General features: G+C 44.2%; 47 protein-coding genes, 1 pseudogene and 2 riboswitches (1 of these 50 running past the window's edge). Of the genes and pseudogenes, 35 read left to right on the top strand and 13 right to left on the bottom strand.

The window, feature by feature from the left end:
* The 8 genes from pgaD to ABLT31_RS27965 form a co-directional block, all read left to right on the top strand.
* Positions 1-62, top strand: the 3' end of a protein-coding gene (gene pgaD, locus ABLT31_RS28000) for a poly-beta-1,6-N-acetyl-D-glucosamine biosynthesis protein PgaD (RefSeq protein WP_367758036.1). 349 nt of this gene lie to the left of the window's left edge; only the last 62 of its 411 coding nucleotides appear in the window; its start codon lies off the left edge, out of view; it ends in the stop codon at positions 60-62.
* A gap of 297 nt (positions 63-359) precedes the next feature.
* On the top strand, positions 360-2,198 hold the full coding sequence (locus ABLT31_RS27995; RefSeq protein ID WP_367758035.1) for a histidine kinase dimerization/phospho-acceptor domain-containing protein: 1,839 nt from the start codon (positions 360-362) through the stop codon (positions 2,196-2,198).
* A complete protein-coding gene (locus ABLT31_RS27990; protein WP_367758034.1) occupies positions 2,173-3,567 on the top strand; it encodes a sigma-54-dependent transcriptional regulator in 1,395 nt (464 codons plus the stop codon). The genes ABLT31_RS27995 and ABLT31_RS27990 overlap by 26 nt, the downstream gene beginning before the upstream one ends.
* A gap of 221 nt (positions 3,568-3,788) precedes the next feature.
* Positions 3,789-3,941 carry a hypothetical protein gene (locus ABLT31_RS27985; protein ID WP_367758033.1) on the top strand — a complete coding sequence of 51 codons (153 nt, stop codon included), beginning with the start codon at positions 3,789-3,791 and terminating at the stop codon, positions 3,939-3,941.
* On the top strand, positions 3,926-5,248 hold the full coding sequence (locus tag ABLT31_RS27980; protein WP_367758032.1) for a short-chain fatty acid transporter: 1,323 nt from the start codon (positions 3,926-3,928) through the stop codon (positions 5,246-5,248). The genes ABLT31_RS27985 and ABLT31_RS27980 overlap by 16 nt, the downstream gene beginning before the upstream one ends.
* A 10-nt stretch (positions 5,249-5,258) precedes the next feature.
* Positions 5,259-5,411: a hypothetical protein gene (locus tag ABLT31_RS27975; RefSeq protein ID WP_367758031.1), complete on the top strand. Its 153-nt coding sequence runs from the start codon at positions 5,259-5,261 to the stop codon at positions 5,409-5,411.
* A 384-nt stretch (positions 5,412-5,795) separates the two neighbouring features.
* Positions 5,796-6,224: a copper amine oxidase N-terminal domain-containing protein gene (locus ABLT31_RS27970; RefSeq protein WP_367758030.1), complete on the top strand. Its 429-nt coding sequence runs from the start codon at positions 5,796-5,798 to the stop codon at positions 6,222-6,224.
* A 206-nt stretch (positions 6,225-6,430) separates the two neighbouring features.
* Positions 6,431-7,045 (top strand): hypothetical protein, encoded by a 615-nt coding sequence (locus ABLT31_RS27965; RefSeq protein WP_367758029.1) that lies wholly within the window; start codon positions 6,431-6,433, stop codon positions 7,043-7,045.
* A 1,333-nt stretch (positions 7,046-8,378) separates the two neighbouring features.
* Here the strand turns inward: ABLT31_RS27965 and ABLT31_RS27960 are convergent.
* Positions 8,379-8,588 carry a YbhB/YbcL family Raf kinase inhibitor-like protein gene (locus ABLT31_RS27960; protein ID WP_367758066.1) on the bottom strand — a complete coding sequence of 70 codons (210 nt, stop codon included), beginning with the start codon at positions 8,586-8,588 and terminating at the stop codon, positions 8,379-8,381.
* Positions 8,589-8,590: 2 nt separating this feature from the next.
* Positions 8,591-8,932, bottom strand: a complete 342-nt coding sequence (locus ABLT31_RS27955; RefSeq protein WP_367758028.1) for a DUF192 domain-containing protein — start codon at positions 8,930-8,932, stop codon at positions 8,591-8,593.
* A gap of 246 nt (positions 8,933-9,178) precedes the next feature.
* Positions 9,179-9,267: riboswitch (cyclic di-GMP riboswitch) on the top strand.
* Between the two features lie 83 nt (positions 9,268-9,350).
* Between ABLT31_RS27955 and ABLT31_RS27950 the strand changes: the two genes are divergently transcribed.
* The 12 genes and pseudogenes from ABLT31_RS27950 (at position 9,351) to ABLT31_RS27895 (ending at position 19,066) form a co-directional block, all read left to right on the top strand.
* Positions 9,351-9,527: a Flp family type IVb pilin gene (locus ABLT31_RS27950; RefSeq protein ID WP_367758027.1), complete on the top strand. Its 177-nt coding sequence runs from the start codon at positions 9,351-9,353 to the stop codon at positions 9,525-9,527.
* A 112-nt stretch (positions 9,528-9,639) separates the two neighbouring features.
* Positions 9,640-10,152, top strand: coding sequence for an A24 family peptidase (locus ABLT31_RS27945; protein ID WP_367758026.1), 513 nt, complete (start codon positions 9,640-9,642; stop codon positions 10,150-10,152).
* Positions 10,145-10,525 carry a TadE/TadG family type IV pilus assembly protein gene (locus tag ABLT31_RS27940; protein ID WP_367758025.1) on the top strand — a complete coding sequence of 127 codons (381 nt, stop codon included), beginning with the start codon at positions 10,145-10,147 and terminating at the stop codon, positions 10,523-10,525. Before ABLT31_RS27945 ends, ABLT31_RS27940 begins: the two co-directional genes overlap by 8 nt.
* 1 nt (position 10,526) lies before the next feature.
* Complete coding sequence (locus ABLT31_RS27935) at positions 10,527-11,429, top strand: pilus assembly protein TadG-related protein (RefSeq protein WP_367758024.1); 903 nt, start codon at positions 10,527-10,529, stop codon at positions 11,427-11,429.
* A gap of 30 nt (positions 11,430-11,459) precedes the next feature.
* Entirely contained in the window at positions 11,460-12,008 is a 549-nt protein-coding gene (cpaB, locus tag ABLT31_RS27930; RefSeq protein ID WP_367758023.1) for a Flp pilus assembly protein CpaB, read from the top strand.
* Positions 12,005-13,201 (top strand): AAA family ATPase, encoded by a 1,197-nt coding sequence (locus ABLT31_RS27925; protein WP_367758022.1) that lies wholly within the window; start codon positions 12,005-12,007, stop codon positions 13,199-13,201. Before cpaB ends, ABLT31_RS27925 begins: the two co-directional genes overlap by 4 nt.
* Before the next feature lie 13 nt (positions 13,202-13,214).
* A complete protein-coding gene (locus ABLT31_RS27920) occupies positions 13,215-14,579 on the top strand; it encodes a CpaF family protein (protein ID WP_462976542.1) in 1,365 nt (454 codons plus the stop codon).
* Positions 14,570-15,538, top strand: a complete 969-nt coding sequence (locus ABLT31_RS27915; RefSeq protein ID WP_367758021.1) for a type II secretion system F family protein — start codon at positions 14,570-14,572, stop codon at positions 15,536-15,538. Before ABLT31_RS27920 ends, ABLT31_RS27915 begins: the two co-directional genes overlap by 10 nt.
* Positions 15,539-15,540: 2 nt before the next feature.
* Entirely contained in the window at positions 15,541-16,476 is a 936-nt protein-coding gene (locus ABLT31_RS27910) for a type II secretion system F family protein (RefSeq protein ID WP_367758020.1), read from the top strand.
* Positions 16,473-17,798 (top strand): O-antigen ligase family protein, encoded by a 1,326-nt coding sequence (locus ABLT31_RS27905; RefSeq protein WP_367758019.1) that lies wholly within the window; start codon positions 16,473-16,475, stop codon positions 17,796-17,798. The genes ABLT31_RS27910 and ABLT31_RS27905 overlap by 4 nt, the downstream gene beginning before the upstream one ends.
* A gap of 235 nt (positions 17,799-18,033) precedes the next feature.
* Positions 18,034-18,323 (top strand): annotated as a pseudogene (locus ABLT31_RS27900) (VOC family protein).
* Between the two features lie 2 nt (positions 18,324-18,325).
* Entirely contained in the window at positions 18,326-19,066 is a 741-nt protein-coding gene (locus ABLT31_RS27895; protein WP_367758018.1) for a YdcF family protein, read from the top strand.
* Positions 19,067-20,066: 1,000 nt separating this feature from the next.
* Here ABLT31_RS27895 and ABLT31_RS27890 read toward each other — a convergent pair.
* The 5 genes from ABLT31_RS27890 to ABLT31_RS27870 form a co-directional block, all read right to left on the bottom strand.
* Positions 20,067-20,735 carry a GGDEF domain-containing protein gene (locus ABLT31_RS27890; protein WP_367758017.1) on the bottom strand — a complete coding sequence of 223 codons (669 nt, stop codon included), beginning with the start codon at positions 20,733-20,735 and terminating at the stop codon, positions 20,067-20,069.
* Between the two features lie 166 nt (positions 20,736-20,901).
* Entirely contained in the window at positions 20,902-21,309 is a 408-nt protein-coding gene (locus ABLT31_RS27885; RefSeq protein ID WP_367758016.1) for a hypothetical protein, read from the bottom strand.
* Positions 21,310-21,385: 76 nt separating this feature from the next.
* Positions 21,386-21,559, bottom strand: a complete 174-nt coding sequence (locus tag ABLT31_RS27880) for a hypothetical protein (RefSeq protein ID WP_367758015.1) — start codon at positions 21,557-21,559, stop codon at positions 21,386-21,388.
* 762 nt (positions 21,560-22,321) lie between these two features.
* Positions 22,322-24,202: a multicopper oxidase domain-containing protein gene (locus tag ABLT31_RS27875; RefSeq protein ID WP_367758014.1), complete on the bottom strand. Its 1,881-nt coding sequence runs from the start codon at positions 24,200-24,202 to the stop codon at positions 22,322-22,324.
* 82 nt (positions 24,203-24,284) lie between these two features.
* Positions 24,285-25,937, bottom strand: coding sequence for a plastocyanin/azurin family copper-binding protein (locus tag ABLT31_RS27870; protein ID WP_367758013.1), 1,653 nt, complete (start codon positions 25,935-25,937; stop codon positions 24,285-24,287).
* Positions 25,938-26,810: 873 nt separating this feature from the next.
* Here ABLT31_RS27870 and ABLT31_RS27865 point away from each other — a divergent pair.
* Positions 26,811-26,942: a hypothetical protein gene (locus ABLT31_RS27865; RefSeq protein ID WP_367758012.1), complete on the top strand. Its 132-nt coding sequence runs from the start codon at positions 26,811-26,813 to the stop codon at positions 26,940-26,942.
* On the opposite strand, the gene ABLT31_RS27860 is transcribed toward ABLT31_RS27865, so the two are convergent.
* From ABLT31_RS27860 to ABLT31_RS27835, 6 genes are all read right to left on the bottom strand, one after another.
* A complete protein-coding gene (locus ABLT31_RS27860; protein WP_367758011.1) occupies positions 26,926-28,980 on the bottom strand; it encodes a cellulose biosynthesis cyclic di-GMP-binding regulatory protein BcsB in 2,055 nt (684 codons plus the stop codon). The two genes, ABLT31_RS27865 and ABLT31_RS27860, sit on opposite strands and share 17 nt — an antisense overlap.
* A gap of 17 nt (positions 28,981-28,997) precedes the next feature.
* Positions 28,998-30,245 (bottom strand): glycosyltransferase family 2 protein, encoded by a 1,248-nt coding sequence (locus ABLT31_RS27855; RefSeq protein WP_367758010.1) that lies wholly within the window; start codon positions 30,243-30,245, stop codon positions 28,998-29,000.
* Positions 30,242-31,825 carry a DUF2334 domain-containing protein gene (locus tag ABLT31_RS27850; RefSeq protein ID WP_367758009.1) on the bottom strand — a complete coding sequence of 528 codons (1,584 nt, stop codon included), beginning with the start codon at positions 31,823-31,825 and terminating at the stop codon, positions 30,242-30,244. Before ABLT31_RS27850 ends, ABLT31_RS27855 begins: the two co-directional genes overlap by 4 nt.
* Positions 31,815-32,666, bottom strand: a complete 852-nt coding sequence (locus tag ABLT31_RS27845; protein ID WP_367758008.1) for a GGDEF domain-containing protein — start codon at positions 32,664-32,666, stop codon at positions 31,815-31,817. Before ABLT31_RS27845 ends, ABLT31_RS27850 begins: the two co-directional genes overlap by 11 nt.
* On the bottom strand, positions 32,650-33,768 hold the full coding sequence (locus ABLT31_RS27840; protein ID WP_367758007.1) for a glycosyl hydrolase family 8: 1,119 nt from the start codon (positions 33,766-33,768) through the stop codon (positions 32,650-32,652). The genes ABLT31_RS27845 and ABLT31_RS27840 overlap by 17 nt, the downstream gene beginning before the upstream one ends.
* Positions 33,769-33,815: 47 nt before the next feature.
* Positions 33,816-33,900, bottom strand: a riboswitch (cyclic di-GMP riboswitch).
* Between the two features lie 74 nt (positions 33,901-33,974).
* Positions 33,975-34,103, bottom strand: coding sequence for a hypothetical protein (locus ABLT31_RS27835; protein ID WP_367758006.1), 129 nt, complete (start codon positions 34,101-34,103; stop codon positions 33,975-33,977).
* A gap of 66 nt (positions 34,104-34,169) precedes the next feature.
* Between ABLT31_RS27835 and ABLT31_RS27830 the strand changes: the two genes are divergently transcribed.
* The 14 genes from ABLT31_RS27830 (at position 34,170) to ABLT31_RS27765 (ending at position 57,522) form a co-directional block, all read left to right on the top strand.
* The gene (locus ABLT31_RS27830) at positions 34,170-34,322 is read left to right on the top strand and encodes a hypothetical protein (protein WP_367758005.1); all 153 of its coding nucleotides are present in this window, start codon (positions 34,170-34,172) and stop codon (positions 34,320-34,322) included.
* 757 nt (positions 34,323-35,079) lie between these two features.
* Positions 35,080-35,931 carry a trypsin-like peptidase domain-containing protein gene (locus ABLT31_RS27825; protein WP_367758004.1) on the top strand — a complete coding sequence of 284 codons (852 nt, stop codon included), beginning with the start codon at positions 35,080-35,082 and terminating at the stop codon, positions 35,929-35,931.
* Between the two features lie 318 nt (positions 35,932-36,249).
* Positions 36,250-37,716, top strand: coding sequence for an S-layer homology domain-containing protein (locus ABLT31_RS27820; protein WP_367758003.1), 1,467 nt, complete (start codon positions 36,250-36,252; stop codon positions 37,714-37,716).
* Positions 37,717-37,977: 261 nt separating this feature from the next.
* The gene (locus ABLT31_RS27815; protein ID WP_367758002.1) at positions 37,978-38,208 is read left to right on the top strand and encodes a hypothetical protein; all 231 of its coding nucleotides are present in this window, start codon (positions 37,978-37,980) and stop codon (positions 38,206-38,208) included.
* An 860-nt stretch (positions 38,209-39,068) separates the two neighbouring features.
* Complete coding sequence (locus tag ABLT31_RS27810; protein WP_367758001.1) at positions 39,069-41,153, top strand: dockerin type I repeat-containing protein; 2,085 nt, start codon at positions 39,069-39,071, stop codon at positions 41,151-41,153.
* A gap of 537 nt (positions 41,154-41,690) precedes the next feature.
* A complete protein-coding gene (locus ABLT31_RS27805; protein WP_367758000.1) occupies positions 41,691-43,373 on the top strand; it encodes a GDSL-type esterase/lipase family protein in 1,683 nt (560 codons plus the stop codon).
* 30 nt (positions 43,374-43,403) lie between these two features.
* Positions 43,404-45,071 (top strand): S-layer homology domain-containing protein, encoded by a 1,668-nt coding sequence (locus ABLT31_RS27800; protein ID WP_367757999.1) that lies wholly within the window; start codon positions 43,404-43,406, stop codon positions 45,069-45,071.
* Between the two features lie 34 nt (positions 45,072-45,105).
* Positions 45,106-47,166 (top strand): hypothetical protein, encoded by a 2,061-nt coding sequence (locus ABLT31_RS27795; RefSeq protein WP_367757998.1) that lies wholly within the window; start codon positions 45,106-45,108, stop codon positions 47,164-47,166.
* 109 nt (positions 47,167-47,275) lie between these two features.
* Entirely contained in the window at positions 47,276-52,885 is a 5,610-nt protein-coding gene (locus ABLT31_RS27790) for an S-layer homology domain-containing protein (RefSeq protein WP_367757997.1), read from the top strand.
* Between the two features lie 288 nt (positions 52,886-53,173).
* Complete coding sequence (locus ABLT31_RS27785) at positions 53,174-54,076, top strand: decaprenyl-phosphate phosphoribosyltransferase (protein WP_462976543.1); 903 nt, start codon at positions 53,174-53,176, stop codon at positions 54,074-54,076.
* A gap of 11 nt (positions 54,077-54,087) precedes the next feature.
* A complete protein-coding gene (locus tag ABLT31_RS27780; protein WP_367757996.1) occupies positions 54,088-55,044 on the top strand; it encodes a lysylphosphatidylglycerol synthase transmembrane domain-containing protein in 957 nt (318 codons plus the stop codon).
* Entirely contained in the window at positions 55,038-55,445 is a 408-nt protein-coding gene (locus tag ABLT31_RS27775) for a divergent PAP2 family protein (RefSeq protein WP_367758063.1), read from the top strand. Before ABLT31_RS27780 ends, ABLT31_RS27775 begins: the two co-directional genes overlap by 7 nt.
* Entirely contained in the window at positions 55,442-56,791 is a 1,350-nt protein-coding gene (locus ABLT31_RS27770; protein ID WP_367757995.1) for an FAD-binding protein, read from the top strand. Before ABLT31_RS27775 ends, ABLT31_RS27770 begins: the two co-directional genes overlap by 4 nt.
* A complete protein-coding gene (locus ABLT31_RS27765) occupies positions 56,788-57,522 on the top strand; it encodes an SDR family oxidoreductase (RefSeq protein WP_367757994.1) in 735 nt (244 codons plus the stop codon). Before ABLT31_RS27770 ends, ABLT31_RS27765 begins: the two co-directional genes overlap by 4 nt.
* Positions 57,523-57,671 lie beyond the last annotated feature (149 nt).

Below are 57,671 nucleotides of genomic sequence, written 5' to 3'. Positions count from 1 at the left end.
TAACTGAAATCGAAAAAATGCAGAATGAGAAATGGATAGAGTTGGATAAAACCATTGTTTAATTTTCTTAGTGGTTCTTCATTATGAGAGTGGATGAGCTGCTTTCGGTTTAGTGTGTTTGAAAATTTGAAGATTAATTTAAAAATGTAGGCCTTGTATCATCGAGTACATCCTGCACAGAAATCCTCCAATGTAATAATCTCTCGAAATAGAAGAAAAATCTCTCGAAACATGGGTAAAATCTCTCGATCATCTCTCGAACTGCCAAAATGGACTTTCATTGGGGATCATCACCCCCATCCTTCGTGTTAAAATACTAGACATACAAATCATAGAATTCTCAGGTTGTGGGAGGAAAGATGAAGAGTTCACTTGTTACGATCCGACTGAAACTCATGGCGGTGATGATAGAGGCCATTGCTATTCCGATCCTGGCAACAGGATATTTTATGATGAAGCAGGCCGAAGATTCTTTGTTAAGGGAGAAAGAAGCCAGGCTCTATGCGATTGCCGGAGAACTCGACCGGCATCTGGAAGGGAGCTTTCGCGATCTTTTGAACGATAGTGACGGAATGGATCGGGAGGCAGCCATCCGGGCATTAAACCATGAGCTTCAACCGTTGACGGACCGCGTGGCCCAGGGCAATCCGGGTGTCGGGGTGGGCTACTATTCGAAGGAATGGGATGCTGTCGTTACTTATGGACCAAGTGATCCATATCGGGATAAGATCGGGATTGCCATCGGTGAGCATCATCCTGGCCGTCAGGTGATGAAGGAAAGGGTTCCTCAGGTCTATACCGGAAGCCAAGTGAGAGGCGATATTATGAATGCCATGGTTCCGCTCCTCAGAGGCCAAGAGGTGATCGGATATGTATGGGCCAATGAACTGACGAGCGATGTGCAATTTCAATTAAATAAGATGAGGAAAAATATCCTCTGGATTCTGGTGCTTGGAGCCATCATCGGAATGCTGGCCGTTATCCTGATCTCAAATAGGTTCGGCGGCAGGCTGGATCGAATGATCGCTTCCATTAAAAAAATGGAGAACAATGTGGCTTACAGGTTGCCGATGGTCGGAGGGGAACTGGGGAGGATCCCCATCGCGGTGAACCGGCTGATCGATAGGCTGCTAGAATTGAAAGGGCATACCGAAGTGATTGTTTCTAGTGTGTGCGATGGAATTATTACCGTGGACAATGAGGGGAAAGTAACCGAATGGAATGACGCCGCTGTGAGAATCACCGGATATTCCAGGGAGGAAATGATTGGAAGCGTTTATGGTTTCCTATTTTCTGAGGAGGCTCGCAGGGAAAGCGCTCTGCTCCAAACGCTGCACACTGGACAGGTTTTTGCTTCCGTTGATTTTCATTTTCCATCGAAAAGTGGGGAAAAGATTCCGGTCAACTGCAGTACAGCCCTGCTTGAAGGCCCTAGCGGCCATTTAATGGGAGCTGCTGTCGTATTTCGGGATCTCAGAGAAAGAATCAAGTGGGAAGAACAGATTCGGCGGACTGATCAGCTTCGGGCATTGGGAGAGCTCGCGGCAGGCATGGCGCATGAAATACGCAACCCGTTAACCTCCATCAAAGCATTCAGCCAAATTATGGAGCAAGGTCTGGATCCGGATGAGCCCAACAGGGATTATCTGGGGATTATCATCAAGGAGACAGACCGGATGAATCGCCTGGTGGAACAGCTTCTCCTGTTTGGAAAGCCATCCATCCATGATGAGCGGGAATGGAATCTGCCTGAAGTGCTGGAGCAATCCTTGCTGCTTGTTGAGCATGATTTGCGGAAAAAATCGGTTCAAATCACCAAGCAGCTGGAGAGCGCTCCGATGATGATCGACTTTCATCTGCTCCAGCAAATCATGATCAACTTACTGCTGAACGCCGTTCAGGCCATTGAGGCAAGGGGACGCCTTGAAATGAGGACCTTTAGGGACCATTCTCGGGTAGGGTTCTCCATATTCAATAGCGGTTCTCCGATTGGCGAGGATGTGAGGGAAGAGATTTTTCGGCCTTTTTTTACGAAGAAACCGCAAGGAGTCGGGCTGGGGTTGTCGGTTACCCAGAATATAGTGCAGCTCTACCGAGGGAGGATTACCTTTGACAATGTGGAAGACGGTGTGAGGTTCCAGGTCGAATTCCCCATAGGAAAGGAGGAGAAGGATGGCGAAGATTCTGGTCGTGGATGATGAAGCTCATGTCCGAAAAGCGATAGGAACGGTTCTCAGGAAGGAAGGGCATGAGACCCTGGAGGCGGGTAATGGGAAAGAAGCGCTGGAGCGATTGGAACAAACATCCGGCGGCTTTCGTCTCGTCCTTTTGGATTTGAATATGCCCGAGATGGGCGGGATGGAGCTGCTCAAGGAAATCAAGGAACGGTTTCCAGAGATTTTGGTTCTTATCATAACTGCTTACAGTACGGCTGAAACCACCATGGAAGCGATGAGCCTGGGAGCTTATGATTACATTGTGAAGCCTTTTGATATTGCCAATCTCAAGCATATTGTAGGCAAAGCGGCGGAAAAAGACCAGCTGACAGCAGAGCTTCATCAGCTTCGCCAAGCGGTTGCCGGCCGCTATTCGGAGGGGATGATCGGGAGGTCCCCTCAGATGCAAGAGATCTACAAGACCGTCGGCAAAGTGGCGGCGACTCCCGCAACGGTGCTGATCGAAGGGGAGAGCGGGACAGGGAAGGAGCTGATTGCCAGGCAGATTCATTACAACAGTCCGCGGTCGGCCTACCCGCTGGTCACCGTCAATTGCGGGGCCATCCCGGAGAATTTGCTGGAAAGCGAGCTGTTTGGCCATGAGAAAGGAGCCTTTACCGGAGCGGTGGAGCGCAAGCCCGGCAAGGCGGAATTGGCGGATCGGGGAACCCTTTTCCTCGATGAAGTGGGGGAGCTGCCCCTTAGTCTGCAGGTGAAGCTGCTGCGGTTCCTGCAGGAAAAAGAAGTGCAGCGGGTAGGGGGGATCCATCCGGTTTATGTGGATGTCCGGGTGATTGCCGCCACGAACCGCAATTTGCAGCAGATGGTGAAAGAGGGAACCTTCCGGGAAGACTTATATTACCGCTTGAACATTGTGTGCATCGAGCTGCCGGCTCTTCGGCAAAGGATGGAGGATGTGCCTGATTTGGTCCGCCATTTTCTGATCCGCTATGCCCGCGAAATGGACAGCTCGGTCCAATACCTCGCCCCGGAGGCGCTGGAGCGGCTGCTCGCCTATGATTGGCCTGGGAATATCCGCCAGCTGCAGAATGTGGTTTGCCGCTCCGTGGTCATGGCCTCGGGGACGATTCTCCTTCCGGAGCATCTGCCTCCTCTGGGCAGAGAAGAAAGGCAAGCGGAAGACCCTGCTTCGAATGAGTTTAGCCTGAAGGAAAGCTTTCCCCCAGGATTTTCGATTCGCGATGTGCTGCGGCGGGCCGAGATGCGGGCGATGAAATGGGCCTTGAACCGGACTTCCGGAAACAAAGCGCAGGCCGCACGGCTTTTGGATATGTCCCGTAAAGCCTTCGTCTATAAATGCCAGGAATATGGATTGGATGAGGAAGAATAAGTGTGTAAACATTACACATCAAGTGTAGATGTTTTACCCGCTTGATGAGGGGTTATTTGCATTTTGTGATCTATTCGCTAGTTGGAGAGGTTTATTTGCAAGGGATCTACCTTAGCAATAAACCTCTTTTTATTTTTGGCATAACTTTTGCAATTAAGTATTTTTGTAATCATTTTTAATACTTCTGTGAGCAAACCAAAAAGGAGTGAGGGAATTGTAGGTTGGAAGCGGTTGCGGCCATTTGTGATGGCGCTTACGGGGTGAGCGTCGAGGAAGTTCGCCAAAAGGCTGAAGCGATCTCATTCGATTCCGCTTCAGGTTTGCAGAAAGTAGAGAAATTAATAGAGGGGGATGTCATATGTTTAGAATCATGACGGCAGCCAGTGTGAAGCTGGTCAGCCGATACTTGCCGGATCCATTTTTGTTTGCTGTGATTCTTACGCTCGCGGTGTTTGGATTTGGCCTGGCAGCAGGCAACACGCCCACCCAGATGGTTCAATTCTGGGGAGAGGGCTTTTGGAATCTTCTATCTTTCTCCATGCAAATGCTGCTAGTGCTCGTGACGGGCTATACCCTGGCCCAGACGCCGGTTTTCAAGCGGATTCTGTCGTCTGTCGCCTCCACCGTGCATACGCCAGGGGCTGCGATTATGCTGACCTCTTTCGTATCCGCTTTGGCTTCCTGGATCAATTGGGGTTTTGGGTTGGTCATCGGTGCCCTGCTGGCTAAGGAAATTGCGAGAAAAGTAGATAAAGTAGATTACCGGCTGCTGATTGCGAGCGCTTACTCCGGATTTATCGTGTGGCATGGGGGATTATCCGGATCGGTTCCGTTGACAATTGCTACCGATAAGCACTTTGCGGCTGATCTGATCGGAGTTATTCCGACCAGCGAAACGATCTTTTCGCCGATGAACCTAGCGATTGTAATCGCTTTAATGATTGCGCTTCCCGTATTGAACCGACTCATGCATCCGGAACCGGGAAAAGAGATTGTTTACCGGCCGGCGGATGATGTCAAGCTGGAAGCTGCTGCGGCGACGGCTGATGCAGCCTGCGACACTCCTGCCGATAAGCTGGAGAAGAGCAAGATTGTTTCCCTGGCCATCTCGGTGATCGGATTCTGGTTCATCATCGGATACTTTGTGAAGAACGGATTCAAATTAAATTTAGACATCGTTAACTTGTGCTTCTTGTTCTTGGGCATTTTGCTGCATGGCACGCCTCGCCGCTTCCTGGAAGCTGCGACCGATGCGGTAAAGGGGACGACGGGCATCGTGATCCAGTTCCCCTTCTATGCCGGAATCATGGGCATGATGGTTTCTTCGGGCCTTGCTGGACATATTTCTGAATGGTTCGTTAGCATTTCCAATCCGACGACGTTCCCGCTCTTTTCTTTCTGGAGTGCTGGTCTAGTCAATATCTTCGTTCCATCCGGCGGCGGACAGTGGGCCGTGCAAGCCCCGATTATGCTCCCGGCAGGAATTGAGCTGGGAGTTGATGCCGCGAAGACTTCCATGGCTATTGCGTGGGGTGACGCTTGGACGAACCTGATCCAGCCATTCTGGGCCCTGCCAGCCTTAGCTATCGCCGGCCTTGGAGCAAGAGACATCATGGGCTACTGCCTCATTTTGCTTTTCGCATCCGGTGCGATCATTTCGTTAGGTTTTCTAGTGTTTTAGTAAACATTAGATGATATTAGGATCAATCCTGAATAACCTGACCAATTGCTCTATAAACGGGCGGGATTTGTCTCATGATGTAGTAAAGCCTGGGCAATGGGGTTATGCCGAAGAAATCGGCTACGTTAAATATGATCCTAAAGAGGATGATGAGGAATGGTAGAAACTCTAACTGAACCCTGACCGTTTGGTTAGGGTTTTTATTTTTTAACCAAATAACACTTTGCTTTCTAAAATAGGTTAACTGCAATTTCCATCTCCTTTCTATGTATAAATTAATAGAAAGGAGTGAGAACTTATGGGTATTAGACGTAACAAAAAGCGACCTTGTCCAACCATGTCCTGAGTAGTACTATGTAATGCCCAAACATAATTTTCTAAAATATTAGCTTCTGATTTATTGCAGGAGCTTTTTTCGTTTTAGGGATTTATCCTAAGCGAGGCATATGACGATTCATGTCAAAAAGTAATTATTTGAATTACAAGGAATCTTAGAGTTAATCTAGAACTATATACCCATGATATTAAGATTATGGGGTGATCGTTTATGAAAAAAGTCGCAATTGGAGTTATTGTGGGTATGCTCATGGGAGGATCTTTAGTTGGGTTTGCTGCACAATCCGAAATCAAATTGATTGTAAACGGAAAAGAAATCGAATCTGACGTTCCTCCACAGGTGATAAGCGGAAGAACAATGATTCCAGCAAGGCCGTTAGCGGAAGCATTAGGTGCAACTGTTGAGTGGGACGGTCAAAGAAGAGCAGTAGTAATTACAACAACAGATGGAACACCAACTGATCTGTCTCCGGTTAATACTATACCAACTGATTTGCCTATAGCTGATGACAATCCAAAGGTGGAAGATAACCATCAACATGATTCAACCCACGATCTAAATGATGATCATGGAAATGATGGTGAAGAGAACGAGGATGGTGATCACCGCGGAAGAAACCGTGGCGGGAGAGACCATTAGAACAATTTTTATTACAATATGATCAAGATCCTGTCACCCAGGATCTTTTCTTTTTCTGTAGGGATTCTTTAACGAAGCAATACTCTCATCACAAATTGGTTTGAATATAAACCTTGTTTAAAGAAATAAATTCCAAAACAGTGCAAAAATACCTATAATTCGAGTCTGTGTTGAGAAGAACTCGTTTTCATAAAGTACTATCATCAATGGCGATCGTCTCACTTTTAATGACGGGAGTTGCTTCCGCCGCATTTGAAACCGATCAGACTGGTAAGAAGCTGAACAATCATCAGATTGATCAACTCAATGCTGTTAAGGCTGTTACTGAGAAATTCCAAGATGTACAAGATGCTATCGATGCTGGATACGAACCGGTAGGGGATTGTGTAAATGCGGACGATATACCACCGCTAGCCGGTCTGGGATTAGGCACAATGGGTATTCATTATTTCAATCCTAATCTTGTAAATAATCATCCGGATAGCAAAAATCTTAACTATAAAGACGTTCTTATCCCAGAACAACCAGAGCTTCTTCTCTATACAAGGAGCGCAAACGGTGAATTAGTTCTTATAGGCGCAGAGTACATGGTTTCATATGAAGAATGGAAAAAGATCCACGGTAGAAAAGATACTGAGGCTGAAATGCTAGATCCTAATTGGAAAGGTCCTAAGCCTAAAATATTTGGTTTTGAATTTGAAGGACTTATGGAAGCTCATGGCCTGGGAGAGCCTTCGCATTTTGACAAGCATATCTGGCTTCATAGTGATAACCCAGTGGTGTCGATGCGCAGTGGAACCCCAGCTGCACTTGTGATCTAGAAGTCGAGGAATAGAAACCCTATTATTCAAACCTTTTTGAAGTCCTGATATATCTTTCAGGATCTTTTTTTTATAGAGGAAGAGGGGAATAAATCTTAACCAAAACTAACCCTTTATTCAAAAAAATAACCGTAGGAAGCAACAAACCTCAGCTTTAGAATCTAAATTATAATATTTAAAGGGATTACTTGGAACAAGTTTGTGGGATTCATTCTTCATATTCTATACAATGCTGAGGTAAACGAGGATTTGGGCAGGGAACCAACCTGCAATTTCTAAAAAACCAACTTATGTTTCCTTGTTCTGATATCCTTGCAATAATAACAAGCAAAATATAAAGGACTATAATTAGACGCACTTTTAAACAACCCCTTTTAACCAAATAAATACGGACACTTTAATTTATGGTAAAGACATAATAAACGTTTGTATAAAAGCTCTAAAAAGAAAAAAATCATAAGAAAGGGCTGTAGGATGATCTTCCGAAACAACCAAAAATACGAGGGGAAATTCATGGCAGCAGACGAAGAAATTGCGTTGGAAGGGCGCGTATCCCGCACTTCTATACAATTTCTATGTTTATCAGTAAGCGACTAGTTTTGCTGCTTCTACTGCTTTAGCCAAGCAAGTTTTAGAGGAAGGAAAGCCGGCAGTCGAACGGATACGCGAAAACTTCTTGTCTGCAGGAAGTTCTTCCGATCCGATTAGCGTGTTAAAAGCGGCTGGCAGAGATGTCTACATCCAAACCGATTGAGGGTACGATGAAAGTTTTAAAGCAAACTTTAGATTTTGTAGACATATCTCCATCTTTTCAAAGTCAATAAGGTATAACATAAAGCGGATAGCTGCATTTTTTATCTTTGCTTACTTTTCTTTTTTCTTTTATTTCTGGTTGGAATATCAAAACCTAGTTCGCAATCTTCACAGCACGCGGGAAGCATAATATTAAAATCATTGGAGTTGACCCATTGATCGAAACATCTTATTTTACAGTCGCATATATCACGACATCTCTGTGGGTTTCGGTGATTTTTGCACTTTTTATAACATCTGCTGCAAGACCATTTACAGTCACTGGTGATTTTGGTTATTGAACCGCGAGAGTTGGCCATTTTATTACCTCCTGTGATGTAATCACTATATAGGATTCGGAACTCAATGGAATGGGCAAAAATACTACAATTTAAACCTAAATTTTATCCAACAAAAATGCCTGTCACCGCTCGAATTATGTTCTTCTTACTTATGATCAGGCGTATATTTGAAGTGGAAAAGGCCTTACTCAAATAAGAGTAGGCCTTTTTTGGATCGTTTGTAATCTAATTCACCCTAGTTATTCTTTTGTAAAGCCTCCGACCCATTCCGATTTTCCAATGATCTTGCCGCTTAAGGCCGCTTCAAATTGCTCTAGCGCCAGAAAAGGGGCAGGAATGTCGATACTTTCGGTATTTAAGGCAAACAGTACTAAGTGATCATCATGCCTTCCTGAATTGGCTGGTGGCTGAGTTCCGCCATAGGCTTGATTTGTTTGGAAAACATCGATTATTACAAATGAAACTTGTCTCTTAAATTGATTTGGGTCTCATATCCTGCCGGAAACTCGATAATAAAGTAGGCTTCTTTTATGCGAGGGCTGATTCTCCACGGTTTAAGGCTTCGGACGATGTGAATGACGGTCCCTTCCTTGTCCAAGTAATAAACGTCAATGGGAAAGCGCATAAAAAACATATGAACCTGGTTAGTTCTATTAAAAATCATGCCCAAATGGGTATTCTTTTTCCCCATTAATCCCCAAAACCGACTCCAAAACGTAAAGGCAAGATGGAGATCAATTGAAGATTCTTCTTTCTTATCTATCTTTACATACCGAAATTTATGAACAGCCACTGCTGAGATCCTCCTAAAATGATTTAGTTTTACCTTAAGGTGAATGGATGGTTTTCGCAATAGGTTAATAGGGTTTGTTATTTGAGAAACAAAATAATCGAAAATTATACATATTATTACAAAAATCAATAAAAACTTTTGTCAATAGGAGTTGATTCCTGTTGCTTAATATAAAATTGGGTAGAAAAAATAGGAATATTGTTTCATATGAAAGTTACCTATTTCCCACTAATATATAGCTATAAACAATCGAAAAGGCAAACTTAGGGAAATCTAAGGACGCAAAGCTACAGGGGCTAATATCAATTCTATGATTATGCCAGCCAGCTGCCGAAGACATATGCCTACCTACAGTAGATGCTATTCTTCGGGATAGTATTTTTTTATTTCAAAAAAACTGTTAAAGGTGGGAATTGTGATGATGAATTTTGTAAAGCGTTTGGTACGTGAAGAAGAAGGACAAGGTATGGTGGAGTACGGTTTGATTTTGGGGTTGATTGTGGTTGGGGCTATTGTTGCTATGGGGCCGCTTGGTACAAAAATCACAGCTTTATTTAACAAAGTCAACACAGCAGTAACAACACCAGCATCTTAAAATTAGTTGGAATTAGTAAAGCCTTTAGGGTCCTATTAAAATATCTCAACATACATAAAGCTCCCTTTTCCCCTTGAAAAGTGGGGCTTTCTTCATAAAAGGGGAAACGACCATGATAGATTACATCCTATGGATCGTACTTATTATTTCATTTATAACCGATCTATCTAAACGGAAAATCCTAAACATCATTACACTTCCGACCATTGTTATTGGTCTTATATACCATTCAGTCATAGATGGATGGAGTGGTCTTCTATTCAGTGGGCAGGGATTCCTGCTCGGTTTAGGCCTTCTGCTGATTCCCTTTGTTCTCGGAGGAATGGGAGCGGGAGATGTGAAGCTTCTGGCGGCAGTGGGTGCGATGAAAGGGGCAGGCTTTGTGTTTAGTTCTTTTCTTTTCATGGCGATGGCCGGCGGGGTGATGGCCTTAGTAGTTCTTATTGTACGAAAAGAATTAAAGTATCTTCTCTTTCGATTTTTCCTGTTTTTGACCGTTGATAAAGGAAAGATTCAACCGATCCATCCGTCGGCAAAGGAAAAGGGCTATACCTTGCCTTACGGTGTAGCGATTGCTGCGGGGGTGTTTCTTGCTTATTATCTGGGTGGGGTTTTTGATGCGTGATGAAAAGGGTCAAGCCACGGTGGAAATGGCGCTATGTGTTACCTTGTTACTGCTGCTGGTATTTGGCTTAATCGATTTCGCGAGGATCTTTCATGCGCAATTAACCCTAGATCATGCGGGAAGAGAAGGGGCAAGGGCAGCCAGTGTAGGCGGTACGGACCAGCAAATCCAGGATGTGATTTCTCAGGCGTCGGGTTCTTTAGGGAGTACGAATCTCACGGTGTCGATTACCCCAACCAAGACTGAGCGCAGGCGGGGGACCTATGTCACCGTGGATCTGGCATACTCGATTCCATTGACGACGCCTTTATTAACTCCCTTCCTGCCCAATCCGTACTCTTTTTCAAAGAAAACAACGATGAGGATGGAATAAGGTGAAGTGGCTTAAAGACGAAACAGGAGCCGTTGCTGCTTTTTTAGCGATCATCATGACCCTGCTGTTGGGTTTTGTGGCATTGGCCATCGATGGGGGACTGTTATATCAGAAAAAGGCGAGTCTCCAGCGAAGTCTCGACGCAGCTGTGCTGGCCGGGATTCAGGAGCTTCCGTCCTTTCCCGATGAAGCGAGGGAAGAGGCCGCCTATACGGCTGAAGTTAATGGATTGGACCCATCGAAATTACAGACAAATTTTAATCTTTCCAATACCAGGATGGAGGCTAGGGCAACGGAAGACCAAGAGTTCTTCTTTGCTAAAGCCATCGGGTTTCATTCTGCCAGTGTAGCCGCTCGGGCTGCGGCCGAGTTAAATCCGCTAACCTCCGGTAAGGGAGCGGTTCCGCTGGGTGTAGAATATACGACGAACCTAGCATTCGGCACGCAAGTCAGGCTGAAGGTCGGGGATTCCACGGTAGGGAATTTCGGGGCGTTAGCGTTAACGGGACCCGGAGCCCGCAATTATGAAACGGATTTGAAAGAAGGCTTTCTTCAGTACCTTTCTGTTGGTGCAATTCTCAATACGGAGACGGGGAATATGGCTGGTCCAACGGAAAGAGCGGTAAATTATCGCCGGTCTCTTTGTCCGTTTCACGGTACTGCGACCTATCAGGATTATCCGAGTGATTGTCCAAACATTGTTCTTGTTCCCGTTTATAAAGCGGTATCCATTCAAAGCAACCAGATTAAACAAGTGGAAGTGGTGGGGTTTGCCTCCTTTTTCCTTGAAGGGATGAATAGCTCGGACGAGGTCGTTGGACGATTTATCCAATTCGTCCATGAAGGAGCGACTTCTCCAGTCCAGGCGAATTACGGTACCTATGGGGCTAAACTAGCTCAATAAATTGATCTTAGGAAGAATAAGGGTGGTCAGATGAACACGAGAAAAATATGGCTTGGGGCATTGGTTTTTGGGTTAATGGCAACGGCGATCGTTTATTTATTGCTTTTCCCCAGCTCGAATGCCAAGCCAGCTGCAACCGAACCCCCGCCGCCACCCCAGGCGAATGAGGAACCGAAGGAAGGTGAGGTGAAGCCGGAGGCTGCTCCGGTAGCGTTGGAGATTGCTGAGGGGAAGCGGGCGATCACGGTGAATATCAATGAAGTGCAAGGGGTGTCAGGGTTTATTGTCCCTGGTGACTTCGTTGACGTGATTTCCCTTCATCCCCATCAAATCCTTTTACAGCATGTCCGGGTACTGGCTGTCGGCAAATCGATATCCGCTCCTAAACCAGGAGAAAAAAACGAGTACCGGACCATTACCCTTGAGGTTCTGCCGACCGAGGGACTTGCGGTCGCCATGATTGAGACGAGCCCGGAAGGAAGCTTTCACCTGATGCTGCGTTCACGGGAAGATAGGTCTACCACTCCGCATAAACACATCACACCTGAACAGTTGGGCAAAGGAGAGATTCCGAAATGAAGATCGACTGGTATGGACTGACCGATCAGCCTGCTTCTTTGGGTCCTCTTAAAACCCTATTGTCCGGGTCAGGGAATCCATCCAAATGGTATACAGAGGTTTCTGATTTGCGTGAGGCATTGAAGGGTTCAGCGGAGGGGGCCGTCGTATTTTTGCAGCTCGCCAAGACTCCATATGAATTATGCCGTGAAATTTCTCTCACCCATCCCTTGGTATCGGTGATCTTGATCGTTCCGCAAGAAGAGGTGGATCTGAAAAAAGCGATGCGGATGGGAGCGGTTGATGTCATCGGTCAGCCCTTCAAGAAGGAGGAATTGGCACAGGTACTAAACGAGGCCGTTCAAGTCATGAAACTCAAGGAGACAGCGCTGCGAAAGGAATCCAAACCGGACCAGGGGAAGAGCGGACATGTGATTTCGGTTTGCGGCACCAAGGGCGGAGTTGGGAAAACGACGCTAGCTGTTAATATGGCTGTTGCGTTTGCTAAGAATAATCTGAAGGTGATCATTTTGGATTTGGATCTTCAGTTTGGCGATGTCGCGATCCTTTTTGACCTTCATCCGAAAAGAACGATCTATGAACTGGTGGTGGAGGGGGATGGGGAGGCTAAGGAAAGCGTAGAGCGATACATCGTGCAACACCGTTCCGGTGTAGATATCCTCCCTGCTCCGAATCGGCCGGAACTGGCAGAAGTGGTTACCGGTGAGCACATTCAACGGATTTTAGCTGATTTAAAGCGGCGATATGACGTGGTGTTGATCGATACCCCGCCGTTATTGGTAGAAACGGGACTCGTGGCCTTGGAAAATTCGGAAGACATTCTTTTGATCAGCTCAATGGAGGTCCCAACGCTAAAAAATAGCAGGCTGTGCATTGACGCTTTACAGGCGATTGAACTCAAGGATCGGGTGAAGGTGGTGATCAACCGGGATTCGGATTTTGAGGCCTTAAGGATTGATACGGTGGAGCAATTTCTCGGTTTGCCGGTTTTCCACCGAATTCCGAGTGAAGGAAAAACGGTGGTTAAAGCGGGGAATGAAGGAGTTCCCTTTATTACCTTGAGTCCGAGGGCAGCCGTATCGAAAAGTTTGATTGCTCTCACTCTTAAGCTGCATAAGCTCCCAAAGGATCGGAGCAGGGCGGAAGCTAAAAGTACGAAGCGATCGATGTTGGCCCGGATTTTAAGGAAATAGGAGGGGATCTCAATTGTCTCTATTAAAACGGTTAGCAGAGAAACATCCAGCAGCGATACAGCCGCAGGCTCCTCAGGGGAGGCATACCTTGGAGCTGGTTCGGGAAGACCCGGTTCAATCGAGCTTAAAGATGGAGTTTCACAAATTTTTGGTTGCCGAACTTAAAAAACATCCGCATGCGAAGGAGGAGGAGATGGAGGAGCTGATCGGGGAGCTTGCAGAACCCTTCCTCCAATCCGAAGCCGATAGCCTAACCTCCGAGGGGAAAAAGCAATTGCTGAATACGGTGGTCAATGAATTGACAGGCTATGGCCCGATTACTCCCTTATTAGAGGATCCGAGCATATCGGAAATTATGGTCAATGGCCCCTATCACATTTATGTAGAAAAAGGGGGGTGCCTCGTACGGACCCCTGCTTTTTTCCGGGATGATGCCCATGTCACTCAAGTGATCGAGAAGATCGTATCCCCGTTAGGGAGAAGGATTGATGAGAATAGTCCAATGGTCGATGCCCGCTTGCCGGACGGCTCTCGCGTGAATGCGATTATTCCGCCGCTGGCTTTAAACGGACCGACCATCACCATACGAAAATTCCCTCAGCATCGTCTGGAAATGGAAGATCTGATTCGGTTTGGAACGCTAAGTGAAGCCATGGCTCGTTTTTTGGATGCTTGTGTCAAGGGGCATTTGAATATGTTCATTAGCGGGGGCACCGGTTCGGGGAAAACGACGCTGTTGAATGTGCTGTCCTCCTTCATTCCTCCGGAAGAACGAATCGTCACGATCGAAGATGCGGCCGAGTTGAAATTATCTCAGGAGCATGTGGTTTCCTTGGAGACCCGCCCGCCGAATATTGAAGGGAAAGGCGCGATTTCGATTCGGGATTTGGTCCGCAATTCCCTTCGGATGCGACCGGATCGGGTCGTCATCGGGGAGGTCCGCAGCGCTGAAGCCTTGGACATGCTGCAGGCGATGAACACCGGTCATGACGGATCATTGGCTACTGGACATGCGAACTCACCGCGGGATATGCTTTCCCGTTTGGAGACGATGGTGCTGATGGCGGGATTGGACCTGCCGGTCCGCGCGATTCGGGAGCAGATTTCCGGCGCGATTGATATTATTATTCAACAGTCCAGACTGAAGGATGGAAGCCGGAAGATTACGCACATTTCCGAGGTGTTGAATCTGGAGGGCGATACTATTGTCCTGCAAGACCTCTTTGTGTTCCGGCAGACAGGAGTAAGTGAGGAAGGCAAGATCGTCGGGAAATTTGCGCCTGTCGGAATTTTGCCCCATTGTATGGACAAGATCGAGCGGTATGGCATTGAACTCCCCCCCCAGATGTTTCGGGAGGAGGGAGAGACGTGGTTCTAGCGGCCTCTTTTGTCTTTTTTAGTCTCATGTACGGTTTGGTGGGTATGATGCTGGCCAAACGGAAGAGCCTGGCGGAAAAACGATTGGATCAGATTCTGACTGCTGGCGAAGAAAAAGTGGAGGCGGAAGAAGCGGATGTACCCAGCTCGAAGCCGAAGGCCCCGATGGGTCAAAGACTGGTAACGGCTCTGGGGAAAAGGTTTGCCGGTAAATCCTACGTGGTCCGCTGGGAGGAGGAGCTGGAAACAGCGGGTATTCCTCTGAAGCCGGAGGAATTTTTTGTGCTCAGACTCCTGGTGGCGTTAGGGATCCCGGTTGTTCTTTTTATCCTCCAAGGAACGAGTATCCTTTTGCCTTTGACCTTTCTTTTGGGGTATATTCTGCCCTCCTTTTATCTGAAGCAAAAAAGAGCCAAGCGATTGGCTCGGGTAGCCGTACAGCTTCCCAATGCCTTAGGAACGATGGTGACATCGCTTCGTGCGGGCTTCAGCTTTATGCAGGCGATGCAGCTGGTAGGAAGAGAAACAGCCGACCCTCTTGGACCGGAATTCAGCCGTACGCTGCGTGAGATCAGCTTCGGAGTGTCGATTGAAGATGCCTTGAAACAGCTCCATGTTCGACTTCCCAATGATGATCTGGAGCTGGTCGTCACAGCCTTGCTCATTCAGCGTACGACAGGCGGGAACCTGGCTGAAATTTTGGATTCGATGCAGGAGACCATCCGGGAACGAGTGAAAATTAAGGAAGAATTAAACACATTAACGGCACAAGGACGCATATCGGCTTGGATTATTACCCTGCTTCCGGCGGTTGTAGGGATCGTCATTCACTTGATGAATCCCGAGTTTTTCACCCCCATGCTCACGCAACCCCTTGGCTGGGCGATGCTGGGGGGGAGTGTGATTTCCGGCTTGATGGGATGGGTATTTATCCAGAAGATTATTCGAATTGAGGTTTAAGCATGGAACTAGTCGCCCTTTTGACTTTATTCGGTTTTTTTACGCTCGTTGCCGCGGGATGCTTATTTTCCATGGAGCAAGGCACGCTCCGGGTGGAAAACCGCCTAAAGCTTTTGTTTTCAAGTGAGCGGAAGGATTTGCTGGATACGCTCAAGGTACAGCAGGAGGATGAAAATAAAACCTTTAAGCGGCGTGTGTTGTGGCCTCTATGGACAAGGCTGAAGCAATTTACAGAAAAGCATATGTCGGCCCATACGATGAAGATGCTGGAGAAAAAGCTGGAGGATGCCGGTTATCCTTATCAATTGACGCCGGTTAGCTTCAAAGTCGTTCAAACCATACTAGGGCTTGGATTTTTTTTCATCAGTATGGTGCTTAATCTTCCGGGTTCAACGGATCTGGCTAAAGCCTGGCTGATGATATTTGCGGCCGGTTGCTTTGGGATGTTTTATCCTTATTTTTACCTGAACGCCAAAAAGAAGGCTCGTATGCTGTTGCTAGAGCGGCAGATGCCCGACTATTTCGATATGGTAAATGTTTCGATTGAAGCGGGAATGGGGTTGGATGCGGCGCTGCTGAAAGTCAGCGGCAGAATGGAAGGACCGATAGCTGAAGAATTTCTTCGAACCTTGGGAGATATGAAGCTGGGCAAATCGCGCCGAGATGCTTTTACTGAATTGCGCGACCGCGTTCCCTCTGAGGCCTTCCAAAGTGTCATCGGTGCCCTGATTCAAGCCGATCAGTTCGGTATTGGAATGTCTAAGGTTTTGCATGCCCAAACGCGCCGAATGAGAGAGCGGCGCAGACAGGCAGCCAGGGAGCAGGCCATGAAGGCGCCGGTGAAAATGTTAATACCGATGGTTTTATTTATTTTTCCTACCTTGTTTATTATTTTATTAGGGCCGATTGTCCTTCAACTGATGGCCCAATTTAAATGAAGGAGCAGATTGCGATTCAAACCATAGGCAGAGAAAAACCTTTATATTCTATTCTTTATGCTTTTATAGCGTTGTTTCCTTTTCTCATTTATCCATGGGGATCTAATCCTTCACATACGATCCCCAAATTTCTATATCTGATCTTATTTACGCTCGCTCTCTGGATGTTTTATGCCGTACATTGGGCGGTTGCAAAAAAAGCTGCTCGTTTTCGAATCCAATCCGGGGAATGGCTAGTCTTCGCGTTTTTATTGTTGATTATCCTTTCGACGGTATTGTCGGTTGATCGTTCCTTATCCCTATGGGGGGAAGCTTTGCGATTTGAAGGGTTATTTACGCTTTTTTCCTATATCTCCTTATTTTTCTTTTCCTTTCGTTTTATTCAGGCGGACCAGCAGGACGGCATATTTCAAACTTTTCTGATCGGATCCTTCTTTGTTGCTTTTTACGGTATCCTGCAGCACTTCCAGCTGGATTTCTTGCCGCGAAATTCGATCCATGAGAACTATACGAGAAGCTATGGTTTTTTTGGAAACCCGAACTGCTTCGGGACCTATTTGGTTCTCGCGCTGCTTCTAGGGAAGACCTTCTATTTAAAAGCGAAACCTCCACTTCAGCAAATGGCCTACCTTGGCCTAAACGGTATGCTGTTTGCCGCTCTCATATACTCTTCTACTCGGAGCGGGTGGGTGGGTGTCTTGTTTGGAGGTGCCTTCTTAACCGTATTTGTGGTTTGGAAGAGAAGGGATCTGTGGAGAAAGTGGCTGCTGCTTTACGGTTCCTTTGCGATTATCTTCCTTCTCATTAATGTGACGGAACAAAATAGTTATGCGAAACGGGCAAGTACCCTTTTAACGGACACGCATAAAGTCGTACAGGAGGACCAAAACGGCCGTGCCGGCTCCGGACGCTGGTATATTTGGAGCACATCCTTTCCGCTCATCGCCGATTACTTCTGGATCGGATCCGGGCCTGACACCTTTGCGGCGGTCTTCCCTCATCGTCCAGCTGAACTGAAGGAAAACCTCGGGAACCCAAACAAAAAAGTAGATAAAGCCCATAATGAATATTTGCAAATCGCCATCACCCTCGGCGTACCGGCCCTTCTGATCTACCTGCTGTTCATTGCCCACATCTTCTGGAGGGGGATGAAGAGAGCTGCTCAGCTGAAGAGTCAAGATCAAATCTTACTATACGGACTATTAGCCATGATGCTCGGTTACCTGATCCAAGCGTTTTTCAACTTCAGCGTCCTTATGGTCGCCCCATTCTTCTGGATCTTCCTAGGCATGCTCTATCGCGGTGCCTGCGAGCGATCTTAGTTAGAGGTAGATCTGCTAAGAATAAACGTAATCATGAAAGGGACTGGCACCAACGAAATCTTTCAAAGACCATGTACGGGTGTGCTGCCCATGGCCATTAAGGGTTGGAACAGTGTTAAGTCAAAAAGACTACTTGCCAATATCCCTTTTTAGATATACCATTTCTGAAATGGAAGGCTGAATGTAGCCTTCTGCCATCAGGATGATCTTCTTGGGGAAAGGAGCTGACAGATATATGTTCTTAAAAAAGATCCATCATGTCGCCATCATTTGCTCCGACTATGAAGCATCTAAACATTTTTATGTACATATCTTGGGCTGTAAAGTGATTCAGGGCTTACGTCATTTAGCATTTGAAGTGGATGACTTAGAGTGGAATATCCTCGATCCAAAGAGGTGCATGTAGAACCTATCCGTACAGATTCTCTAACAGGCAAGAAATTTACGTTCTTTGCCAATCCCGACCAATTACCCCTAGAGCTTTATGAGAGTCACCACCCGGATTTTGTCGAAGGAAAACAATAGATATGCTCTATATCATCAAATTTTTATATAGTTTTATATTGCCTCCCGGAATAATCATTCTGTTCCTTTTTCTGCTAACTGTAAGATTGTATCGGCGTGATCATCGGTCGGCCTGCATGTTATTAGCCTTGACTACTATTTTCTATCTATCGTCGACGCCTTTTGTAGGTGGTCTATTAGTAGGTTCGTTAGAAAGAAAGTATGAACCCCCATCTCAGGTGAGTGGTGATGTCATTGTCATGTTAGGGGGTGGAGCCACTTCAGATACGCCGGATGTGGATGGATTAGGGCAGCTTTCAGGTCATGCGGCGAACCGACTCCTAACTACCGTCCGTCTCCATCGTCAAACGGGGCTGCCTATCATTCTTACCGGAGGGATTGTCTTTGCTGACTCTGGAAGTGAGGCGGCTATTGCTAAGCGACAATTAGTGAGCTTGGGAGTGGAGACGGAGAAGATTATTGTTGAAGGTAAAAGTCGGAACACAGAGGAGAATGCAGAGAATGTGAAGAGTTTGATGACAGAGCGTGGGTATAAACATCCCGTCTTAGTTACCTCTGCTTTTCATATGGAACGCTCTGTTCGAAATTTCTCTAAACTGGGTTTAGAGGTTCAACCTTATCCTACGGACTATCTGCAAAATAAAACATCGATGTTCTATTTGAATCAGTTTGCACCCACAGGAGCTGGACTGACTTACATAGCTTTAAAAGAATATTTGGGTATTATGGCTTTGCTTTTTTAAGCCTTAATACAATCCTAGTAAATCAACAATGACCAGTAGCTAGAATCTCTACCGCGAAAATAATCAATAATTCCTTAAGCACGTTGAAAAAACGCCCATCTCTCATTTAAGGTGAAATGGGCGTTTGCCATTTAGTAAATACGAATACCTCGGGCAAGTGATATAAACCGTAAAATAAGTTGAATCCATCCGATGATTGATATCCATAAGGGAATGCTTAAGCTTATGCCCCAAAATAATCCAACTGCTAATCGGTTACTCATGATATCAATCCTTTCACTTTCTTTATATTGTATAGTGGAAGCGCTTTATTTGAAAGAGGAGTAAGTACCAGTTATACAAATGATTCATAAGTCTCTATCTAAACCAGAACGTCCCTACCAACTTGAAACCATTGGTTAAGATCAAACATACTAAAGGCCAACGCTTTACCTGAGCAAAAGGGGCAATCCCTGATAGGTCGATACTTAGCTTATTAATAGCTGTCTCTTTCATCTTTTATGCTGATATAAATAGAGTCGTACTCGTATGTGAGTTTGAAACCATAATCATAAGTGCTTAAAAGTTTAGATGCAATTGTAGGTATTTTTACCCAATACCGAATATTTTATATAGACTTAAGAACTAAATGCAGGTCTTTCGTAATGTTTTAAATCCAACAAAAGGAGAGAGGAATTTTTGAAAAAGATACTCATGTATAGTCTTTTAGCGGTTAGTCTTGCTTTAACCCCTACTATTGTTTTTGCAACGTCAACACCTCAGGGAAGTAGTGTAGCGCACAGTAAGGGATTTACCTACTCTGGCTCCCAATGTCATCAAGCTAATCTTACAAAAAAGGACTTTTTCGAAATCGCCTTACAATCGATCTGTATACCATTTTATTGGTATATCAATGCAGATCGCTGGTAATGGGAAAGAAATCGAAGAAGTCTTTTTTTAATGGAATGCGGAACGGAAAAGAACTGAACAAAAATTAAGATGACTGATTTATCCAGTCATCTCACATTAATTTCATTATTCTTTCTTTTTCATGAACATGATAGGTATGTTTTTGACTATAAAGATTTTGATCAGCTTCATTGATCATCTCTTGGAGAGACTTCACATGATCATGGGCAATGGAAATTCCAATAGAAACGCTAATGTCCATATTCATGGAATCAGATAGGTCCCTCAACATTTTATGAAGGTGGTGTTGAAAAGAGGTGATATCCGAGTCACAAGGACGACTGATAAGTAAAAGAAATTCATCTCCGCCCCATCTGGCGACAACGTCCTGTCGTCTCGTGTTCTGTAAAAGGATCTGGGAAATACGATGAAGCACCTTATCGCCAGCTTTATGTCCATAGGTATCATTTATGGATTTAAAATTATTGCAATCAAGTAGTATTAAGCAGAAACATCTATTATTTTTTTCACACTTGGATGCTAAACCCGTGAAAAGTTTCGGGATCATTCTTCGATTATACAATTGGGTTAATGGATCTTTTGTCGAAAGATAGGTGACTTTGTCATAGTGAAAGCCAAAAATCCATCCCACGATAGTGAAACACGCGGTCGTAAGGGTAGTCTTGAAGTTCTCTAGTATGGAAATGTCATGGATAAGGTAGAGATATAAGGTATGTATGAGAATAAATAGAGAACCTATGATTCTCCCTTTGCGCTGCATAGAATCACCACCATTTTTACTATAATCATAGTGTAAATGATATTCTTAAAAACTTCCACATATTGTTATTTACTGTACAAAAAATTTCTAGAAAATGGCCCGCCTTCCTGTAGAGGGAAGGCGGCCTCTATTAAGGTCTATACCCATTGAGAATGGTTGAGAAGCATTATGAAGTCAATGAACACAGGAAATCCCAAACACGATATAAAAGGAAACCGGCAACTGCTCCTAAAACAATGGCTAAACAAATGGCAGTAATGATCCATAAAAAGGAAAGCTTATCGTTGCTTGATGCATTTTGGTTTTTTGGCGTAATGGGTTTAACTATAAGGATATCAAAAGGGAATAACCCATTTTTTTCTTTCTTTATTGTCTGGGGCATTATATCATTTTCATTTATGCTTTTAAATAGAGTATTGCGATCTTTATCAAGATCATAAAAGACTACGTAATTGCTTTTTCTAATCCAATTTGCATTATATCTATGATTCTTGGGATGACTATAGATAGGAGGACTTTGTTTTTTGATTGGGGTAACTGGTGTGCCCTGTTTTTTAAAAAAAGTCTTTTTCATGATTTGGTAATAGCAATAGATAGTCAGGCAAATAAATGAAAGACATAAGATAATAAACCAAATGATCTCCATAAGCTTATACCATCTTTTTGGCTAATAAGGCCTTCAGAATGGAAATGCATTGTTCCGCTTGAGCTTTAAAATGTAAATCCCCATACTTTTGATATAACTCGATGTATGTATTATGAGAATCTAGGTGATAGTTGATGATTTTCATGCGATTTGCCTCGTTCCAATTTAATCTACTCATGTAAATCAATCCTCTCTTTATCGATGGATGCCACTAGAAAGAGGGTCTTTTCATTTTCTAAAACCTCCTAATGGATGTATATGAACGAACAGCTCATCTAATGAGTCTGTATAAAAATCCATACATATTGCTGAATTTATGGGCGGATTGCTTATATCAATCTCTCATAGGTTCTATAACCCCTGAGGAGAACTGGTTCCTACCGGAAGCTAGTTTCAAAGTTTGTTATCTAGTATGATCCTAGTTTTGATTTTATAAACCCATATATTGATAGACAGGAGGCTAAACTTTTTGACTTGGGACATTGATTGTGGCCTGCTCATCAGAAGAGTCCACCGTATAAAAATATTGTCGATTGAAACGGGTTGAAAGGTCGGCATTAATCAATAATTGAATTTATTAAGATGTTTAAAAACATAACACTTTATGGTAATTATAAGTACTTACAATCGAGTGGATTAAACCCCCGCCTCCAAAGGGACTTCCTCCAATTGGATAGGGAATAGAAGATCCGCATTCTTTCCATACGTAACCACAGTTACAACTACACATTGTTCACCCAGTAGCTCGTTTTCTCTTAACTCCTAATATTGAGGCCTACTCCCATCTTTAAGATGAGAAGTAGGCCTTGATGGTACCATTTTCCTTTTCGGCTAATTATTACATTTAAAGAGTCATAAGACCAATGCATATTACTAAAGGGATTACCAAACTTATTCCCAAATCGTTATGCCGGAACCCCATCCATCTACTCGGAACAGGTTACTCCATCTGATTGCCTGCGTTCGGATCAGGCGTAAAATGAAGAAGATAATCCCTGTAAGAAATACTGGTTCCCATACCTGCTGCGGCATGCTGGAACTTATGGCAATGGAACATCCAATTGCCCGGATTATCGGTTATAAATGCCACTTCATAGGTTTCTCCCGGCCTTACATTCAGCGTATCCTTCCAGAGCGGCGATCCTGATATCGGCTTCCCATTCTTGCTCAGCACTTGGAAAAAATGTCCGTGAAGATGCATGGGATGATCCTCTTGGTCTACATTTCTCATCGTCACTTTCACTTTCTGGCCTTTATTTACCAAAATGGGCTCAAGATCATGCATCACCTTCCCATTGATTGTATATTCATCCCGTCCATTCTTATCTAAAGCCATCTCATATTCCACATCGAATGCAGCCCATTCCTGGCGGGATTCTTCAACTGCCTGACCATACTCCGTAAGAGCTAATAATGACTTGGCTGAAATTGGATTGCCTTGCCTTGCCTGGTTTTGTCCCGGAAACTGAAAGTCAACCCTCGAAGCGGCCAAGATGTTTCCCTGCTGTACTTTGGCCAGATAGGTTTCCTGAGAGCTGTCTGCGATAAATTCGAGATCATAACGCTCACCCGGCGCAATGGTCAACAGTGCATTCCGAATAGCCTGGGGCTGGCGGATCGGCTGCCCATCCGTATGTGTTACCTTATATTCGGCTCCATGGAAGTAAACATCATATTCCGTTCGGCCGATATTCAACAGCCGCAGCTTCACCCTCTCGCCATTTTGGACGGAAAGCTTAGGGATCATCTCTCCTGTTTTTCCGTTCATGCCAAATGCATCAAGCATCACGGCATAATCGCGGTCATATTGAACCTTGGGATCCTTTTCCTCGACGATCAACGCTCCGAACAATCCCTTATTCACTTGCTCCACTCCTTTTTGGTGGGAGTGATACATATAGGTCCCAGGCACATTGGCCTTGAATTCATAAATAAAGCTTTGCCCAGGCTGCACCGCATTTTGGGTCATACCGGGAACCCCATCCATCGGGTTAGGCAAAGGGATTCCATGCCAATGGATCGTTACCGGCTCAGGGAGTTCATTGACCAATTTTGCCCTAAGTGTATTCCCTTCCTTTATCCGGATCTCCGTGCCGGGGACTTTTCCGTTAAAAGCCCATACTACCTTAGTCATATCGCTGGAAACCTGCCATGGGGCTTCCTTTGCCACCAACGTAACTTCCTTCACATTAGGGTTGTAATTGGACGCTCTAGCGATGATGACTGCTGCTTGGGCTCTGGTCACCCGATCCGCAGGACGGAAGGTTCCGTCAGGGAACCCTGTAACGATTCCTGCCTGCACCGCTGCTCCGATCAACCCCGCATGTCTTTCGACTTTCGCCCGATCCTTGAAAGATGATGCTTTTTCATTCAGAGGCAAAGCCAAGGAGCGTGCGGCCATAATGGCCATCTCCTGGCGGGAAATCGGCTGGTTGGGAGAAAAGGCGGAGCCATATTCCCCCTTTGCCATCACACCTGCATCCAGTGCTGCTTCGATATAAGGATTTGACCATCTACTTTCGGCCACATCGGAAAAAGATGTTTTTCCCTTTACTAAATCAAACCCTTTTGCTTGAACCAGCATCGTGACGAACTGCTCCCTGGTCACATCGCCCATAGGCCGGAAGGTTCCATCCTCAAAACCGTTGATGACTCCCGAATTGACCAGTTGAGTGATGGGCATTTGCGCCCAGTGCCCCTGAATGTCCAAAAAAGCTTTTTTCCCATGCTGATGATGCATTTCCATTGTCCATCCGCTATCCGCTGGAAGGAAGATCATGGCTAGGCTTGAGATAAGGCTAATGTACTTCAAGGTTTTCAACAAAAAAACCCCTCTCTTGTCGGATCTCCTGTTTAAAGAAAGGCGCCCATATCTCGCATTCAGATACGGGCTGATGATATCCTTATTCTGTTACTATGACTTTACCCGCCATTTCAGGATGGAATTGGCAATAATATTCGAAGGTACCCGCCTCATGAAAGGTATAGCTCCACGTATCTCCCGTATTCATGTTGCCGCTGTCGAACTTTCCCTTGAGATCAGTTACGGTATGGGGCTCTGCATCGCTATTGGTCCATGTGATTTTGCTGCCCTTCTTGATGGTGATTTCCTTTTTGGAGTAGGCCATATCCTTCATATCGATGACGGTTTCGGCTGCCTGCCCGTGTCCTTCATGCTGCTGACCTTGATGGGGCTGATCCGGCTTTGTTTGCTTGGCATGCCCTGCCTGAGGCACCGTTACTTCTAGCATTCGGGTTGCTTGATCCCAGGCATAGGAACCGCCTAAGGCATTGACCATATCAGCAACAGGCGCATAACTGTGCCCATCGTGAATATGGGGAGCGGGGTCGTAGCCGTATGATAATTGCTTGCCATTGATGACGACCTTCACCCCTTTGGATGCGTTCAAGGTGCTAGGGACCTGATGATTTGCCCCAACGTTTGCAATGACTGCCCTATGCTTGGCATCCCAGGCCACGTTCCCGCCGAGCGCTTCCATGAAAGGCTTAATGGATGCATAGACGTGGCCGTTATGAATATGCGGGAGCTTAGCGTTATAGACAAGAGGAATCCCGTTTACCGTCACTTTCACTGCATCCTTCGGCAGGACGACAACCTTTCCTCTCATGGCATCGCCGGAGTGAAGATAGCACTCATACTCGTAGGTACCCGGTTTGGTAAAGCCCAGTTTATAAGTTTGGCCGGCCATGAGAATTCCGGAATTGGTGAACCCGGTCCCATCAAACGTCGATCCTCCTGCAGGTGGCATAAATGCTGGATTCAATCCCTGTGGGGTAAACATTTCCAAATCCGCCGGTTTATTAAACGTAACCCAGTGAATCTCATAGTGATTGTCATTGAGCCATTCTATGGAATCTCCCTCACTGATGACCATCGTTTCAGGCAGCATTCGATTGACCGTGAATCCAGAATGACCAACCCCCAAGGCCATTTTGTATGTAAATGAACCATCAGGATTCTTTGCATGAGTTGCGCCATGCTTCGCATTCCTTAACGCCTCCGCTTGGGCGATCAGCTCCTTTTTTTGGGCTTCGCCTGCTGCCGCCTGCTGCTCTTTGCTCGGCATTGGCTGTCCCTTTGGCAAAACAACTACAGTTCCTCTCATTAAAGGATGGAGGGCACAATAATATGGGAAAGCTCCGCTTTGGGTAAAGGTGATAGAATAGCTGTTCCCCGGTTCCAGCATGCCGGAATTCAACAGGGACACCCCATCCCATTTTCCGCCGCTTGGTGCACTAGGTGCCATCGTTTGCGGAGCATTCGGATCCAATGGTGCATTCCCCGCCAAGAAAGTAACCGTATGTGGGGTGTAAAAGGATTGATTTTTAAAGCTAATCGTATCTCCTTCATAGACGTAGATCACATTCGGAAACATAGAATCCAAGCTGACCCCGTCTTCTGTCGCTTTCCCGACTGAGACTTCCCACGTTTGTCCGGCCGTTGCCACAGTATCAGCTGTTGCGGCAAAAGCGCCATGGAATGGTGAGCCCATCAGAGAAGCTGCAAGCATTAAAGCACCAAAACCCTTTTTCATTCTCCATTTCTCCCTTCATTCAGTCAGAATAGTTAACGATTCCTCGGTTTTCTACCAAAGTATACAGGTATAGGAAAAATTACCCAATACTATAGTAATACATCAAAGCATTCGTTTGAAGTGAAAATTATCGACATTTTCTGATTATTATACAATGTCAGACCCTGATTTAGATGGCTCCCATGTCGGTGATTTTGGAACGGGATACAGTTCTTTAAATTACCTAAAAAACCTGCCCATTGACCGTGTTCGAGACAGTCACTAGCCTGGGAATAGTCTAAAAGCCCCCCTGTTATAATGTCGAGATGATTCGTATTACTTTAGTGACCGGAAAGTAAAACCATGATTGCCGTCAAATACCTAACCTTGAGGAGGAATATTCATGAATGTGTTGTTCCGTTTCAATTGTTCTTGTTGTGGGAAGGAAAAGCTAACGGATTCGGTTATATTAAAGTGCTGCGATCAACTCATGAAAAATGTTGGACATGTCATCATGTCAGACCAAGATATACAAAGATTAAAGTGTTAGAAAGGCATCTTCGCTGTCATCAAACCAAATGGAATAAATAATTTATAAGCTATGTCCAAATTGGAGATAGCTTTTTTTTTGTAAAAAGATGTTTAGTAAGATGATAAGTATTTGACGTCAAATAGAATTTGTATGAAAATGGAAAAAGCGATAGGCGGTCCATTTTATAGAACAAACGTTCTGTTGTAAATGGTAGATGATATTTTAACGATATGGATGTTCATTAAGGAGTCCTGATAGGAAGGGATAGTATAGATAGGCTTTCTAAAGAGTGGAGGATTGCTCGAAGAAACTTGACAGTTAGTTTTTTATAGTGATATTAAATAATTTATAAGGGGGAGAGCATGAGTAAAAATTTCTCGGATAAAGAGGGGGCAACCAAGGAGGAAATGTGGGTGTTTGGGGCTTTGGCCTCCTTGGTTATCCTCTTTCAAATCGGTGCAGCCATTAAAATCCTGATTATCCTTTTCTTCTAGTTTTCCAGAGAAGGAAGCTGGTCGCCGCTAAAATAATCAGAAAGACAGCAATGAATCCGAGCCTTGTTGACATTTCTGAACGCTCATGGGAAGCCCATTCTTTTAGTTCGTCCAGCTTCGTGGTGGGAGGCTCGGCTGGCTGAGTAAGGAATGCATGCACATTGCGAGAGCGGTCGATCAGGACCAACTGACCTTGGAACTTCTGATAGACGTTTCGGTCGATAAAAGCCTCCTGCAGTCTTTTCAGTGAGGGCTGATCCGTTCCTGCAATGAATACCCTGTACTGATCGTTATCAGATGGTGCCAAAGCTACGATCCCTACCTGGTCTTCCAAGCTTTCAAGCAACTGCACATCCGGATGATCGGCTTTTATCTTTGACCCATGGAAGCGGATGGGCAGCTGGGAATCAAGCCCCTCTTTCAACGGAAGACGATGGGTAAGTCCCACATAAACAGCATGGTGATTGGAAACTTCTTGTTGATTTGATTCCCCAAGAACGACTTGAATCGGATCATTGGCAAAGCTGTTTCTTCCGTATACCCCTAGTACATTATAGAACAAGCTAAGCTCTTCAGACTGGGGCTGGGAAGGCAAAACGAAAACGGTGTCCTTCCATCCATTTTGGTTCATAAAAGGGTAAGGCAGAGATTTCAGATCAGCCGCTTGCTTATATTGATGGTCAATGCTGAAAAACGAATCTTTACTGACGACGGCCCAGTTGCCAATTTGCGTATTGCCTGTGCAGGCTTCTGTTGACGAGGTGAATTGAAAGGCCACCTCTACGTTCACAAATCCTGCCTGAAGCATTTCTTTCGGTATGGTGACATTCATGACACCGGCTTCGCTGGATTCTTCCGTTAAGTACTGGCTGGCCACAGGAACATCGTTCACGTGGACAACCATGAGAGACTGGGCAAAGTTTAAGGTCTTGGAATGACGGTACTCTAGCGTCAGCTTCCCGTTTTGGGTAACCTCGACTTCCTGGGGCAGGGTGTAGTTGATCATTGCTGAACCGACAGAAACACTTTCGATCACGAGATCTCCGTAGCCTAAACTGCCAATGGACAATCGATTTTTCAAGTTGTCCGGGTGAGTCGCATTCTTTTTCTCCAGCTGTTCGGGTACATCCAAGTAATGGCCGCTTAGCTGAGGAATCAAATCGGTATCCGACAGCAGGATCGAGGCGTTCTCGATCACTTGAGGGCTTCCAGTGACATACAAAATAAATTTAGCCGAGTTCCATGGGGATTCAATCAGGCTAATTCCATCCTGAACCCCGGCGATTTTTCCGATTTCCTTCCAGCTTCCTCGCTCTCCTAGCATCACGATATGGCTATTGCCTAATGCGTCCATCTCCACATCTGATTCGCGAAAAGCGGAAAACATCTGATTCGCCCCTGCTGCTTGCTGGGAAAAATACTGCGTAATGCGCGCAAGAGCCTGAATTTCCTTTTCAGTAGGATGATCCGGAAGAACGAATAGGGTTTGTAAGGGCTGTGTACTGGCCTTTTCAAAAAATGGACTTGGGTACCAGGCCAAATCCGCTTTTTCAAACATTTGACTCAATTTTAAATGAACATGGCTTTCTTTGTGGATAATCATCCAATTGGCTTCATTGTTCTGGTCTTGGCATAGGTTCCCGGATACTTCCATTCGGGATTTAATCGAAAGCTTATGAAATCCCGGTTTAAAGCCCAAATGAGAGAGGTCGAGCCGCCAGTGGGTTTTACTCATGTTGGTCTGGTCTAAATACTGACTGGATAAAGGCACGTCGTCCACCAGTACCGTAATGGTGGACCGATCCGGTAGTAAGGTGGAAGAGTGACTGAAGAAAAGATCGATATAGGACTCCGGCATCACTTTTCTGCTTTGTCCTACCTGGAAATAATAGTCTTGCTGATTGCTTACGCCGGTAATGACCCGATCCTCGGAGAAGATAAAGAGATTTTCCGCGTTCTGAGGCAGGAGTGGACTCGCCTGAACGGGGAGCGCAATAAGCTGAAATAGAAGGAAAAATAATATCAATCTAGGCACCATGATTCACCCGCTATCCATTAGAAGCGCTGAGTTTTTTCCCATTTCGCTTCTTGTTTTTTTATTTTGAGCAATGCGTTCATCCAAGTGGCCCGGATGACAATAATGATCCAGAACTGCGCATAGGTGACATACATCAGCATCACCATGAGGAGATTATGCAGCGTGAGTTCGGTTTTCTCAATGCGCAGCGTAATCATGATTTCTAGGATAAACAGGACATAAGCCAGCAGCCAAAGCAGCAGGTAGGGGCCTGGTACCGTAATTTTTGCGATATCGAGTAATCCAAGAACAAAGATGAAGTTGGACATCATCACGCCGCCTAAGAAGAGGAAGTACGTAATGAAAAAGTAAATTAAGTCGAATTGGATTCTCTTTTTTTCCATCTTAAAAAGCTTAGGCATATATTTGACGATCACATACTGATTGCCTTGAGCCCAGCGAGTTCGCTGCTTATACCAGACCTTCCATGTTTCCGGCTCCTGTTCCCAGGTGATCGCGACGGGCCAGAACCGGATCATATACCCTTTTTCATAGACCCGAATGCTGAGCTCTGTATCTTCAGCTAGCGCATCCTCATCCCAGCCGCCTAAATCCTCAAGAATGGAACGTCGGATGAGGAAGTTCGTTCCCGGAATGGTGGAAATTCCAAACCATTTCCAACGGCCCGCTTGCGCCATCCATTGAAAGCTGATGGTTTCGATATTGATAAAACGAGTCAGGCTGTTTCGCTTCCCATTGATCACGCGAAATTTGCCGACGACAGCCCCTACCTGAGGCTCATTCAAGATCCCGACAACCAAATTTTTCAGAGCCGCCCGTTCAGGTGTGTTATCCGCATCGTAGACAACAATATATTCTCCGGTAGAATGCTTCAAGCCTCGGTTCAGAGCACCTGACTTGCCCTTCCCGCCTTGCTCAGGCGTGACGTGGATTGGGATGACAAAGGGGAATTTGCGGGCAAATTCATCAACGATTTCTCCTGTCTTGTCCTTAGACTTATCGTTAATGACAATGATTTCAAGCTGATCCTCGGGATAATCTAAGTGGACCATGGCCTCTAAGGTGGCCTGGATCACGACATCTTCATTGTGAGCCGGAATGAGGATGGACACTCGGGGCCAGGATTGAACCTGGCGTATCAGGTCATCGGCCCCTTTTTCCATTTTCATGGCATAGAGATATCCGCCCTGGGCCAAAAACATGTAGTACAGCAGCATGACCCAGATGATGCTTAATGAGCATAGAAACAAAACGTCGATATTCATCCGTGAATGTCCCTTTCACCAAAGAGCCGGCTTGAATTCTTCTTCCTTAGTTTTAATAGATTAAGGATAAACAAGAGGCTAAAAAGCATAACCAGGAGGACAATCCCCCACAGGATGTACTGAAAGTTCCTCGCAAAAAAGCCTTGCTGCATTTCATCTTTACCGAGGGAGTGAAGAAGTTCAGGGTTGGTCACGTTGATCTTAACCCCCCCGACCCCTGAAGAAAGTTCTACAAAGTCGGTCTGAACTCGATTCGGCTGATCGGCTAGGCTGATATAGCTTAAGGGATACTGCTCGAGCCACTGGACAAGCTCTGATAGCCTTTCTAAAGGAAGATAGGTATGAAAATATACGCCAATGATGCTATCGCGCACGATCCCATTTTTTTCTAGGTTTCCTTTGAGTTCCTCGAGAAAGAAGGGGACACCGCGAACGTAGCCCATGGTTTCCGGAATGACGGTGAGCCCGTTGAATCGACTGAAATAGGGAACGCTCTGCATGACCTGTTGGGTTTGATCGGAAAGCTGAATGTGCCCCATCAGGGTCGTAAAGTAATCTCCAATGATGCGGTAGCCCTCCTTAGATAAGGCGTAATAAGGAGCTTGGAAGGCTAGCGGAATCAGATCATGGCGCACAAGAATAGCAATGGCTTCCTCCAGCTTCTCTCGCAGGTAGGTCTCTTCCTGAGGAATGGGCTGATCTTTGAGTTGATCCCAGAACTCAATGGAACCTCCAGTCACGGGATTGACGTGTGAATAACCATGAAGAATGAGGGTGCCGCCTTTATCTGCCGCGTATTGCAGTGCTTTGACTAGATCAGGCGTATCATCTAAGGTAATATACACCTCATCCTTGGGATTGAAGTAAACCGGTCGAACGGCCATCATGAAGGGAATTCCTTTCCCGTTCAGCAGGTTGGCTATTTTTGTAATATGTTCCGGATTGGAGGCAGGGTGGATATCTTCAATCCGAATAAACGCTTGGTGTTGATGAGGATGGTTTTGAGTAAAAAACTCATGCAAAAAATCGGCAAATAGATTTCCTAATAATCCCCAAAGCTGGAGCGATTGAAAGTGCCAGACCCCTTGCTTCTCAAAAAGAAGAGGATAGTCTAATAAACCGTCATGTGCGGTTGCCCGGATGCGTTCATCCCCAGCCTGACTGAAACGGTAAACCCATTGATCTTTAAGAGGATAGCGTTGCCCATCGTAAGTGACATACGTAATAGGCTGCTGAGTAACTCCTACAGGTTGAGTGACACCGATCAAGCAAAGCGGAATCTGTTTCTTTCTTGCCTCTTCGGCAAGCCTTGCCGGGTTGGGATCATCAGCTTGGCGAGAAAGATAAAAAACATAACGATAGTCATTGATAGCTGCCCGATCATTGGGAAGGAATAACTCCTGGTGACCTTCCATAGAGAAATGTCCTATGAGATTAGCTACAGCCTGGGCTTCCTTTTGGAGGGCTTCTTCCTGATAGAGGATGAGAACCTGCGCTGAATCTTCCCCGGCATGGATGGGTCCGGGTGAATGCAACACGGAGAACAGCAAAATCAAGGAGGTTAAAGCCTTACTCCACATGCTTTTCTAGCCTTTGCTTCGCGAATTGGAAGATGTATCGCGGATCCGTTCCTTCATCAGGGGAGCTGGCTATCCCAAATTTCAATTGAACATCGATTTTTTTCTTTTTCTGTTCTCTTACAATTTCATTCGTTTTGAGGGACTCCTTTAACCTCGAGCGTACAATATTCATTCGATCTGGATGGGTCTCAGGTAGCAAGAGGGCAAAAACGCCATTCTCCAGATAAGCTCTCTTATCGACATTTCGGATAGATAAAGAAATGCCATTGGAAAGATCCCTAAGAAGCTTATTGGTCTGATTTTCTCCATACTCCTTTTGAATCTCGGTAAAATATTTGATCTCGACAAGCAATAGCACCAGAGGTCTTTGGTAGCGTGCGCTGCGCTGTACCTCCTCCTCAAGGTCGATCTGAAAGCGTCTATAGTTAGGAAACTCAGTTACTTCATCTAACATAACCCGTTCATGATAGTTTTTTTCCAATACTTGATATCGTTGAACCAGCTTCTGCAGATGCTCGCCAAACAAGCTGGAAAAGATGGCGATAAGCGGAAAGAATAAAAGCCAGATTAAATCATTCAGGGTTATTTCGGAGATCGTCTTATAAAAGTAAATTCGGGATAAAATCACGGTTCCATGTCCGAAAACGAACAGGATGGAAAAAAGCAGGGCTTCGTTTAATCCGCGGATGAAGCAAACCACGATCAGCAGAGCCGAAAGCATAAAATAAAGGTAGTTATAAGGATGAAATTGGATAGAAAAAATAATGTAAATGCATATCAAGATAACAGAAAGAAAAACCCCTAGCAGATAGAAGTAGGTTCTATCACTTTTGCTTGTCATCCCATATACCCTCGCTTTCCGCTAATAAGACTTGAAGTTGATCAAATGAAAAGGCATCTTTCTCCTGTAAGTCTACAAAGCCACCATAATAGGGGGAATGGGAGTCTTGGACCTGCAAAAGGTAGAGTCTTTCTGCGATTTCCTTTATAAGCTGCTTCTCTTCTGTTTTTTCTAAGATGCGAAGAGCCAATCCGTAAACGGCAGGGGATTCAAATGCTGCCATAGGTTGACCTTCAGGAGAGTAGATGCCCACCAACCGCTCCTGTTGTTCCCATTGCTTTTTAATGAAAGATACCGTTTTATCATCATCTATTCCAGCTTCCCATAGATGAAGCGAGGTATAAAGGCTATCGATTAAGTTGACTTCTTGTTGAGGAAGCCATTGGTTTTGTTGGTAATCAAAGGTTTTGCGATAAAGTCCACTAGCTAACCGAGCGTTCTCTATTAACTGTAACGAATGTTGGTAGACCTCTTCCCAAACCGGGTCGTCAGCAGACAATAGCTTCATCGTGTAAAGGTCGAGATAAGAAATGGTAGTCCTACTTGTTCTTTCATTATCTACCGTATGATAAAAATCCACGAGACAAAAATCTTCCCTTAGATTCCACTTTTTCACACCTTCGGCTAGGGCTAAGGCTTGATGAAGGTGGGAAGTCTCGCCCCATAGGCGGTATCCTAAGAGGAGTCCCCGAATGATCCGAAGATCGTCTATACTGGCATTGCTTTCCGCTTCGAGCTTTCGAGCGGGATCTATCATCCACCTTATAATACTCTCCTTCATTAAAAGATGCTTATTTAGAAATTGCACTTGCTGATCAAAAAGGTCCTTTTTCTGTTTGTTTACGGCATAGAGTAGCAGCAGCCCCGTAGATTCTGATAAGTAGGCATGATTTTTGGCTACATCCGCAACGATCGGATGATCATCCCGCAGATTGGTATACACACCTCCTGAAGCATCCAGCATATGGTTAACGAAAAAGTGATAGAGAGGACTGTCCGAGTCATCCGGGACAATTTTTAATGGGGGTTGGAACTCACAGCGATAAATAAGTAGGAAGAGGCAAAGTAGAAAACCTCCTAAAATATAGCGCTTGCGATTCATGGTGTTCTCCTTACCCGTAATATAGAAAAAACCGACTCCATCCCAAAGAAAGAATCGGTCGGTTGCACTACTCGCTCCCGATTTTCCAAGTGCCCACTGTACAGAAAATCGTTCATCGCATCCATTGATTTAGTTACTTCATAATATAGCATATGAAGAATCAATATAAAATAGCAGTATAAAAGAGCTGCTCTCGCAGCCCTTCGTTAGGGTATTAAATCAATAGCCAATTGAGCCAAAAGGGCTTGGCCATCTGCATTGGGATGAACATCACCGGGAATGAGATATAGATTTTGCTTTGAAAGCATGAGCGATGTAAATCGAATCTGATTCATAGCTTTTTATTGTCGTGTTGGCTCATTTGACTTATTTGGGCGGCTGTCTTGCCGGGGCCCGGCTGTTTGTGGATCAGAATTCTAGCTTGGGTATGGCTGTTCAGGTGGTGGAAAGGAAAAAGAGAAGGAGCTCTTGGAAGACATGAACAAGCGATCATTGGAAAGGGTGTGAATCAACGGATTGCTGTAGAATTTGATTTCAAGGAGGATATCAAATGAGAAAAAAGTGGGTAATTTCTGTCGCTTTGGCAGGTGGGATTGGACATTTAAGCCAGTGCCGGCTTTGCAAGTGGTGGTAATTTCCTTAATAGAAAAGGAGAAACCATTTGTTACAGTTCAAAGGTGAAAAGAATGAATTTTTATCTTTGCTACCTTTTCTTTTTCCTTTTGCTTCTGGTTAGAATATCAAAGCCTAGTTCACCGTTCGGTTTTCACAATGGGGGCACCTGACTGAATTTCCTCCCAGTTCAGCAACAAAAACATCTAAATCTATTTGAAGGGGGCAGGGAAATTGTTTTTCACAATGTTGACATATAATAAAAAGCCTAAGTATGCCATTACCACCTTCTTTCAATTCATAATAAAAACAACGAACGATTTTTTTATTTGGACTCCTCTGTTCTAGTAATTTGTTTGCGGGGCCGATTCTTCAGCTTCACAAACAAAGCACCGGATTCAGTTTCTCTATAGAATCGAATTCCTATGAGGGCAAGCGGTGTCCATATTTCCTTAAAGCGAAAATAAGGAAAGGAAAAGCTAACGGATTCGGTCATATTAAAATGCTGCGATAAACTAATAGAGAATGTTGGACATGTCATTATGTCAGACCATGATTTACAAAGACTTAAGCGATAGAAAGGCATCCCATGATAGGGGATGCTCTTATTGATAACTTTTTTGCATCATAAAAGGGTTTTAAAGGGAGTCGTCGAATTAACTATTTTTGTTAACGACTTTCACCTAGGAGGTTGCAGGATTGAAAAAACGAACGTTGTTCATGTTGATCATCTTTTCCTTGTTCGGCGGATTTGCCTTAGCTAATTCCGGTTCTTATTTTAAGGATCTACCGGCAGATCATTGGGCCTACCCCGCTGTAAAATCTTTAAGTGAATCGGGCATCATCAATGGATTTAATGATGGAACTTTTCGGCCGAATCAGTATGTAACAAGGGCTGAATTATCCCAGATTTTGCATAAACAGCAGGAGGCGATTCAAAAGGAATTCCGTCAAGTCAGTGGATCCGAGGAAGATAAGACGATTAATGCTGTAGCGAATGCCCTTCGCTCTACGGTAGTTGTTAGAGCTTCTTCCAATCAAGGTGCTGGATTTTTTGTGGACCAGAAGCATATTTTAACCGCAAAACATGTGGTTGGTGATCAGAAGAATGTTAAACTATCCTTGTTAGTTGGCTCTCCTTTTGAAGGTGAAGTCATCGCTACAGCCCCCAAACATGACCTGGCCCTTATCAGAATAAAAGGAAGTATTGAACAGGTTAAACCTCTTAAGATAAGTGATAGTTATAGGGTTGGACAAACCGTCATTTCCATAGGCCATCCTCTTGAGTTCAGTTACACCGTCTCCAAAGGGGTAATCAGCGTAGCTGATCGTGGATATGAGGGTAACCGGTATATTCAATTCGATAATCCGATCAACTTAGGAAACTCAGGTGGCCCCCTTATAAATATCAATGGCAATGTAGTTGGACTTGTAGCTAGTAAAGTCTTGGAATTTACAAGGAGTGATACGAAGGAGAAGGAATCCTTTGACGGAATAGGACTAGCTGTTAGAGCAGAGGAAATACAAGAGTTCCTTAAACAACATCAATAGAGTGCCTGTCACCACCTGGATTTTGTCTAATTTTGTATTAAGGTCCTTCTCAGGGGTGATACCCTACTTAAGTTATTTTTAATAATCAAGGCCTGTGCTCATCCCTGCTCGGATGTAGATCAGCTACAGAAATTGATCTTAATCGACTATTCCTGGATTCGGATGGAATTCATAAGTCGTGTGTTCATTAGCTCAATAATGGCAGGAGTCGATTCCATAATTTACTTCTCATGTAAATGATTTAATTTATGTGAAAAATAAGCTATCATAGTAGAGTAGAAAAGACGAGTATACTTAGAATTTAGTAGGAGTGTGTATATGAAAAAAATTATGGGTGCTGCCCTGTCCCTCATGTTAATCGTTTCCCCTTTGTCTGCTTTCGCATCGATTACGGACGAGGTAGACAGGATTAAGGCTACATATCCTCAAGAATGGTCACAGCTAACTCAGCTAGGCGTGAGTGACCAGGAAGTGGCTACATACTTGGATGAAGTGGTTAGCAAGCTAAAGGAAGAAAACATCACGGAAGCAAACCTTTCCGAGCGCGCCAAGATAGTGGGTCTACAGGTCCTTCTGAATGAAAAACATAGCAATCTATTAAATGCTTACAATAGTGATGCATTTAATGAGGAAGAGCTTAAGAAAAACGCCTCTTTCGTGAAGAATATCGTGAAGGAATATGTCGTTGACCAACCATCGACTGGCGGAGGTGGTGGAGGCGGAGGATCGATCAGCGTCACTCCTGTCCCTGTCCAAGCTGTGGATGCCCCTTTGCTGACAGTAGACATGCTTAAAAAGCAGGAGGGTATTGGATTGGTGGAGCTGGAGCAGGCTTCCTTTGCCTTTAAGCTTGACCAAGCATTCATTGATTTGATTTTACAAGATTCCTCTATTAAGCAATTGGTAGTGAAGACCGGAAATCTATCACTCTTGATTCCTACGGATTCTTTAAAAGGAAAAACCGCAGTCAGTCTTTCCCTTAAAGAAATGGACATCCAGGGATCAAAAACACTAACTGCGGGATACCAAGTAGTTATGGAAGGAGATATCCTAGCCGATCTTGCCCTAGAGATGACCTATGCAGCCCAAAGTCTTAGTCTGAATCGCATGGTATCCGTTGAGGTAAATTCCGCGACACAGCTTACTAGAGTTCCGGCTCTATTTAGCCAGCAAGACCAAACGGTAACTGTGAAAATCGAGAATGTTCAAAACGGAAAAACCTATGCAATCTTAAGCAATGAGGTAGACTTCTCGGATATCCAGCAGCATTGGGCGAAGGAAAACATTCGGACCATGGCAGCCAAGATGGTTGTGAAAGGAATGCCTAATGGAGAGTTTGCTCCAAACAAAGTGATCACTCGTGCCGAATTTACAACGCTTTTAGTAAAAGCACTGAACTTGCAGTCATCGGGCAATGCTTCTCTGCCATTTAAGGATGTGAAATCAAACGATTGGTTTGCCCATGATCTAGCCATTGCGTACCAAGCTGGAGTCATCCAAGGTTTAAGTGCGAACACGTTTGCCCCATCAAAAGCACTGAGTCGTCAAGAAATGGCCGTCATCTTAGCGAAAGCCCTTGAACTTCAAGCTGGATCTTCTGAACTCGGCTTCGATGATAAGAATCGCATCGCTTCTTGGGCTCAAGATGCCGTATCTTCGGTAGTTCAAAAGGGCTATATGAAGGGCTTGAGCGATAAAGAATTTGCACCGTTGAAGCAAGCTACTCGTGCTGAAGCAACTACCATTCTTTATCAGGTGCTGAAGGAAAAGGGTTATATAAATTAATAATAGAATGCAAAAAAGCTTCCCCTTACATGGGGAGAGTCCTATGTAAGAAAAAGAAAGATTGTTATTCTAGCCATAATTTCAAATAAGCTTTCGAAGAGGGTGACCCAAAAGTGAGACTTTAGAGGGTCTCCCTTTTATTTTTAACAAAGAAATCACGTGGTAATAATTGGAACTATATCCTTAGAGGGAGCCTTACATACGCAAATGAAGAAGGATTTTGGTTCGCAGAACCGAAGTTATCCTGGTTAGAATAGGGTGATGGAATCCGGGAGGGATTTTACGATACCCGCTTTAGCACAGATGCGGCTTGTTTCACATAGGGAGGGCTACCGGAAGTTTAGGGATCCAGCCAATTTGGAAGCCATAGAAAAATATGCAGCCTTTTTCTTGGATTTTGCCAAAACACATCAAGGTCGAACAAAAAACGACGGCTATCTCGGCAAATGGTGGGAGTTCAGTGGAAAGGAGCAGGGAGTATACATGGAGTAGTTGAAGCTCCAGCTGAGCCCATGAGCAGGCGATGAAAGAGCTAAGTATGGAGGCGTTCACGGTTTGTTCTTTCATACTACTCTCTTCCATCTTCTCTATATTACCTCACATATTGTACTAGAGTTGTGCAAGGTGGCGATAGTACTTTTATTTAGGGATGATGTCACGTTTCTATCGATGGATAGGTCTAATGTTGTAGATTCTGATTAAATCAGGGGTTTTTATATCCCCTAGGAGACATAATACTTTGCTTCGTGTAGTTGTATTTTCTTGTCGCATCAACAGCTCATGTCGAATTATAAAGATTTTTAAAGATTGATTGATTGAATAATAGGAAGTTATAATAAGTATAAATGGTAAAAATTAACTATAAACTAACAAATAGTTACAAAACGTGGTATTTTTGACTTATATCAAGAGTATTATACAAATTTTTTGTAGACATTTTGTGAAAATGTATTATTATAGAGATGTGGTATTTATTGGGTAAAGTTCCAATTGTGACACACTACCTCTATGATAACATTATAGAATGGAATTTTTCCGTGTGGAATAGGTCCTTATTCTTAAATTAGCCTAGTAAACTATATCTAATTCATCCTATTTAATCGAAGAGAATGGATATGATTTTCTAAATAGCAGAAGTTTTTTTGCTTTTTTTGCTGGGTTAATTTACAAAATTATATAAATACTACCATATTAATTGATCTTTCTGTTGAAGGGGGGGGTACTATAGATTCAGGACTTCTTTGCTTATCCTTCAATGAGCAATCAAGTAGGGAAGGGGGAGATTGAACCACAATCTAGTGAATGAAGATAATTAGGTAAAAAGGTTTAAATTCAAACAAAGGAGAAGGAGAATGAAGAATTTATTTAAAAAGATGAAGCAAAAGACAGTGGCTTTGTCTCTGGCGATCCCGCTATTAGTCAGTTCAACTGCCTATGGTGCGATCATTGACAACGGGACGGTCCAATTGGGGATTAATAATGAAGGGCATTTGAACGTTTGGGGAGGCACGCCGTCATGGGAGTCCTATACAGAGGCGGTTGGTCTTCGTTATATCCCTACAAATGGTGAATCAACTGCTCCTGGATGTCTGTGTGAAGGGTGGGGGGTAGCGAATGCTGATCCTGCTACTGGTTCATTTGCAGGATATGCGAACGTTTCTAGTGATGGTGGTGTAAACAACTTAAATGTAGTTGAAAGTGTAGTTACTGCTACATATGACCATACTCTCTCTGAATCTGAAGGAAGCGCATTTAAATCTGTCGTTACCACTGGCGGTGGACGATTGAAGGTTACTCATGAATATAAGCCGGCCTCTACACCAAATCTATATGTTGTTGAAGTAACTATGGAAAATATCGGTACAGACGAAATTGGGGATCTTCGTTATCGTCGAGTCATGGATTGGGATATTGCACCCAGAACGTTTAGTGAGCATGTAGAACTTCACGTAGGAAATGCTGCTAACGTGATTCGTGCAACGACCGACGGGTTCCACTCTGCTAACCCGTTGTATATTTATTCTCCTAGTTCCGGGGGACCCGCTGCTACACTTATTCCTGGTTCACCAGATTACATGTCCACATATGCTACTGACCAAGGATCACTATTTGATTTTGGATTTGGCAGTTTAGCTGTGGGTGAGACTCGCACATTTAAGACCTATTACGGAGCTGCAGAAACCCGTGATCAAATTTTGAACGCTCTAGCTAATGAGGGAGCTGAGGTATATTCTCTTGGAATTCCAAGTGGATCTAGCGGAGAGCCTCTATTTAACGGCCCACATATCTTTGCTTTCGGTTTTGGTGGAGTGGGTGGAACTGTAATTGCGCCACCAGCGCCTGTGTTTGATCCGACTCATGCTTTGCCAACGCCAAATCCTCGTCCAGAGCAAAGTATTGAACTGCCTCCTCACCTTGTTCAACCAACTGTTGAGGTAAGCTTTGAAGGGAATGTTCGTGGTGAAAATGGTGAGTATCTAGCAAAGAAAGAAGAAAATCAAGTAGTATGGGCTAATGTTTATTTGGACAATCTACAAGACGCGAAAGGTCTAGATTTCACTCTATCCTTTAGTCCTAACAATTTAGCTCTTGATCCAAAGGCTGTAACTGGCGAGTATGGAGCTAAAAACTACATTGACTTTGGTGAGTTTACTCATAAGGATTTACACTTGATTTATAATATGGATAAAATGGCTGATGGAAAGGTTAATTTGAGCTTTGCATCCAAGAATGCAGTAACAGGATCTGCAACGATTAGAATTCCGTTTATCGTTACTGGAAACACAGATAGGGAAATTGCCTTTGTTGGTGTTCAAGATTTAGTTGTAGTTAATTCGGACTATGAAGAAATACCTGTAGAAGATTTCGTAAAGCAAATTATTATTCGTACGAAAGGTACTGTTACAGGAAAGGTTACTCTACAAGGCCGTGAAGTTTACAAAGGATCCAGAGTGGTTGCGATGAAGTTAAATGCATCTGGCGCTTGGACAAAAGAAGCAGAAACAGTAACTCACAATACATATGGTGAGTTTGCTTTTGACCTTGTACCAGGTGAGTATATCTTCCTTGCTGACCGTGAGAAATATCAATCCGCAGTATATAAAGAATCTATTGAACTTGTTCAGGCAGATGAGTTTGATATTGAGATGAAACTTAATACTGGGGATGCGGTAGGAACTCGCGGAGTTCGTATCGGGGATGATAAAGTCAACCTTCTTGACTTGACCAGCTTCGTTGAAGACTATGCTCTAAGTTTACCAGCTTCTGCAGACCTTGAGTACTTTGCTGCTGACTTCGATGGCAATGGAAAGGTAGATGTAATTGATTTCTCCCTTTTAGCTATGAACTACAACCTAAAAGGTATTGCAGCTCAAGAAGGAAAATCAACACTAGATGAGTTCATATCCTACCTTGAAACAGTTGATACGTTAAAATAATCATATAGGGATTTTTATACTTAATAGCTAGCACTTGAAAATTCAAATTCAAGTGCTTTTTTCTATTTCGTTAGTATTTGATGTCATTAATCTAGCTTATTTATCTTCACAAATAGGATAAAATTGTCCTAACCGTTACACGTCAAGAAGCGACTGATGCAAAATTTGCTGATTCTATTCAAAACGAATTTGTTCCGGGGAAGGGTGCCAATCGAGCTGACGCGTCAACTATCCTCTATCTAATGATAAAGCAATTAGGTTATTCGAACTAGACACCCAATTGCCATCCAGTACTCAAAGAGGCAGGAGTATTTTCCTGCTTCTTTTTTCTCATGTAAAAAATGAAAAATATCCTACAAAAAAGGAGGAATTTAGGGGATGGAGTCGAATCTTTTTATGGTGAACTATCTCTTTGATAGGTAAAATATCCTACTAAATTTAAAAATGATTGGGAGGTATGGATGAGAAACTAGTATAAAAGTTTAAGGTGGATAGGAAAGATAGATGTTTACAATTAACAGATGGGAGGAATATAACTTGTCAAGCAGAGTTTCAAGGGTGTTAGCTTTAAGTTTGACAATAGTTTTAATGTTGATTTCACCTGTACTCGCTGCTCCCTTACCAACCCAGCCTATTAAGTACTTGGCCCTGGGGGACTCTTTAGCGGCTGGAATGATCCAGGATGGGACAATTAATAAGGGCTACTCCGATTTCTTGGCAGAAAGGTTTAATGGCTTAGGATACTTGGGTTCCTACCAGGAGCGATATGCTTATCCTGGTTATACATCGGAGGATGTTCTCTCGGATATTCGTAATGACGTCAGAAAGTCCATTCCAGGATCGGAAGATGTTATGGGCATTCAGGAAACTATCCGCCAGTCCAACGTTATCAGCTTAACTGTGGGAGCAAATGATCTGCTTGAACAAATCAGTGTGACAGAAGCGGCGTATGCAGATCCGGGTCTAGTTTCCAGTGTATTAACAGAAGTAGCAAGCAATGTTAGCGGAATATTGATTGATATTAAAACTTTAAACCCGCAGGCACAAATTTATGTGATGGGTTATTATAATGCCTTCCCATATTTATCGGATGAGCAGCAACAGCTTGTTGTATCTTTGATTGAATCCTTGAACGACATCCTTGAGCAGGCAGCCGTTCAAACAGGAGGGATATACGTTCCTACATTTGACGCGATCGCAGCAAACTATGCTGGATATATCCCTAATCCTATGAATCCTCATCCATCTGTTCAGGGATATGAAGTGATAGCAGAGCAGTTTTGGAACGCGATGAAGTCCAGCTTGCCGATTAATAGGGTAGAAGCGGCACCGGATAAGTCTACATATGTATCAGGTGAGAGAATTGCTTATAAAGTGAAAATGGAAAATGCAGCTAACCTAGCTCAGATGGCTTTTAAAGTTAATTTTGACCCATCTCGTTTACGGTATGTAGCATATGAAAAGGGAGGAGTTTTGGTTAATAATGAGATTCCGCCCCAGGTAATTAGTCGTACTCCTGGAACCTTTGATGTGCTTCTTGTAAGCAATCAGTTGAGAGATTCGGAGGGTAATCGGCTTTCTGGTTTAGAGCTTGTAAGTAAAACAGAGAAGACGGATCTAATCACTTTGTATTTTGAAGTGATTTCCAAGCCTACGGAGTTTACCCATGCTTTGCAAATCCGAATTGAATCGTTGAATGCTTATACCTTTTTAAACGATAAATTTAAAGAAGTTCCTGTTAGCCTTTCCCAAGAACAAAATATCTCGCTAAATTACAACGGAAAGGTTTCCGGTTTCGTTTCTCTTGATTCTTCACCGATCAAGGAAGGGTCAAAGGTGATTCTAGAATCGGCCGTTAATCCGCTTGATCGGAAGGTTATTACATTAAGCTCTACAGGTACCTTCGAAATTCTGGCAACACCTGGGCAATACCATGTTTACGCATTAAGGGACAGATTCTTAAGCAAAAAAGTTCCAGCCATTACCTTAACAGCGGGACAGCGTTATTCCGTGCCTTCCATTCAGCTTCTATCGGGTGACGCAGATCTGGATGATGTAGTTGGTCTTTCCGATCTAACCAATCTGGTTGAAGAGTATCACCATACACCAGTGACAGCGGACTTCAATTTAGATACTTATGTTGATTTGGTGGATTTGGGGTATTTGGCTAAGAACTATAGGTTCCAGGGGGACCTTGGCAGTAAGCGGTCAGAATACTGATCAAATATTTACAACTAGAAGGAGGAAATGATGAAGAGAAATAAGTGCTTTAAGTTAATATTGTGTCTTATGCTGGTATTCTGCTCGCTGCCTCAACTCGTCGGTGCGGCAGGAGCGGAGGCTTATATTGAATTGGACAAGGCAGAAGTTAAAGTTGGCGATTCCATAACGGCAACCGTCAATTTAAGGGAAGTAACCCAAGTTTCAGGTGCGGAAGTTAATTTAAAATTCGATCCGGAATACTTCAGACTCAGCGGAGCCGGTGGATCTTCGGTTGCGGTAGTGGGCCCTCTAGCAAGCAGCTTTCAAATTAAGGATATTCGAGGAACTGATGGTGTGGTCATGGTTGCCGGAGCAAATACTCCTGCGGCAAATGGTGATTTTGCTTTTGCCACGCTGTCTTTTGTAGCGATAAAACAGGGAGCAACAAGAATCGAGTTCAGTTCGAATGCTGAAGTTGTATCAAATAAAGAGTCCATTTTCATACCATCAACGCCTTTAACGGTCAGCATTGCTTCAGGTACTCCAGTCGTAACACCTCCAGAAGTTGATGACGGGAGATATACAGGTGGAGATAACCAACAACAACCCCTGCCTTCTAATCCACCTGCAACGAATCCTGGTGGAGCAACCCCAGGTGGCGGTGGTGGAGGAGCAGGAGCACCTGCACCAGTTAACACTCTTCCTGTACCAAAAGCTGACGGTCTAAACAAAATTGGTGAAACGGTGAAAAAAGAGCTTGGAAATGAAGGCGGGGTTATGTCGGCTGATAAGGTTCAATTGACCTTACCAAATGGAGCGTTATTGAGTGCTATTGAGATTACAGCCGATAAAATCACTCCTATCGGGTCCACCTTAATCCAACCGACGAATAAGAATCTATCCTTTGCAGGGCCAGTATACCAATTTGGGCCGGAAGGAACGAAGTTTGAGCAACCTATCACGCTTACCTTTACGATTGACTCCAATCTTACAGGAGATGAACTGGAAAAAGCAGCGATCTACTATTTCAACCCTGATAAGAAGGTATGGGAACGGATTGGTGGAAAGGTAGACAAAGCAAATGGAAACATATCGGTTCAAATTAATCACTTTAGCATCTACGCCGTTATGGTTCAAAATAAGACCTTTGAGGATATAAACACACACTGGGCTAAAAAGGAAATTGAAGTATTAGCGGCCCATGATATTGTCAATGGATACAGTGGAAAAGCATTTTTGCCAGAAGGACAGGTTACAAGAGCAGAGTTTATTACCATGTTAGTAAAAATGCTAAATCTTCCATTGTCATCTGATGAAAAAGCTATTTTCTCAGATGTTAACAAAACAGATTGGTTTAGGACTTACGTTAATACAGCTCATGAGTCAGGCCTTATTAAGGGAGCTGATGGGAAGTTTAACCCTAATCGAAAGATTACTCGTGAAGAAATAACAACCATCCTTATTAATGCACTTAAGAAGGACAAAGAACTTGCTGAGCTGACAGATGAAGAAATGAAGAAGCTGCTGCCTTTCCAGGATGAAACGGAGATTGCGGGATGGGCTAAGAAGCATGCGAGTCTCGCAGTAAAAGCAGGACTAATTATGGGGATCAGCAAGGATCAATTTGCTCCGAAGATGAATGCAACGCGTGCACAAGCAGCGGCAATGATCTATCGTACGAGGAACTATTCAACACAGGATTCCGCTAATGAATAGCGGACTCCTTTTATACGGAAGGAAGAGGATGCCGGTGAAAAGGCGACTATCAAGGATGATGGCAGGAATACTGGCTCTAGTGCTTCTAGGTTTTTTTGTTGCCCCCCCTGGAGCTCAAGCATTAATCAGTATTTCGCCTGATCAACTTCGGGTCATGAAACCCATTGTGCTAAAGCTTGAAGGATTAACCAAAAATGAATTGCGCAGAGTGTTGGAGATCGCAGAGGATAAAGTCCGATACACCGTTGATGACAGTGTGTTTATGGGTAAAAATTTCAAAAAGGAAGATCTGATCTTTCTTATAAGTGTGATGAGAAATCCAACAATCATGACGGATGACTATTGGACACTATTGCTCGAGGGAATTAAAGCGGAAGATGCAAATCTGGTCTTACAAGGTGCGCAGCCTCTCATTACAGAGATTCTAAAGCGTCCAAACGCATTTACCTTGATTTCTGAGGTGAATAACATTCTCTCATTAGCTTTCGAAATAGCGGAAGACTCACTGTCTATCCCCAACATTCAGCCTGTGCTTAGCAAAATTAGGATGCTTCCAACATCACAAGCGCGCGCTTTGATATCACTTGTTGAAAGCAAGGGGAAAATGGCTTTATTCAATGATTACGAAAAAGAAGTCATTCGTTCGTATGGAGTAACAAAAGATGACCTTCTTGTGGCTTTGCGTGTAATCAAAGGATTAAGCGATGAGCAAATAAGAATCATTTTAGATTTCAGTTCCTCTACTAGCTACTCGGATCTTGTGAATGTTTATTATGGCCTGGTCAATCAGTTGACACCGGCGGAAAAAGCAAGCTTCTTAAGTCGCACAACTCAAATGATAGAATTAGCCGCTCACCTAAGCAAGAACATGCTGGATGAACTGGATGCTTTAAAGGAAATCAAATCATCACCGCTCCATGTTCTGGTATATGGAGTTACAGATCCAATGGATCAAGCGATTCTTGAAGTAGTGGGCCTTAATGTTACAGCATTCAATCGGGCTGTTCTTGGATTGACTAATGCGGAAAGATTATTGCTTGCCGATGTTGCAACGACACTGGGCATTGTCCAGTATCCGAATAATATGGCGGAAGTGTTGGATCAGCTTGCTGCGTACAAGACACAATTAACCTTTATTAATCGACTAAGCAACGAACAGCTCCAACTGCTCTTTAAGTTCAATCAAAGAAAATATGCGTTAACGGGATACAGCCTAACGCCGCAGGAAACTGATGCACTAGGGAAAATGGCCAAAGATGAAGCGGCTCGCTTGCTAAATGTTTTCCAGAGCAGCACTCTGGAGGATATCGAATTCCTTCGTCAAGGCATTCTAGGCGAGGATTGGAAAAGACTATTGTTATTTGTTTTGGCATATGAAGGGAAAATCCCAAGTGATTTGAAGGCCGGACTTTCATCTAAGGGAATAGGCCTAGGAAAGTCCGCAGGAATCGCCCTCGCTGCTAATCAATTGACTGTGGACCAGCTAAAAGCCCTAGCGAAAATCAGCAGCGCAAGTATTGATGACGTCATTAAGGCTAACCCAGTACTATCTACGGATGACGAAATGATGTTAAACGAAACAGGTCTCACTTATACGAACCTGAAAGCTATCACAACATCTATGACAACAGGGGAAAAAGACGTATTGGTAGATTTAATCTACAATCTACAAGAAAAGGCTTCAACAGTAAGTGGTAAGGTTCTTTTGCAGCATAAGCCAGAAAGCATGGATTTAACCGGAATCAAGATTCAGGTGCTTGAAACAGGTACTGTTATTTATTCCGGAAGTGATGGAAGCTATCAATTAAATCTGGATGCTGGTAGATATACCCTCTATTTTTCAAAGGCAGGTCATTTAAGTAAAAAGGTTATGATTGAAGTAGTTCCAGGAACAAGTATTCCGAACGTCACACTGCTTGCTGGCGATGCCAATACGGACAATAGGATCGGTCTCATTGACCTGACTGTGTTCGTTGATGAATATGGACTAAGCCGAACGACACCGGTTTTACGAGCTGACTTCAATGCAGACATTAGTGTGGACAGTCTTGATTTCGGAATATTAGCCTCAAACTATAGACTTGCTGGAGATTAAAGAAGAGTCAGACCCAAAACGAAGGATGACCCCGCATTGAATGATGCTTGGGGTCAGACCCTTAGGGGTCAGCCTCTCGATATGAATGAAATACGGAGGGAGAAAAGAAATGAGGGAGAAATCATGGCTACCCCGAATATTGGTTATTGCCATCTTAATGATGACCTTTATACCCTATTCGCCTGGGGCCTTTGCTAATACCGGACTGGCAGCAAGCGATACCGGGTTATTTGTTCAATTTGATAAAGAAGTCTTGAAACCGAGTGATCGAAGAGTAAATGTGAGCCTAAGCTTAAAAGGGGATTTGCCTCGGTACAAGGGAATAGAGCTGGAGGTAAGGCACAGTACTGATGCTATTCAGCCGGTTGGAACCAACCAAAATATAGTATCCTGGTCTTCCATCTTGGGTGAAGTACAACGGGCAGAAACGACTCTTGCCGGCTCATCCGTTTATGGGGCGGTCTGGAATCAGATTTTAACGGGCAGCGAACAACAGGTAGCCACCTTTGCTTTTGAAGCAAAGCCTGGTGCTGAAGCAAATAATGTCCTTCAAGTTGAAAAAGCCTATGTGCTAACTAATGGGGCCGATGGATATTTGCAAAAAGTTGAAATTCCGGTTAGTCAACCACAAACCTTAAAGGTTACACCTCGTGCATCAGATACGGTTGCTCCGGAGGTAACCCAATTTACCGTCAATGGTCAGGCAACACCTCCTGTACAGCTCAATGCACAAACAGCAAAGCCAACGATCCAGCTAAAGGTGATAGAAGAGGCACTCAATTTGGCTTCCAGTTTTATTCAGGTAGATGACACGGCGCCGATTTCATTGGCGGAATTTAGCCAAAGCTTTGATTCTAGCACGAATACCCATACACTTTCTCACACATTGCTGAATGCTTTGTCGCACGGACCGCATCTCCTTAGCTTATACCTGGTGGATCAGTCTGGAAATGAAACGCGTTCCGGGTTAATGGTTCTTGTAGATGCAGAAGTGCCTGCAACTCAACATATCATTGTCAACCAGTCTTCTTTGACAACCGTTCATGATTCAAGCGGAAAACCTTGGTTTATCGGTCCCACTCCGATCGTATTATTACAAGCGAAGCTAAGGGAAGCACTTCCTGGGGAAACGGCAACCATTCCGAATGATGGGACAGCCTCCAGCTTCTATAAGCTAAATGAAAGACCTTGGACCCTGTTTACGGATCCTATTCGCATTACAGATGGAGAACATGTACTGCGTTATTATTCAAAGGATCCTGCGGGCAACATGGAAGCTGAAAATAAGAATTCGGTCACCATTCGATACGATGCACCTCCGAAATTCAATATTGATGCATCGAGGTGGAAAGCCTACAATTCGGAAGGCTTGGAAAAAGATTGGAGAAGTCTAACTCTTGGAGACAGACTCGTCATACAATTACAGGCCTCAGAACCCAATCTTACACTTCGCCCATATTTGGGAACCATCCCTCTAACCAGCTATAAAGATAAGGGATATGGTCTATACGAAATTGAATATAAGATCCGTCCGGGGGATCGTGCGGTAAATGAACGCTTTATGGTTTTGGCAACCGATCGGTTTAACCAATCTGCGATGCTGATGTCGGCGGATGAAGTTACGGTTGATACCAACTTGCCAAATGCCTTTGCCTACATTGAAAATATGCCGAACATCAATCAATACTATAATGGTACAAATATTCCACGCCCAGTCTTATTTACCTTAGACGGAGCGGACATCCAGTATGCATTAGGCAAGGAAAATGCAACCTTTGAATACCTAGGAAGTCGTTTTGCTCCCATCCCTGCGGCGCAGCTTCATTCATTCTTGACGAATTATACGCCGAGTGTACCTCATGTTTATGATATAAAATATAGAGCGGTAAGTGCGTCTGATATCCCGGGTATGCAGAAGGAACTAACTTTCAGATATGATGCGCAGGCACCCGAGCAGCCAAGTGTGGCCAGCGTGAATCCATTCAGCAGTGCCGCCGGATTAAGCGTCATTCCAGAGTCAGTACCCAATGCTTATAAGACCAACGCGAAATCTGTTAATATCATTGCAGCAGTAAGTTCACCGGATGCGGACTTGATTCGCTTAAAGCGTGGAGCAACCATCATTGCGACGGCAAAATTCAATGGTGGAAGCTATGAGTTCAGAAATGTTTCCTTACTACGCGAAGGGTTAAATTCCTTTAATATGACGGTTGTAGATCTTGCAGGAAATGAAAGTAATCCTACAGCCTTTACCATTAATAGGGAGACATTAACACCACAGTTTACAATTACGGAAATTCCGGGAGGTAAACTTCGAATCAATTCCAATTCGGAAATCAGTGAAATTCTAACAGCAACACCTGCATCGACATTTACTGAATCGGTGAAGAATACCCTTCGAACAGACCGTTCTGTAACAATAGATCGTCCAAGCGGGAAGGTTACGATTCGAGCTAAAGATGAGTTTGGACAAGTGTTTGTGGGTGAATATCATTCGGTTGGCTTAACCGGAGGAAGAGATGTTGTAGAAGGCGATGCGTTCACAGTTCGCATACCGGAAGGTGCGTTCCCAGCAGGAACTACCTTGGTGGTCGAATCAAACGAAACAGAGGACCTGCCACCAGGATACAGTCCTTTGACATCCCTATTGTCCTTCTATTTTGACGGTTTAGAGCCTGAGGATGGAACATGGGTAGATTTATCGATGAGAATTCCAAATTTCTTCTCGCTCGGTATTATGCCGCATGAAATATTCCTGCTTCATTACTCTGATGGAAGATGGGAAAGAGAGAGTATCTTAAACCGGGAAATCTTCTATACAACCGGTATGGTATTTGAAGGAACAGATTTAATTATTCACTTCAAGGCTCGTAAATTTTCAGGCTACACATTTGGGGTTGAGCAGACCGCTCCAGAAATCCAGAATCTAAAGCTCAACGATACTTCCGTTGAATCCGTAACGGATAGTGTTTATGTTCATACGAATGAATTAAGACTAGAGGGCTCGGTAACTGAGTCCGTATACATGGAACTTTTCAGAGATGGGGAGACCGTTACGGAAAGAACGTATATGGAGCAAGGACTATTTACCCTTTCTTCAGCTTTGGAAAGCTTGGATGGCCAGACCTTGAACTATCGACTATTAGCAACAGATAGTACAAGTGAGTCTGCAGAAAAAACGTTTAGTGTTTATGTGGATAACGTAGCGCCTGTTATATCTATTTTAAATCCGGAATATGAAGCCGGTGAGATCAATCTGACAAGCACGCAGTTAACCGGGAATATATTCAACCTTCAAGTAAGCACCAGGGACGGTTCCGGAACCGTTACACATGCCGTTTACAATGAGTTAGGCCAGCAGCTTGGCACTTCATCCGATAGAGCTCACAGCTTTAGCCTATCCATTGCAGAGGGAGTAAATATTTTTACAGTAAAGAGTTGGGATCCATTTGGAAATGAAAGTGTACAAACGGTAACGATCAATTTGTCCATAAATCGTTTCCTCCTGCTAAATAAGCCGGTAGATTCAGAAACGACTAGCGGAAATGTGGCCGTTGAAGTGAGAACGAGTTCTCCTACCGTCACATATAAAGTCAATGGACAAGTGATTGGAACCTTCGACAGCACGAGCGGTACCGTTTCTCAGTTCGTTGCGCTTCAAGTGGGCAGTAATACTATTGAAATAGAAGGCGTAACGGGTTATGAAACCCTCCGTTTAACTGTCATTCGCTTCGAAACGGATGTACCGGTCATTAATACCGTAGGGGTTTGGGTAGGGGATCAGCAGCTGACCGCAGTTCCGAGAATCACAAAATCTAATTTTGAAATCCGAGGAACATTGGGAGTAGACGGAACCGTAACCGTCAATCACTCTACTGATGGAGTTACTCGTGATGGATTGTCCTTTGTCTACCCAGTACAGGTTGGTCAGGAAAACTTTGTACCGCATGTCTATACTGTTAGCGCGATTAACACTATAGGCCAGGCAGTACCGGTAACAGAAGAAGTTTATGTGGATACCGTTGCACCTACCCTCTCTTTGGTGTCGTCTCCAGCCACCACATCGGCTTCTTACACGCTAAGAGGTAACGTGCTTGATGGAGACATCGAAGGGACTTCCGTTCAGATTAATGTTAATGGTCAAAGCTTCACGAAAAATGGAATTGGAGACTTCAACCAGAGCGTTACACTTCAGTTAGGCACAAACCATTTTGTTATTAGAGCAACAGATCGTGCAGGGAACGTAAAGGAGCAAAACTTTACAGTTACCTACGCACCAACAGCACAACCAGATACTACAGCACCAGACATTACGATTAGTTCTGCAACCCAAGTTAGAAGTGCAAGCTATACGTTAACCGGGATAGTAACGGACAATGACTCCCATATTACGCTTACAATTAATGGAGTATCTGTTCCTTTAACAAATGGCCAGTTCAGCTATGCTGTTACGTTACAGGCAGGGGAAAACAGCTTCTCGTTAATAGCGAGGGATTCGTCTAATAATCAAGGAACACAGCCATTTACCGTAACCTATACCCCACAACAAGGTGGCGGCGGTGGCGGTGGCGGCGGTGGCACTGCACCAGTAGTGCCAAAAACACCCGAAAACGTCCATGAAGTAAAACCAGAAGACATTAGCGGTAAGGCGAAGGATGGAAAAGTAGTTGTTAGTGTATCGAAGGATAAAGACACGATTGACCTACCAGCTAATACAGCCAATCTCTTAGGAAGCAATAGTTTAGAAATTCAAACAGAAAATGGAACATTTGCTATTCCTTCTGAAGTTCTCAAATCATTAGCTGACCTTCTACCTGCGGAACAATTAAAGGATGCTAAAATTTCCTTTAAAGCAACTAAATTAGAGGGAACAGCTAAAAACCAATTGCTTTCGAAAGCTGGTCAAAATCAAGGCGCTAAATTAAATGCTGCGGGTGAAATCTTTGAATTTGAACTGTCCATTATCAACAAGGATGGAAAAGTGACGAAATTAAGCAGCTTTGCTAAACCTATTTGGATTTCGTTTAAGGTTAATCCGAATGCAAATCCTAAATTAATCGGTATCTACTATCTTCCTGATAACGGAAGCCTGGAATATCTGGGTGGACAGTTGAAGGATGGAGTAATTTCGGTTCAGGTCTACCACTTCAGTAAATATGGAGTGCTGGAATACAACAAAAATTATGTTGACGTAGCGGCTAACTATTGGGCAGCTCCTGTCATCCAAGAATTATCAGCAAAGCACATCATTAAAGGCGTGAGCCAAAATGAATTTGCCCCAATGGCTAATGTAACAAGAGCACAGTTTGCTACACTTCTTGTCCAAGCTCTAGGCTTGAAGGCTAGCGGAGAAGCGAAGTTCAGCGATGTACCAAAGAGTGCATGGTATGCTGAGTTTGTAGCTGCAGCCAATGAGGCGGGTATCGTTTCTGGTTTAGATGCACAAACCTTTGCACCTGATGCTGAAATCACTCGTGAGCAAATGGCGACAATGATCGTTCGTGCCTATGAAGTGAAGACAGGTAAGAAGGTAGAGCTTCAAAAAGGAACTTCTCACTTTACAGATCAGGACCAGATGAGCAGTTGGGCAATACCTTATGTCAATGCGGCTGCAGAAATCGAAATGATCAAAGGACGCAGCGCTGGCGTATTCGCACCGAAGGGATTAACGATTCGTGCAGAAAGTGCTCAAGTGATCTACAACCTACTAAATAAATAATGGGTGATTTTTTTAGCGACGGTATTGACCGTCGCTATTTTCTTTGGTCGGATTTCCATGAAGTCGAAGAGTATGTTAAAATCAACAAGGATCAAATTTGAACGATAAACAGGTGAAACAAATGAAACGAAAGATAATTTGATAACCTTTTGACTCAAATTTTATATTTCTAGATGAAACATTCAGTATGCATTGATACTTGGGTCTTTACAATATTAATAAAGAGTTAGTTAATCAACTAACGAAAAAGAACATCTAGATGTTAAATCTGTAATTATATCTTCCGAAATTAGATGGGGAAGATATTTTAATTTCAGAAGGGAGGCAAAGGATCTGAAACCTCTTGTACTACAACTTAGGCCGAAACAATGGACTAAAAACCTACTCGTCTTGGCCGCCCCGGTTTTTGCTGAAAAGTTTATTGATATACATGCAGTACTTGTGACGATCTTAGCTTTTTTCTGTTTTTCTTTCGCGGCAAGTACGGTCTATATCCTAAACGATATTCTCGATGTAGAGAAGGATCGGCTCCATCCGGAAAAGTCTAAGCGACCGATTGCTTCAGGCGCACTTAAAATCCGTACAGCTATTGGTATAGGTCTTTTTCTTCTGATTCTATCCCTATCTACAGCGTATTGGTTGGAGCCGCTATTTGCCGTAATCCTTGTGATTTATCTTGTTGTGAATGTGCTTTACTCCATTAAGCTGAAACATGTTGTAATCATTGATGTCATGATTATCGCCTTGGGCTTTGTCCTCCGAGGGTTCTCTGGAGCGGTTGTCGTAGAGGTTCGTATGACTTCCTGGTTTATTCTCTGTACGATGCTATTGGCCTTGTTTCTAGCCTTGAGCAAACGGAGGCACGAACTGGAGCTATTTAATGGGGACAAGCAGAGACAAAGAAAAGTGTTGGAGCACTATTCGACCGGCTTGCTCGATCAAATGATCTCTATCGTTACGTCCGCTACGATTATGAGCTATTCCTTATATACAGCGACATCTGGACCAAATGCCCTGATGATGTGGACGATTCCCTTTGTGATTTATGGGATATTTCGCTATCTCTACTTAGTACATATGCGAGAAGGTGGGGGCAGTCCAGAGAAAGTGCTGCTGGATGATAAACATATTTTAGGTACGGTTATCTTATTTGGTCTTACGGTTATGATCATCAAAATCTACTTTCAATAGAGGACAAAGAGATGGATACGGAACGACTTAAAAAAAGGCTGTGGCTGGGTCTCCTCTTGGGCCTCGTCGTGATCGTGGGGTTTGGGCTATGGGGGGATGTTAGGGAATTGGGAGAGAGTTTTTCTGAGTTCCATCCCGGCTATCTCGCGCTGATGCTGCTCTTTACCTTTATGGGTTATGTCCTGCGGTTTGTAAAATGGGAGCTGTACGTAAGGTCATTAGGGATCCATCTTTCTCTCGGGCAAAGTTCCATGATCTTTTTGAGTGGCATGTCCATGGCCATTACGCCAGGAAAAGCAGGAGAGGTATTGAAGTCTTTTCTTCTCAAACGAATGAAGAGGGTCGAGATCGCGCGTTCTGCGCCCATCGTATTGGCGGAGAGGACGACGGATTTGCTCGCGATGGCGGTTTTAGCTAGTATTGGAATAAGCCGATTTTCGAATGGATCTTATCTGTTGGTCGGTACCTTTCTGTTTTTTCTCATTCTCGTTTTGCTCATCCAATCCCGCCGGTTAACCCTACAATTATTAGGTTATATAAAGAAGGTTTCCCTCTTAAAACGAGTAGGGGAAAAGCTCGAAGTATTCTATGAAAGCTCCTACCAATTGTTCCATTGGAGAATTCTAATATTCACGACGGTGATAAGTCTCGTCTCTTGGTTTTTAGAATGTGTCTCGCTTTATTGGGTGTTCCAGGGCCTTGATATTGGTTTACCGTTATTAGAAGCCATTTATGTGTTTTCCTTTTCTTCGATTGCTGGGGCGGTATCTATGCTTCCCGGAGGACTGGGCGTGGCCGAGTCCAGCATGGTTGGTCTCCTCATGGGATTAGGGACGGAAAAGACATCGGCCGTGGCAGCCACGCTGTTGGCCCGTTTTGGAACACTCTGGTTCGGTGTCTTATTAGGGATGATTACGCTTTTGGCTTTTAGCCGAAAGTTATTTAGGGCGGAGGAAAGCAAATCATGAATTATATATACGCGGTGTTACCGTTCATCGCCTGGCTATGTTCCGGCTGTCTAAAGTTTGCGATCAACTATGTTCGTTTTGGGGCAGAGGCGAAGGGGCGAATTGGGAACGGTGGCTTCCCCAGTACGCATACAGCGGTGGTCAGCTCCGCTGTGATGCTGATCGGGTTTAAGGAAGGATTTAATACGCCCTTGTTTTCCTTAGGGGTGGCTTTTTTAATGATTACCATCATCGATGCTACGGGAATTCGCCGAGCTTTGGGAGACCATGCGAAGCATTTGAATCAGTTGGCCAAGCCTGAAAAAAGCTTGCGAGAATCCCAAGGCCACAATAAGATTGAAGTCCTCGGAGGTCTAGTTCTGGGGACGCTACTAGGGTATATAGGAGCGAGTATAGGATGAAAGCTTATCAAAGTACCATAGCCGGCTGGGGCAATTACCCCAAGGAGGAAGCGGTTCTCTATCGTCCGGAAAAATATCAAGAGCTGCAAGAGATGATTACAAGCAAAAGACATCTTCACTATATCTCCCGGGGATTAGGCCGAAGCTACGGGGACACAGCGCTGAACCGGGGAAACGGTGTCCTTTTGCATACCCAATTCCATCGTTTTCTTGCATTTGATGCAGAAACGCGGATCTTGGAGTGCGAAGCAGGGGTAACTTTAGAAGAGATCATTCGGGTGTTTTTGCCGCGCGGATACTTCCTTCCTGTTACTCCAGGTACAAAATACGTGACCATTGGCGGGGCGATTGCCAATGACGTCCATGGAAAAAACCATCATAAGGACGGAGCGATTTCCGATCATGTCATTGATTTTACATTAATGACGGCAGATGGAAGTGTATTAACCTGCTCGCGTGAGGAAAATGCGGATTTATTCTGGGCCACAGTAGGGGGCATAGGGTTAACAGGTATTCTGTTAACCGTTCGCCTTCGTTTAATTCCTGTTGAATCGGCATTTATCGATGTCGATTATCAAAAGGCAGCGAATCTGGAGGAGGCACTCGAAAAGCTTGCAGAGACGGATGAACTTTATCCCTATTCTGTTGCCTGGATTGATTGTCTTTCCTCGGGAAAATCCATGGGTCGGTCGGTTTTGATGCTTGGTAAGCACGCTTCCAGGGAGCATTCGCTGTCCGTTAAGGAGAAGAGAAAGCTTAATATGCCCTTCCATTTGCCGTCCGTAGCCTTAAATCCTTTATCCATTGGAGCGTTTAATACGCTTTATTATAACAAGTTTAAAGATAACAGCCGGGTCACTGTGGATTATGATACGTTTTTCTACCCGCTGGATGCGATTCACAATTGGAATCGGATGTATGGGACAAGCGGATTTATTCAATACCAAATGGTATTTCCGCCAGAAACGAGTAAGGCTGGCCTTACCACGATCCTGACTATGCTCAGTCGGTCAAAAAAATCCTCTTTTTTGGCTGTGCTAAAAAGCTTTGGACAGAAGGGGAAAGGTTGGCTGGCTTTTCCGAGAAAAGGGTATACCTTGGCGTTGGATATTCCGGTTCGCGGCGGGGAGAAGTTTTTCTCCTTTATTCAAGAGCTGGATAAAGCGGTTATGCAATATGATGGTGTCTTGTATTTGGCCAAGGATTCGACGATGAGCCCGGAAACCTTTCGCCATATGTATCCCGAATGGGAGAAGTTCCGTCAGATGAAGGATCAAATCGACCCGAATCATGTGTTCTCCTCTTCCATGTCCAGAAGACTGAAGCTTACGGAGGATCGAGGATGAAAACCGTCTTAATTTTAGGAGCGACTTCAGGAATTGCTAAGGCCATGGCCCATCAATTGGCGTCGGAGAAATATAACCTTATCCTAGCAGGAAGAGACCTGGAAGAATTGGAGCTGCTGGCAGGGGATATCGAAATTCGTCATCAAGTTCGGGTGGGAATACAGCCTTTTGACGCTCTAGCTTATGATCAACACCAAGCCTTTTTTGATGCTTGTGCCGAGCAAGCTCTCCTTTCTGGCGTCGTATTGGCTTACGGTTATATGGCTGCACAACAAGAGGCTCAAGAGGATTTCGAACAGGCGCGAAGGATGATGGAGATTAATTACGTATCTGCGGTCTCCATTCTAGAGATCGCAGCTGATTATATGGAAAAGAGAAAAAGTGGCTTTATTTGCGTCATTTCTTCGGTAGCAGGCGACCGGGGAAGACAGAGCAATTATATCTACGGATCGACCAAAGGGGCCTTGTCTGTCTATCTCCAGGGCTTGAGGAACCGATTATTTCCTTCAGGTGTAAAGGTGATTACGGTCAAGCCAGGATTTGTAGATACCAAAATGACCTTTGGCCAGCAGGGAATGTTTTTGGTCGCTAAACCGGAGCAAGTGGCAAACATGATGAGCCGGGCGATCCAAAAAGGGAAAGATTCCATTTATACGCCCTCTTTTTGGACTTTAATCATGCTGATCATTCGCATGGTGCCGGAAAGGATTTTTAAGCGTCTGAAGCTATAGAAGATAATATAAAAAAGAGGCTGACCAAAAGATAACACTTTTGAGTCAGCCTCTTTATTTAGAAATAAATTAGGATAAACTTCTGTGATTTATCGTAAGCGTCTAATAACTAGGTGGATAGAAAAAGAGCAAAATCTCAAGTAAACTGA

This window comes from Ammoniphilus soli, from assembly GCF_040813775.1.
This window is presented reverse-complemented; position numbering and strand designations above follow the sequence as displayed.

Coding starts and splice junctions, on each gene's coding strand:
- ABLT31_RS27980 (WP_367758032.1), top strand. CDS start 3,926: ATGTTTAGAATCATGACGGCAGCCAGTGTGAAGCTGGTCAGCCGATAC.
- ABLT31_RS27865 (WP_367758012.1), top strand. CDS start 26,811: ATGAGTAAAAATTTCTCGGATAAAGAGGGGGCAACCAAGGAGGAAATG.
- ABLT31_RS27840 (WP_367758007.1), bottom strand. CDS start 33,768: ATGAATCGCAAGCGCTATATTTTAGGAGGTTTTCTACTTTGCCTCTTC.
- ABLT31_RS27885 (WP_367758016.1), bottom strand. CDS start 21,309: ATGAAAAAGACTTTTTTTAAAAAACAGGGCACACCAGTTACCCCAATC.
- ABLT31_RS27800 (WP_367757999.1), top strand. CDS start 43,404: ATGAAGAGAAATAAGTGCTTTAAGTTAATATTGTGTCTTATGCTGGTA.
- ABLT31_RS27835 (WP_367758006.1), bottom strand. CDS start 34,103: ATGAATCAGATTCGATTTACATCGCTCATGCTTTCAAAGCAAAATCTA.
- ABLT31_RS27780 (WP_367757996.1), top strand. CDS start 54,088: ATGGATACGGAACGACTTAAAAAAAGGCTGTGGCTGGGTCTCCTCTTG.
- ABLT31_RS27880 (WP_367758015.1), bottom strand. CDS start 21,559: ATGAGTAGATTAAATTGGAACGAGGCAAATCGCATGAAAATCATCAAC.
- ABLT31_RS27770 (WP_367757995.1), top strand. CDS start 55,442: ATGAAAGCTTATCAAAGTACCATAGCCGGCTGGGGCAATTACCCCAAG.
- ABLT31_RS27910 (WP_367758020.1), top strand. CDS start 15,541: ATGGAACTAGTCGCCCTTTTGACTTTATTCGGTTTTTTTACGCTCGTT.
- cpaB (WP_367758023.1), top strand. CDS start 11,460: ATGAACACGAGAAAAATATGGCTTGGGGCATTGGTTTTTGGGTTAATG.
- ABLT31_RS27905 (WP_367758019.1), top strand. CDS start 16,473: ATGAAGGAGCAGATTGCGATTCAAACCATAGGCAGAGAAAAACCTTTA.
- ABLT31_RS27940 (WP_367758025.1), top strand. CDS start 10,145: ATGCGTGATGAAAAGGGTCAAGCCACGGTGGAAATGGCGCTATGTGTT.
- ABLT31_RS27790 (WP_367757997.1), top strand. CDS start 47,276: ATGAGGGAGAAATCATGGCTACCCCGAATATTGGTTATTGCCATCTTA.
- ABLT31_RS27765 (WP_367757994.1), top strand. CDS start 56,788: ATGAAAACCGTCTTAATTTTAGGAGCGACTTCAGGAATTGCTAAGGCC.
- ABLT31_RS27970 (WP_367758030.1), top strand. CDS start 5,796: ATGAAAAAAGTCGCAATTGGAGTTATTGTGGGTATGCTCATGGGAGGA.
- ABLT31_RS27850 (WP_367758009.1), bottom strand. CDS start 31,825: ATGTGGAGTAAGGCTTTAACCTCCTTGATTTTGCTGTTCTCCGTGTTG.
- ABLT31_RS27845 (WP_367758008.1), bottom strand. CDS start 32,666: ATGACAAGCAAAAGTGATAGAACCTACTTCTATCTGCTAGGGGTTTTT.
- ABLT31_RS27975 (WP_367758031.1), top strand. CDS start 5,259: ATGATATTAGGATCAATCCTGAATAACCTGACCAATTGCTCTATAAAC.
- ABLT31_RS27950 (WP_367758027.1), top strand. CDS start 9,351: ATGATGAATTTTGTAAAGCGTTTGGTACGTGAAGAAGAAGGACAAGGT.
- ABLT31_RS27820 (WP_367758003.1), top strand. CDS start 36,250: ATGAAAAAAATTATGGGTGCTGCCCTGTCCCTCATGTTAATCGTTTCC.
- ABLT31_RS27815 (WP_367758002.1), top strand. CDS start 37,978: ATGGAATCCGGGAGGGATTTTACGATACCCGCTTTAGCACAGATGCGG.
- ABLT31_RS27895 (WP_367758018.1), top strand. CDS start 18,326: ATGCTCTATATCATCAAATTTTTATATAGTTTTATATTGCCTCCCGGA.
- ABLT31_RS27990 (WP_367758034.1), top strand. CDS start 2,173: ATGGCGAAGATTCTGGTCGTGGATGATGAAGCTCATGTCCGAAAAGCG.
- ABLT31_RS27870 (WP_367758013.1), bottom strand. CDS start 25,937: ATGAAAAAGGGTTTTGGTGCTTTAATGCTTGCAGCTTCTCTGATGGGC.
- ABLT31_RS27890 (WP_367758017.1), bottom strand. CDS start 20,735: ATGCAGCGCAAAGGGAGAATCATAGGTTCTCTATTTATTCTCATACAT.
- ABLT31_RS27945 (WP_367758026.1), top strand. CDS start 9,640: ATGATAGATTACATCCTATGGATCGTACTTATTATTTCATTTATAACC.
- ABLT31_RS27925 (WP_367758022.1), top strand. CDS start 12,005: ATGAAGATCGACTGGTATGGACTGACCGATCAGCCTGCTTCTTTGGGT.
- ABLT31_RS27810 (WP_367758001.1), top strand. CDS start 39,069: ATGAAGAATTTATTTAAAAAGATGAAGCAAAAGACAGTGGCTTTGTCT.
- ABLT31_RS27995 (WP_367758035.1), top strand. CDS start 360: ATGAAGAGTTCACTTGTTACGATCCGACTGAAACTCATGGCGGTGATG.
- ABLT31_RS27860 (WP_367758011.1), bottom strand. CDS start 28,980: ATGGTGCCTAGATTGATATTATTTTTCCTTCTATTTCAGCTTATTGCG.
- ABLT31_RS27855 (WP_367758010.1), bottom strand. CDS start 30,245: ATGAATATCGACGTTTTGTTTCTATGCTCATTAAGCATCATCTGGGTC.
- ABLT31_RS27965 (WP_367758029.1), top strand. CDS start 6,431: ATGGCGATCGTCTCACTTTTAATGACGGGAGTTGCTTCCGCCGCATTT.